We start from the raw sequence: 41,926 nt of genomic DNA, 5'->3' as shown, positions 1-41,926 counted from the left end.
TAAATTACCCGTTGCGGCATTCACAAACACCGATTCGTTAGACTGGCCAATTTGTTTGCCAGTTCCGCCTGCTAACGTGCTGTTAAATAGCCCGAGTCCTTCTGAGGAAAACACAATACTCATTCAAAAACCTTTTTACTTGAATTATTTCACTAATTACCTCTTCCTGAATTTTTAAAAAAAGTTTAATTAAAAACTAAAAATATAAAAAATTTAATTTAAAAAAGTTAACCGCTCAAAAACCATACAAAAATACAAAGTTTTTCATAAAATCACGATTAAAATGACTAACATTAGAACAAAGCCGGATTTAAAACGAAAAAAGATGCAAAGATCGCCATGCTAAAAATTGAACTAAAAATCAAAATCATGTATTAGCGATATAAAAATCTTAATGCAATGCATATTTTTAAATTGAAACAACAAACTCCACTAAAAGTGAGGGAAATTGTGATTGTATTCTGTACACTCTACAACCTTATATACCTTATTGCTTATCCAAACAAACTCACCGCTAAACAGTGCAATGAATAAAAGCCAACCGCACCTAAAAACGTAAAAAAGCGATTTATTTCAATGCTGCTTACAAACTCATATACGTCATTGTCGAACTTAGCAGGTGGGTGATTTTTACACTGCAGTCATGCACCAAACATAAAAAACAATGGCAGTCACACTTTAAATAACCAGGTGAATTGTTCGAAAAAGAAAAACAAAGTAATAAAACCAATGAAAATTCACTAATTAAAAATAGTATCCAATCTAAATTTTTAACAACCATAAAAGGAAAAACCCAAAATCAACAACCTAATAAAGCAATTTATGAAAACCATCTTCAGGCCGTAAAAAATTGAATTTACCACTGGTATTAAAAATAAATTATTAAAGTTAAAGAAGTCGACAATAAAATAGCTGCACTGACTATGACGGGTAGTTTTCACACAAATAATATTGTTCTCAACAACGCACATACCGGATAGAGAATCAATAAAAAAGTGTGAGGAAAGCATGTTAAATTACCTCAAAAATTGATTTTATAGTATTTAAAATAAGTTTTCTGTATTATATTCTCCCTTTCAGGAGGGGAGAGTGGATAAGTGCGCTATCACCGCTGTATGAATTTCAGCCAAGGCTTTGCGCACACCTAATGAAGTGATATCCAGTTCACACCACCCATCCGTTCCCATTGCCTCTACTTTTGAATATTGAATTACATGGCCTTTTGCCTCATACGATAGCACCCCAGATAATCTAAATGTGCCAGCTCGTGTGTGTAACCTTGAGATATTGAATTGAGTCATTTTGTAACAGGCCCCCCAACAAACCTTTGCATAAACAGGCTGCTTCATGACGCCACGCAATATAGTAGCGCCATTTACTGTATAAAAAGTTTAAGATACGAAATTCACGCTAAATGCTGGCGGCGCCACTGCTGCTTCTGCAAATGGCCTATCCGCAAAAGACTCAAAGTGCAATTGGCGATCCTTTATCGAATCAAGCAAATCAGCACAAAATCCAACAGCAAAAGCCGCAGCAATACATTTGTGCTCCCCCCAACCAAACGGCATAAAGGGTGCGCTATCGCCTTTAATAGATTGCCACCGCTGTGGATCAAACGTATCAGGTGCTGACCAATTTTGTGGATGACGGTGAAGTGCATATGGGCATACACTCACAATGTCATCTTCTTTTACCTGATGCCCATCTAGTTCATGATCTCGTTTAGGGAATCGTGCAAGATTCCAAGCGACAGGCCAAAGTCTAAGCGCTTCTTTCACGATCCAACTGGTAGGGTATTTAATACCGCCGTCTTTGGCACAAAAGTACAGAGACCAAGCCAGTGTAAAAGCGACTGAGCTATTAATAGCAAAGAAAAAAGATAAAAATAGGGTTGCTAGTTCATGTGGTTGCGCACTGCAGTCGGTATGAACAATTAAAGTATCTATGATATCTCTTTGTTCAGGTGCCCTCGCCTTACTATCCTTTCTTGTCGCAAATGCTTTTTTGAGTGCCCTATGCGTACGCCACCCTAGGATTAAACGCCTGAAATTCATGCCGTTTGCTTTTTTACCACTATATACCGAATGTATTAAAACTTGATCTAGTATCTTTTTAAGCTGAGGACTAAGACGATGGTTAACCAACACAGGGTAAAATGCATCGTAGAGTAGCCTATTTGCACAATCTGGCCAGCGCTCTCCCTGCTCCAAGCTCTTTTGAAACTCACTTATGATTGCGACTTTGTTTGTATCATAATGACGCCTGATATTTAATATCCCTTCTTTAGATATGGCTATTTGAGTCGCCCTTGAGCCGAACATGTTTCCCTTCACATTGAAGAAGTCCGACTGAGCTTGATAGTCACCGTGCGCATTCGTCATCACATCTTTTGAAGACTCGAAATCGGTCAAGTACAAATGGTCATCATCAAACTCTATTCTTGCTGGCGAATGCTGTAATACCTCATCCAGAGCCTTAAAGGGGTCCGAGTACTTAAAATCGCTTTCTGCTACTTTCATTATGATTTCCTTACTATCTTACCTTTAAACCCACTTACATAAGGAATGTTTAAGTTCTGATAGCTCAGTCGGTCTAATGCAATATCTTTTACTTCAAGTTCTTTGAGAAAAAGCACAATTAACAGTGCAAACTGATTTGTTCCTAACTGAGCACCAATACAGGTCATTGGATTCCAACCAAAAGGCACAAATGCATTGGCCGTCACCGAATCTCGCTGCCAACGTAACGGATCAAACTCATGGGGAGATTGCCAATACTGTTCATTGCGATGTAAAAAATACATACTATTAAAAACAGTATCGCCTTCACTAATTTTAAACTTGCCAACACTAAATGGGCACCGTGCCTCCCTAAATACAATAGGCACACTCCACATCCTCAAGCTTTCTTTAATAAAACCATGTAAAACAGGCATCGATTTGAAGGGCAACTTCGGTAGTTCACCCGGCTTTAAATCATCTAGCTCTGCGATAATTTTACGCTGCCAATCAGGTGATTGCAGTAGCTTGGCGATCATACATACAGCAACTCCACCAGGCGGACCAGTAATTGCCGTTACGACAGTCATCATTGCATCTAAAGCTCGATCCATTCCCAATTTTGAGTACATATCAACCACAGGTTGTAGTAGATCATGATAGTCTGGTGAGCTTTGTAATCTTCGCTTTATGGCTTTTTTTATGACGTGTGCGGCACGTAAATTGCGCCATAGTGCCTGTACTTTGCCCAGCGCACTTTGTTGCTTTAATAACACGAGATTATCTAACTGATTTAAAATATGCTGTTGTAAATATTTATACTCTTTATCGCTTAAATCACAAATCATAACCCGAAGTAGAGAAAATGAAATCATACGATGGATCTGCATATTAATATCTGATTCAAAACCATCCTCATAAAACACTTGAGATTTCATTATACTTTTTAAATTCAATAGAAAGCCGGTATTATCTTGTTCTTTTAGTATTTTTAACCAAGCAGCTCTGATTGCTTGCCACGTCAGTTTATTATTTGGATCATCTTCGGTTTTATATAGAGAGTCAGGTAAGGTTAGGTCTAAAAAGTTGAGTTTATTTGACAGCTTAGCACTTTCGGGGCTGAACAGTGCAAATGTATTTTCATCTATTTGATAGTCTTCTTTCCCGTGACTGCAGTCTTGCCGCATCGCTGTAATTTCAGCGCGTTCTTTAGGGATCATCATCGCTTGTACTTTACCTATTCTAATTGTTTTTTTAGGTATAGTTTTAAAGGCTGCAACGCATGCAGCCTCAACGTCTAGGACTAAACGTTGCTGTAATATGGCCAAATGTAGTATTTGCCTTTTTGTGCTTTTTTAGCACGAATACCGAATGATTTAAGAACTTTATTTTTTATCGTTTTCATAATAGTTTCCTTCTAAAAATTTATAAACTTTGTCAGTTTAAATTTTGTCACCTTGATTAGGGACAATTAAAAATATATACACAATATAAAAAACTTCAAATAACTTATAGTAATAAGAAACAACACTTAGCCACAAAACGGTAATATAAATAACTTCATGCAAAAAATTTAAATCTCAGTTTCCACAACCCAATGAAACATAAAATAAAACGCATTTATAAATTGCAAAAAACAGGACTAAAATCCTACTCTGACAAGCAAAAAATTGGTGAATATTAAATTAACCATATATAGAGTAGTCAAATATAGACTTTAGCCTGCAACTTGATGGCAAAAAATAATGAAAAGCTTAGTCAAGGAATTACCATGAAATTGACGTTTTTATAATAGTACGGAAGCTTCTCTGTATAAAACCGCTTAACAAAGTACTCTAACGATGTAGCAGGAACTACGATCAAAAAGGTTTATCGCTATAATGCTTTAATTGCAGCATAGTGTGTTGCGGATCTCACACCACTTGTCAACATTGTGCATCTTCACAGCGTATAGCCATGCTCGACAAAACGTGATCGAAAAGCTGTTCAGTGTCAAAACACATACTCAGGCTAAGAGCTTTAGTTGTAGCCAATCTGAAGCACACATATTACAAACTGATCACGCCTCATGTTTAGAAGCATCAATGACCTACGTAAAATTTCACTGAAAATAATTTAACTTACATCAACAATTTACTTACTCCCAAATCAAAAAACAGTACTTTAATACCAAATTCAAAGCGACAAACTAATGAAAAAACATTGTTAATTTATCTTAAAATGCTATAAATGGGTAAGGCTATATTGAGGAAATCAAAATGAAGACGTTTGCCCTATTAGTTATGATTTTGGCCATAACTGGATGCGGGGGGGGTGCTGGGGGTGACAGTGCCACACCAACCAATAACAGTGCTAACACTGTACCTGACTCCACAGACGCTGACTCTCAACCTGACAACAACACAGTTCAACCCGATAACGGAAATTCCGACGATGGGTCGGGATCTCAAGACAGCATCGGTGTCGCACCTATTGTGGATGTGAAAACACCAGGCAGTATTGTTAGGAAAGGAACAACCATTGTTATTGATAGTGTCATTACTGGCGACAGTAGCACATTGACTTATGAATGGACACAAGTCTCAGGACCACCAGCAACGCTCGTTAATAGCGATACCCCAAGTCTCACAGTCATATTGCCAGACACCAGCTCACCTAACCAAGATGACTTGATATTTGCATTAACGGTGACAAATACTGAGGGGCTGAGTACCTATACCGAAGCAACCATCGAATCTATTAATGCAATGAGTGAGTTGCAGGCAGCAGCACTCTTGCATCAAGGTACTTTGGGCCCAACTTACACTGAGATCCAAGCCGCAACGGGTAAGAGCGAAGAGGAATGGATTGATGAGCAGTTTGCTTTGCAAACGACTTATCACATGCCGTTTTTAGAGAATTATCCAAATAAAGAGCAACCAAGCCATATAAATCGCATAGATGCATGGTGGAAAGCCAGCCTTAGCGCACCAGACCAACTCAGACAACGTGTTGCTTTTGCTTTAAGTGAAATATTTGTTGTGTCAGATGCCAACAGCGCCTTAAGAGGTGAACCCGAAGGCATGACCCATTACTATGATATGTTACTTAAAAATGCATTTGGAAATTTCCGTACGCTACTTGAATCTGTTACTTTGTCTCCTGCGATGGGCGTCTATTTGAGTCACCTTGGAAATGAAAAAGCAGATTTAGAAAAAAATATCAGGCCAGACGAGAATTACGCTCGAGAAGTTATGCAATTGTTCACCATCGGTCTAGATGAACTAAACTTGGATGGTACTAAAAAACTAGATAACAATGGAAATGCTATTCCTACCTATACTCAAACAGAAATTGGGGGATTTGCCAAAGTATTTACTGGCTGGACATTCGCCTACTCAGCCCGCTGGAATCGCCCCAGTAAAAATTATACCTTTCCCATGCAACCGTTTGCTCAATACCATTCTGAACAAGAAAAGCACCTTTTAAACGATGAAATCATTCCTGCCGGCACGGGGGCGGAAGCATCGATGCAGTTAGCCCTCGATAATTTATTTCTGCATGCCAATGTAGGGCCTTTTATTAGTAAACAATTGATACAACGGTTAGTTAAATCTAACCCCACGCCGGCCTATGTTGAAAGAATCGCGACTGTATTCAACGACAATGGAGAAGGGGTGCGTGGTGATCTCGCTGCGGTCGTTAAGGCCATACTGTTAGATGACGAAGCGCGTAAATACTCCAGCGTATTTGAACACTCAGGAAAAATAAAGGAGCCTTTGCTCACTAAGCTGCATTTTTGGCGTACCTTAAATGCCGCTTCTCAAGTCAACCGTTATTATACTTGGAATTTACACACCACCTATGGGCAGGGTCCTTTACTTTCTCCGTCGGTATTTAATTTCTTTAGGCCAGATCACAAACCCAGCGAGTTACTGAATGAGAATTTAGTTGCGCCAGAACTGCAAATTGCTACGGATTCAAATATGATTTCTACGACGAACAGCCACTACAGCGACCTTATATGGCGAATGGCTGAACGTAAAAATTCTCTTAATCCAAACACTATCTACTTGTATGGTGAAACCCAGATCAACCTGCTTTCTAACGAAGGGTTGCAGGCTCTGTTAGACTATTTTAACGTCGTCTACTACGCGGGGAGCATGTCAGATACCACGCGAAATGCATTGGTCGATTTGGACAGCTATTTTATAAATCGTTCTGCAGCTGACAGAGTATCTCAGCTACTTTATATGGTGTCTTTGTCACCCGATTTTAATTATCAAAACTAGGAGCTGTACCATGACAACCTACAATGACAAATCAAGAAGGGCGTTCTTGTCACTTTGTTTAAAAGGTGGCGCATCGGTTGCAGCATTAACGAGTTTACAGCTACATGCACTAAGCAACACTTTAAACAGTTCAAGCTTAAATGATTACAAAGCGCTTGTTTGCATTTTTTTGCACGGTGGGAGTGACTCTTTAAACATGCTCGTGCCAACTTCTGGACAATACCGAGTTAACTACGAGCAAAGTCGACAAAACCTTGTGGTTACAGACGCAATCAGCCTAAACACGCAAACACAGTTTGAAGGTGGAGTCGGCTTACACCCAAGTATGAGTAGCCTTACCTCGTTATTCGACTCGGGGCAACTGGCGTTTGTGGGAGGAGTGGGTACATTGATCGCGCCGACAACACTCACAGACTATCAAAACAAAAGTGTCAATTTGCCCGGTCATTTGTTTTCTCACAACGACCAGCAGGCTACTTGGATGCACGGGCAAGAAAAAATATCTTTGAATACGGGTTGGGGTGCAAGAATGCTAGAGCGACTTAACCAGCATAGTGCATTCACGAGCAATATCTCTCTTGCCGGATCCAATCCTTGGCAAACTGGCGTCAATACATCTCCTTATGCACTGAACCGCTCTGGCGTTATGAAAATCAATCCGCTCTCGGGGCATCAACCTCAGGTGGACCATATAAAAAGCATCATTGACCGCCTATTACTTACAGATACCCAGAGCCCAATACAAGATGCTTATGCAAACCGCTTAGGGCGATCTATTAGTAATGTCCAGAATATGAATGAGTTGCTAGAGCAAGCACCTATTCTCACCACCCAATTTAGTGAGAATGATCTGTCTCAACAACTCGCTGCAGTTGCGAAATCTTTGAGTATTCAAGCGCAAACGAGCTCCCAGCGACAAATTTTCTTTGTCTCGCTCGGTGGTTTTGATACCCATGATGAGCAGTTGAACAGGCAACCAGCATTACTCTCTACTTTAGCCACCGCCTTGTCTGAATTTCAAAGTGCAGTCAACGAGCTGTCTTTGCAAAATAATGTCACAACTTTCACCATGTCGGATTTTGGTCGAACGCTTACCTCCAATGGAGACGGCACCGATCACGGCTGGGCGGGCAATCAGCTGCTAATGGGTGGTGCAGTGAATGGTCAAGATGTGCATGGAACGATGCTGGACCAAAAAGTGGGGGGACCACTTGATGTCGGCGGAGGACGACTTATCCCTCAGCATGCTAACGAGCAATATTTTGCCCCGATTGCCAAGTGGTTTGGACTTCCAGAGTCTGACATATATGATCTATTTCCTAATTTAAGGAACTTTGACGCATTTAACCTGCCCTTATTTGTCAGTTGAGTGGATTATTCGGATGTGGAGCAAGGTCATAGCTACAACTTAGCGGCCTGCTCCACAACAATGGCATGCCGCTTCGCTAAGCGTTCATGATCTTTGTCATAGCCGCCACCAATTACTGTGGCCACGGGTACCCCTTTTCTGGCACAGATTGAAAGCACGGCACGATCCCTGTTTTCAAGACCTTGCCATGTGATATCTAGCTTACCCAGGGTGTCCTCTTGCCACACATCAACCCCCGCGTCGTACAAAACCAAGTCTGGGTTAAGTTGTTCAATTAAATCAAGCAGTGTTGATTCAACCAATGACAAATACGTTTTATCGTCTGTCCCCACGGGTAACCCGATATCTAAATCACTAGACTGCTTTCTAAACGGGAAGTTCTTCTCACAGTGAATAGAGCAGGTGAATACAAAAGGGTGATGCGCAAGCATGGCGGCAGTTCCATCCCCTTGATGTACATCACAGTCGAACACCAGGACATTATGAACTTTGCGCTCGTTGATTAACCTCGTCGCGGTATAAGCAAGGTCGTTCACCATGCAGTAACCAGAACCAAAGTCAAAATGCGCGTGATGAGTGCCACCCGCTAAATGACAAGCGATACCGTATTGCAATGCTAATTTTGCGGTTAAATAAGTGCCCAAAGGTGCTGTAAATGTTCGCGCCATCAATTGCTCTGACCAAGGCAACCCTATTCGTCTCATGGCTTTTTCACACAATTTATTATGATATAAGTCACGTACATATTGGTCGCAATGTACTAATTCCAAATCGCTGTAATGCCCTTCAGGCCCTTGATATAAGTTACTTTTTACAATTCCTTGAGCTTCTAAATATTGTTTGAGCCTAGCAAATTTACTGACAACAAAACGGTGTTTCGGGTCAAAGCTAAAAGAGTAATTTGGATGGTATACAAGGGGCAGATTTGGATTGAACATGCATAAATATCTTTGAGATTCTGCTTCTAAGTATGTCACACTTTTCAAAAGTTTAATATACAACCCTGTCCAACCTTCGTGACAAACTTACTATAAACAGGCAGTCAAAAGCGACAATCATGGCACTATTTTTTATTGCCTCGCCCCTCATAAGAACAAAGTTCAACCACTTGTATTGTATGTATTATTTATATTTTTTACACGATCTAGGCATCAACCCAAAAGCAACAAAAATGCAAAAACATACATTATATTGTATACAATTAATTTTCATTACGGTAAGTTAAAAGTGCTCAGGTGAAGCACTCCATACCTTGAGCAAATTAAAAACGCTGAATAAAGCGATGAAAATTAATAAAAAAACCAAACACAATCGAGAGGTATAGGCAATGATGCCGTTTGTTGACTGATGTACAAGTCGCTCCGAAACGAGCACTGGTTGTTAACAAAATAAAACTACAGGAGAACAACATGTATTTTTCTAATAAAGTGCCATTTTGGTCACCAAATAGAAAAGCGCTCAACGTCGTAACCGCAGCAGTACTCTCTGCGACTGCAACAACATCCTTTGCTGGCGCCACTGCAAAGACCCCATTGCAGCTAACGAATAGTTCATCGAGTATTTCTGCTCAGGCAAGTCACACTCACTCTGGACAAATTTGTGGTACCGATCACAACCACCAAAGTTGGTCAGCCATACAAAAAGAAAATGTCCGTCAGGCCAACATAAGTTCTAGTTTCGCATCGCAAATCATGTCATCGCTTGCAACCCAAGATGACCCTGCTGCTGAGAATGGAAATGGTGTCGCTGGCAGATATTATATACCAGTGGTTGTACACGTTTACGGTGACAGGTATAACTGTGAAACGGGTACATACTGTTTAACCGAGCAAAAAATCATTGATGGACTTAACAAGTCTAACCAAGACTTCTTAGGTTTGATCACAGATGATGGCCCTATTGCACCAGAATTCCAAGCCATTAGGCAGAATTTAAATATCGAATTCGTCCTCGCTAAGAAAGATCCAAATGGCCAGCCTACCAATGGAATTGTTCGTTACCCTGACAAAGCAGGATATGGAAATGGCAGCGGGATGGACGAGCAAATTGCTGCCGATGCTTGGGACAACTTCAAGTATATGAATATATACGTTCAGCATGATCTCTATAACGATGGCTCGACAAATAACTCTGGTGTCGCTTGGTACCCTCAACTTAGCATGTCGCAACAGGGGCTTTCTCGAGTAGTTTACAATGGAGATTACATCGGTGCGAATACCAACGAAAACTTTCGTTCTGTTTTGACCCATGAATTTGGCCACTGGCTCAACCTACCACACACTTTTGACGGTAGCTGTACAGTGCACTCTGAAGCATTTTGTAATGCCACTGGTGATGGTTCATGCGATACACCACAAATGAGTAGCAGCATTTTACAAGACAACGCGAAAAACTGCCTTGGTCAGCCAACCAATACAGAAAATTTTATGCACTACTCAGACAACTACGCCATGTTTACTCAGGACCAAGTAGATCGTATGACAGCCGCACTTCATGGCCCTGCTCGCGCAACAATTTGGTCCAATGCGAACCTTATCGCAACCGGATTGGAGGCGTATACCAGTGATGCGGATCACCCTTGGGATGGCACATCCGGCGCAGTAGTTCCACCAAAAGGCACCGTTGTACAAGCATTTAGAGGCCTAGCTGCGCAAAAAGGTGAAACTGATAATTTTGAAATATCTGTACCAGAAGGGACGCAAGCGGTTGCTTTTTACCTTGATGGATATGACGAAGACCCGGATATGTATGTCTCAAAAGGTAAAGCACCCGTTAAAAATGGTGACACATGGGATGCTGATTTTATTTCGTTTAGAAGCGCTGGTTCACCAGAACTAGTCACGCTTTCGGCCCCCTCTAGTAGCGAAACATATCATACAACAATTGATGCATTTAGCGCCTACTCAAATGCCACACTCAGTATCATTGCAGGTACTGACAACACACTTTGTCAAGATTGTGAACGTGTCTTTTTAACAGAAGTTAAAGGCCTAAACTCAGCCAAAGGCGCTGAGCCAAAGACCTATCAGTTTGACATTCCCGCTGATGCAATAAGGACAGTCGCAGTTATTCCTGGCGGTTACCAGGGCGACCCAGACCTTTATGCAAGCATGAACAAGATCCCCACAACTGACAGCTTTGAGTGTGGACCTTTTAGTGCACCAAGACTCAGCGAATATTGCGAGTTTTCCGCAGGGGGTGGCACACTCAACCTACTCGTAGACCCTTTCCTAGAATACAGCGATGCCTCACTTGTTGTTTACTACGAAAGATCAACGCATTCTGAACTACCCGTTGCCCAAGCAAACGGGCCTTACAGTGGTTTAATTGGCCAAAATATTCAATTTAGCAGTGCAGGCTCATTCGACAGTAATGGGAGTATTAGCCATTACGCCTGGGACTTTGGTGATGGCAACACATCGACAGAAGCGAACCCTCTTCATGCTTATCAACAAGCCGATACCTATACCGTAAAATTAACGATCACTGATAATGACGGGAATACCGCAAGCGACATTGCAACCGCACAGGTCAAATCCCAGAATCAAGCGCCCATTGCAAATGCTAACGGCCCTTATACAGGGTTAATAGGACAAGCAGTCAACTTTAGTAGTGCTAACTCCACCGATCCAGACGGTAGTATTGTGCGCTATCAGTGGCTATTCGGCGATGGACAAACCAGCTCCGCTGCAAATCCATCTCACACATATAGTGAGGTTGGTGACTATACTGCTTCTCTAACAGTGACCGATAATGAAGGCTTGACGCATACAACACAGGCAAGTGTTGATGTCACCGGCATAACTTATTGTGAGGCAAGCGGCAACACAAGGTATGAGTGGATTGCTAACGTACAAATGGGGTCTTTCACTAACCCTTCACAGGCAAATGGCTACAGCGATTTCACGTCTCGGGAAATTACCCTTAATGAAGGTGAGAATCTATTCACGCTAACGCCAGGTGGTAATTACACTGAACACTGGGTGGCATGGATAGACTTTAATGAAAATGGTCAGTTTGAGCAATCAGAGCAAGTGATGCGCGGTGTATCAGGCAAAGGCGCTGTGACTGGCTCAGTCACTGTACCTTCCGGTATGACTGGAAAATCAGTCCGTATGCGTATTGCGATGAAATACAATGAAGCGCCCACATCCGCTTGTGGCAACATTGGTGACGGTGAGGTTGAGGATTATACCGTCGTTATCAAACCGAGTGACACAAGTAAGCAAGTACCCAATGCATGTGCCACAGAGACCCCAATTTCAGGTGGTCGTCTTGAAGCTGGCAAAGCCGCCTGTCTTGGTGGCAACGGTACGCTTTGGTTAAGCATTGGTGATGTGACTTCTGCTCAAAACATCGCCATTACCACTGCCCACGGTCAAAGTAACCTACATATTTTATATAAAAATGGAGGCTGGCCCAGTGACAACGACAAGGATGCAGAATCAAACTCTGGCACACAAACCGCGTGTATTACGATACCCGCAGGTAATCAGTATTGGTCTTACCTAAAAGTGACAGGGGATGCCAAAGACACAAGTATTATTGTCGACTTCGATAGTAGTCAATGTAGACAATAAGTCCCCACAGTTTCATCCTTATTCTCACTCAAAGCACCGAATATCGGTGCTTTTTTCTCCTTAATATACCTACGATGTTGGCGCGTTAGAAAGGGATTTTCTTTTGCTCGCACAAAATTGCAGCGCATTCAGTTACTTTAACATTTTCAATGCGCTCTCGATTTTTACACCAATTAGTTGCATGGATAAATGCAATTGCAACTGTCGTATTGTGAGCTGCTTTTAACTTGGAATCCTGAATTTAAGCGGTCACGACAATGTGTGGCCCAAGTGTGATAATGAACGCAACTCCCTGAACTTGTTTATCTGTGTACGTAATCTGCCCACCTAGCACAAAATTCACGAGATTAAACACCATATACAACCCTAGCCCGACATTTCCCTCACTCCTAGCGGTTGTAAAAAACGGCTCAAAAATATGCGGTTGTGCATCTAATTCCATGCCAACACCATTGTCACTGTAATTGATCTTTAAGCCATCAGCGTCAACTAACACATCCACTGTAATTTGACCTTTTTGGTTTTTAAACCCATGTTGTAGTGAGTTCTTACACAAGTCTTCGAAAACCTTTCCCAATGCTTGAGCGTCACATTTTATTTGCACAGTCTGCGCGCAATTTACCTTGATATTTTGCGCATTGTCTTTGGCATGAAACGCAATCGAAGCATGAATAAAATCACCTAACCTAAGCACCGTTTCATCACCCACATACTCATGCACGGATGCATGCTTAAACCGCTTTACAAGCTGAGCTGCGCGTTCTAAATTGCGCTCAATAAGCGCCGTACCGGACAAGGAGACCGCAATGAAGTTTTTTGTATCACTGAGTGTGAGCTTGCTGGCCTCCAATTTATTTTTAAGCCCTGTTATCTCTTCTAATAGCACCGAGCTCGCTGTGACTGAGTTTCCCAATGGGGTATTTAACTCATGGGATACCCCAGTGACAAGTCGCCCTAGCGAAGCCATTTTTTGCGCTTCCAACAATGACGTCTGTGTGGAGGTTAACTCTTCTAATGTCGCAGCTAATTCATCTCTCGATTGCTGCAGGCTCACTGTCCTTTCTTCAACACGTTGTTCCAGCGTCGCATTGAGTTCAGCCAGTGCAAACTCAGAGGCTTTAATTTGAGAGATATCCTTGATTGTACCGCTGATGCGTTGAGGCTTACCCAGCTCGCTGAATGCAGTCACTTTGCCTCTATCCAACACCCACAACCAATCCCCAGTTTGCGTCAAAACGCGATAACTTACCTCGTAGTAATCACTTTCACCTTCTAAATGCTGTGAAAAACGTGTTTGTAGATTTGCGAAATCATCAGGATGAACAACCTGCTTTATCTTTTCTAAATCCTTACCGATTGCGTTATTTGGCAGACGTAAGTCACTGGCTTGATTGTCTCTAGTAATAACACCGGTCTCAAGATCCCAATCCCAAAGCTCATCTCCACTCCCCCACAAAGCGAAAGTAAGACGCTCTTTCGCTTCACTTACTTGTTTCAGTGCAGCTTGTTCCACTTTTAGTTGTTGGTTTTTACTTCGCCAAAAATAAACAAATGAGAATATAAAAAAGGTCAATAACAAACTAATAAAAATGAATTGCTGCCGACTAGCCTGCTGTTTTATTTCAAGGTCTTTAATTTGATTTTGTTGAATCAGATCGTCGATCTCTCGCCTTTTTTCAGTTACGCCAAATTCAATCGCTAATGCCCGAATCAAATATTGGTTATTGATAGAGTCCCATTGAGATTTCAATGTATTATGTGCTTTTAAATAGGCCAACGCTTGGTTCACATCTCCCTGCGCTTCCAATACTTCTGACAGCTCAGAATAATAGTCAATCAAAAATGCCTCTCTACCATGTTTCTTAGCAATATTTATTGCAGATTTGTATGACTGAATTGCCAACTTTGGCTGATTACGTTGTAAATGCAAAGCAGCAAATGCATGATGGATCTCGGCGATCCTATCTTCCCATGGTGACCCCAAATAAAGAGGAATACTTCGTTCCAGATAGTCCTGTGCCAATTCAAGCTTACCCGTTTTAATGTATAGCCGCCCTAAATCTAAAAACGTTGAAACATTTGGGTCAGATCGATCTAACGTCTTTTTAAGTGCCAACGCTTTTAACAGTACTGCCTCGGCATTCTCATAATCCCCAGCTAACCGATAGACGCTGCCAAGCCGATTGTAAGAGTGAATAACGCCCAATTTGTAGTCTAATTTTTCTTTCAAAGCCAATGACTTTTTATGCATTTCTATTGAACGTGGATAGTCTGATACCTCCTCAAGATAGGTCCCCATATTGCTGTAATAAATCGCAAGATTGGTCTCATTATTCATACTCAAAGATATATCAATCGCTTGATTTTGATGGAACAGCACTTTCTCGTACAAATTCATGGTTCTGTACAAGGATGCTAAGCGCTGATTCAACGACGCAACGCCAGATTGATTGTTGAGCTTTTTATAGATGTCTAAGCTGTATAAATAATCTGATAATGCCGTTTCATAATCTTTGGTTTTAACATTTAGCGTGCCAGAGATCCGATAAGCACTTGCAAGGTGAAGTTCGTGGTTTATTTCTGTTGCTAAAGTAATCGCAGCCTGTGTCAATGTTTGCGCTGCCGGAATATTTTTTTTCTTCAACTCAATCCCTGCGCTCACCAACTGCGCTAACAGCAACTGCTGCGCATTATTGCTGCGCTGTGCAATGGATAGCGCAATCTTAATGAGTTCATCGGCGCGTGGAATATCACCATTTGCCAAGTATGCTTTTGCCAATTGACTGTGTAATTCAGAAGACTGCTTATCGGTCGCATTGGAGGCCAGAAGCCCTAGTCCAACTTCACCATACGCTATCGAAGACGCTGTATTAAAGTGATAATGTGCTTTCACAAAATCGATTATCGCATCAACTTTTTCGGTGCCTTTACTATTTTCGATTTGCTGAAGCATGATTTCGACATCATCACTCGTTTTACCAACACCTATTTCAGCAACAAAGAGATGGCAGAGTAATATCAAGCATATTTTACTGATTGAATTTGGATTGAGCATGGTACAACCTAGACCGTCCAAAGCTGGGGCTACCACTCTTTATAGTCCCTTAAACGAAAAATTCATAGTTTTGGCTTGTTGAACAGAACAAATTAATTGTATGAAAACTTACATAATGTCATCTCTTTATTTTAAATACAGACCAGATATAAATCTAAATACAGTGTGATAATGTAGAAAAATACGCTTGCACTTTTACCGCTTTAAGGTGCATTCCAATTTTCTCTAATAAAAAGGCCACACACCCAACGATGCGTAGCCTTTTTGCGTCTAAGAGAGGTATTTCGATGCTCGGCCTTAAATAAGCGGTAAGCCCCCAAGTACTAGATGTAAAATACCAAGGGCGATTGCAGTTAAACCGACCTGCTCTTCGTATGGTGACACAACCTCTTTCACCTTAACAAATACGCCAACTTGATTTAGTTTGGACTCATCTCTAAGTAGTAATACACCGCTCGCAAGCGCTGCTGCTTGCGCTAGACCACTGCCAATAATGGGTGATAATGAGATTAAATCAGAGAAAAAGCCGAATAGCCCGAGCCCGAACACCGCGTATCCAACATAGACAGATTTGCCTTCTATTGTTGCAATGGCTTGACCTATTTGAGGCACTTTCGCCAATACTCGACTTTTTGCTATCAGTAAGCCTGATGACATCAACGCCAATGCAAGTAACAATTGATTCAAACTAAAACCCATACTCCCTGAGTTCGCCTGCAATGCGACTTCTTTCAAAGCATTTTCATGCTCTGCTTGAATTTTAGCTTGCGCTTCAAGTCTTACTTCACGCGCTTTCGCTTGCTGTGCTTCCCTGTCGGCCTTTTGTTGTGCTTCTCTTTGCTCCCGCTCCAAACGCGCCTGCGCTTGTTTTTGCTTTGCTTCGAGCTTTGCTTGCTCTCGCTTGGCTATCGCTTCTTCTCTTGCGATTCGTTGCTGCTCTTTGCGCTCTGCGGCCTCTTTCGCTCTTTGCTCCCTTTCAGCCTTCTGTTTGGCCTCTGCTGCAAGGCGCTGTTTTTCTTGCTCTCTTTTAAGGATCTCTTTAGGATCTTCAGGATAAACAGCACTCTTCGCTAGCTTGTCTAAATTATCAGTACTCTTTAAAAACCAATTTTTGCCTGTATCACTATAAATACCATTGGCCCCATTACTCAACTGAAGACCTGTTTTAACCACTTTTCCATTTTTTACTTCAAAAGTATAAGACTCTACAGGAACACTTTCCTCTTTATAGGCGATAACATGATAGTCGCCGTCTGCTAGTTTCGTAATAGCTAAACGCTCTCCCCGTTCGTCATGTGGCTTGGTAAATGAAACTCGAGTGAACTTGAGTCGACCTGGGTATGTACTCATTGACCCTCGACCTTCACCAATCACATTTTCACCGTAAATAAGGTGGAAGGTTAAGCTCGTACCACCAGCAGCACTATCTAATGTATTCGGGGCTGGTTTGATCAATTCTAATGAACTTTCCTGCCAAATATCGAGCTGTGCTTCACCAATCGATACATAGTCATCCCATAGGCTGGCAACTTTGAGATCCTTTTTATCTTTTACAAACTGACTTTTTTCCAGCGCAAATTCATAGCGCTGGAATAATACGTCCTTGTGGTAAAAGTTCATTGTGTAAGCTCTGGGTACCATGTCGATATACTGGTAACCATGATGCGAATTTTCTCCCGTACAACTTAAAAATCTTGTCTTGCCGGGCTTTTCCTCAGAGTAATCTACATTGGTGTTACATTGCCAAGCGGCATGCTTTTTACCGTTAAGATCGAGCAATTTAACTTGGACAGTATTCTTCCCTTCTTTGATTTCGGTAACTTCGATGTTCCCTAGCGACAACCTAAACTTATGTGCATTGGTCGATGTATCGTTTTGCTCAAATGAAATCCCGTCTAAATAGCTCTGCAGATCAACCTGAGCAGTCGTGGCGTGGGCATAAGAGTGATAGAGTGACGAAAATGCGGCTAAGCCACATAATGACGAGATTAATAGCTTTTTCAAAATACAGTCCTTTTCTTTAATATATTAGCTACAATTAAAATCGACAACAATTTTAATTTAAAAAACAAAGAAAAGTCCAACCACAATTAAAACAACAAACACATAAATTAATTTTATTATAAATTATTAAATGTTTTATATATCACTTAAATTAATAAAAATCATAAATAACTGAGCTCCTATTCATAGAGAGCTCAGTGTTCAGACTGTAAACTAAATTACCAAGGATACCCAGTGGTAGACCAATATAACTGGCCACCTTCCCAACTACAGTTGCGTTGCTCTGGCGCCAAGTCTACCTTGAAATATAGGATACCATGGTACAGTGCCCTACCACCTTTCTTACATACATAATAAATTTTCGAGAATGCCTTAGGCTCGGCCTGTGGTGTTGAAACAAGCTCAATTTGAGCACTTGCAGAAAACATCGTTAATGCAGCCATAGATAATAGAAGTGATTTCATTAAAATTTCCTTATATGTTATTAAAAACCAACACCACATTAACACCCATGAAAAACTTCAATCAACAAAAAAAATCACCACATAAGATAATATTAAATAATTAATATTTGGCATCAAAATAAATTTATAAAACCTCAGTATAATAAGGCAATATGAAGCTAGCTAGCACCGTATGTGCTTTTGTAAAAATCAAGATAATCTGCATAGTTTGAGCAGAGACGTTATATTACCTTTTTAAGCTGCTGAGTTCTAAATGCAGCAAACGCGTAATCAGCGTCACGACTGGTAGCAGTAAAAAATCATATTTTAAAAGAGGCTTTGTATTGACGTTCAGCTTATCTCCATGTCGTAGCAACTAGCTGAGTGGATTCTGCGTTACGAGACTTCATTCACTGATGGTCCTTAAGCGGTTCATCCTTTGATTGAGTACTTCAATTTGACTAACGAACAATAATAAAAAAGGTCCGCTCATTACTAGCAAGACCTTTTTTAATCATCAAACTGACACAGTTACCAGTTTGCAAGCTGAGTGTCGTGAGACTTAGTGAATATGATCTTCCGCTCTGATCGTAGCTTCTTGCTGTTCTTTAGCACTTTTCTTTTGCCACTTAGCCCAGTTTTTCTCATACTTTTTCTTGATATCACCTGCGTTATTTGTAGCCCACACAAGCGCTTCTTCACCAGCTTCTACGAGTTTAGTACCCGTAATCATTTTTTTGATTTTATCTGATGAGTATAAAAATGTTTTATCTTGCCCTTCGTTTCTAACTGGATGAAGCGAAAACCTCGCTTTCCAAACACCCATACGAGGTGTAACTACAGAATAGTAAGTTTTACCACTATCAAGTGACGCTTTCAAAAAGTCAGCTGACTCACCCACTACCATAAATACTTTTTCACCAGGTGAAGTCACATAAGCTACGCGAGTTTCGTTTGAAACAATTCCGATAAACTCAGGTTCACCAGATGTTACTTCATAAACACTTGATTGAATTGCATTGCCAAGAAAAGAAGAGCGCATAAACACAACTCTTGATTTGTCTTCAGCCACTTTATTTAAAGTTTGTACTGTTGCGACATTCATTTTAGTTGATTGACAACCACTTAAAAAAGCAACAAACAGTAGTGATGCGATGATACGTAACATTTTTATCCCTTATTGTTCTAAATGAGGCGGTATTATATTTATTTTCAGGTACAAAAAAACAAAAAATTTAATTTTTTACAACAAAAATTTTCCTACCATCACATTATAAAACAAGAACACGAATAAAATCATAGTAATGTAGATAAAAAAGGGGAGTTCAACGGCATTGTTGCCGACATAATTAAACTTCCAACCTTTTGCGTGAACAGCGCAAAAAACATAACACAGCCCAAACCATCATGACTAAGAAAATTTAGATAAAATCTACCTATAATTGATCATTGATACAGCATGACAATGCTACTATTCGGCTCAGTAATGACGCTATTCGGCTCAGTAATGACGCTATTTAGCAATGGTAAAGCGTCAAAAACTCGGTGGACGTGACCGTTAATATAAATTTTCTGACTTTGCACTTAAAACTTGTCTGACACTTCGTTCTGTTTCTAATTTGCTACTTCAAGCACTTGAAGGGTTCGCTAATTCACCTTTCAATTTAAAACTCACCCAGATATAGTAGCCAGTATGAGGGAGGGTGGTACTATATGTTCAATATTGAACCAAGCAAACCACGCAGGGGTTATTGATATTACGGTCGATGCCACATGCTTACTTTTGTCAAATATAGAAAGAGGACAGGCAAGTTTTAATAATTTAAGCAAAAAATTGGCGCCTGTCCCATGTTCAATCTATTTAACTACTTCTGTATCACAGAAGATTAAAATGGATGTAAGTACTCTTATTCCTGCGCCTCCTGCGATATTTTTAGTGTCCTGTGGAGTTAAATGTCTGTCTGTTACGACTAGTTTTTTTAATTTTGCTTTCTTTAAGACAGGTTTCATTTATCTATTCCTTGTGTGTTGTTAAAGTATTTTTTAATTTAATTTTATTAAGATAATTTTGCAACATAAATATTGTTTTTTACAAAATAAATAGCCAGGTACATTTTTAAAAAAACAAGTAAACTTCAGAAAAATCAATTAGAAAATAGCTTTCACACTATAAAAACAAAAATAATTGAGCTGTATATTTAAAATTGAAAAAGGAGTGCTTTTATAAACGGATGAAATGGAAAATGTTAGTAAAAACTTACTATATCACCCTTACTTTATAAACAATTGAACTTCTATTCGTTTTCACGAACAGTTCAAAAAAATCAGCGTAACACAGCCAATAAAACAAGAAAATCACGAATTGCTCTGCCTATAATCAAGCATTGATACAATACGGCAATATTGCTATTTGGCTCAGTAATGACGCTATTCAACAATGGCAAACCGTCAAAAACTCGGTAGACGTGGCCGTTAATATAAATTTTCTGACTTTGCACTTCGCTCTGCTTTTAAATTGCTACTTTGAGCACTTGAGTGGGGCGTTAGCTCAATCCCAATTAAATGGAGACGCCTACTTCCCCAGTTGCAGCTGTTTGTGCAAGCGAGGAAAGGTACTAGATATGCAATATCGAACCAAGCCAACCACGCAGGGGTTTATAGATATTGCTGTCGATTGTCCCGACCTAAAAGTTTATGCCAATGGCGACTGGCGTACTCGAAAACACCAAGCTAATCAAGCTAATAAGGGTCAAACTCGGCGTAAGTTGCACTTAGCCAAAGATACAGGTAGTCACGATATTGTCAGTGCAGCGTTATCAATGATGAATGTATCGGATGGTCAAGTGTTAGGTGAATTATTGCAACCAAAGGTGCCGTGACTCAAATCTTCAAAAGGGAAAATGCCCAATATCGATAGAAAGGCCACCCGAGAACCTGCGTCATAATATTAATGCACCAACTTGGTTAAAACACAGGAAAGAAGCCTAGGTTATCATGTGGGCTCGCTGGCTGAAACGGGCGTTTATCGTATTAAGCTGCTTACGAGTGACAAGTTGAAAAATCGTATCTTCAGCAGCCAACACAAAAGTCATGATTAAAGCCAAAACGATTAATACGATGAACAGACTAGGTGTACCTGAATATCAGTAAAAGTGACAAGACCGTTAGCAAAGGCTTATTTGATCAAGAAGGCCGAATTAAACCACCAAAAATACAATAACGCATTAATATGTAATGCGACCCACACAGACGTTAAGTTATAAGCCCATACCTAACCCGACAACGATGTAACCACACACAACAAGGAGCAGAATACCCGTCACTTGATTCAAATAAAAAACGTACCGAGAAAGTGAAAAAGTATCGGACATTTTTTTACCTAATATCGCCCATAAGTTGAGGCTCAGAAAACAAATTGCGCCGTACAAGCAGACAAACACAAGTAACTGAGTTAGCTGGCCAGTTGGTACAAACAAACTGGTACCAGCAATCGCGGCTAACCAAGCTTTTGGATTTAAAGCCATTAGTGCAGCACCTGACCAAAAGCCGATTTTAGATTGAGGTGTCGACTGAATGTTCGAACGTGATTTTAAAAACTGTATAGCCAAATAAAAAACAAAACCACAACCAAGCAATGCGATTAAATTAGTCAGCCAAATATATTGTTGTACTACCAAGCCGAGCCCAAGCCCAGCACTTAACAAAACTGTACAAAATCCTATTGTCGCCCCGAGTACAAATGGCAAAGTGCGGCCCACTCCCAGATTAACCGCCCTCGAAAATATTATTAAGTTTACTGGTCCCGGGGTTATGGACATTGAAAAGGCATACAGCCCCATAGCAATTAAAACACACATATCTCTCTCCTTCTTAACTATGGGTGATAATACAAGTATGTAATTTGATTGATTAGGTGGTATAAATGGATTTCACTGTTCTAAATAGTTATTCAATATGATTGACGATTTAAAGAGTATTGCCATCTTTGCTACCGTTATTGAACAAGGGTCTTTTCGCGGCGCAGCACGAAAGTTAAACCTTTCGCCTTCAGTTATCAGCTACCATATTGCTGAACTTGAGAAGAAACTTGATACCGCACTGCTATATCGCTCAACACGTAAACTGTCTTTAACGAGCCAAGGGGAGGCACTGCAAAAAGTCAGTAAAAATATGCTGGAAATAGTGGAGGAAGGGCTTTTGTCCATTACTGAGCAAAGCGATACGCTGCGCGGTAAGATAACCATCAGTCTCCCCACGGCACTGACACGGTCTGACTATACCCGAGCACTGGCTAGTTTTTGCCAGCGCCATCCACACCTAGAGGTCAATATTCTTTATAGCGATGTGTTTGAAAACCTCATTGAAAAAAGCATCGATCTAGCAATACGTGTTGGTACCTTACCAAGTAGCGACTTAAAAAGTAGGCGGCTTGGGCAAATCACAAGACGGCTTGTATGTACTAAACAGTTCGTAGCTCAATACACTCCAATCTCTCAACCGCACGCACTCTCACAGGTCCCCTGGATCAAGCTCACTAGTTTGCCAGCTAAGCGAACCCTAACGCATCCCGTGTTTGGCCGTGTTGACGTTGAATTTCCTCACCAAATCTCAGTGAACAGCGTAGAAGGAATGACCCAACTCTGTATTGATGGGTTAGGCGTAGCGACACCACCGACCTATTTAGTTGAAAACTTTTTAGAGGACGGAACCCTTGTTGAGCTTTTACCCGAATGGCGTGTGTCTCCAATTCCTGTTTTTGCAATTTGGCCAAATAATGCCATGAAAAAGAGCGCAACCATGAGACTGGTCGCGCATCTTGCAAAGGCTATAACTTAAAAGAACCCAAGAGGACTTTCACTATAGCTGACTAGAAGGTTTTTGGTTTGTTGGTAATGATCGAGAGCCTTTTTATGAGTCTCACGGCCTATTCCAGAGCGTTTGTAACCACCAAATGCCGCATGTGCAGGATACATATGATAGCAATTTGTCCATACCCTACCCGCCTCGATTTTACGTCCAAAATGATAGGCGCGATTCATGTTTCGAGTCCAAACCCCAGCGCCGAGACCAAACTCGCTACTATTGGCCATTGCGAGCGCTTCTGCTTCATCTTTAAACGTACACAACGAGATCACTGGTCCGAATATTTCCTCTTGGAAAACGCGCATATCATTGTGGCCTTTTAGCAAAGTCGGTTGAATGTAGTAACCTTGGTTAAATTCGTGATCGAGCTTTTCTACTTCTCCACCCAATAATACTTTTGCGCCCTCTTGCTTACCAATGTCTATATAACTCAAAATTTTATCAAACTGCGCCTGAGAAGCTTGCGCACCGACCATGGTTTCAGTGTCCAACGGATTGCCTCGCTTAATTTGTTGCGTTCGCTCAATCACCTTGGCGATAAAGTCATCATAGATATCTTCTTGAACAAATAGGCGAGAAGGGCATGTACATACTTCCCCTTGATTAAAGTAAGCCAGCACCGCCCCCTCTATACACTTACTTAGATACGCATCATCTTCTTGCATTACATCATTAAAATAAATATTTGGAGACTTCCCCCCTAACTCGACCGTAGAAGGAATAATGTTGTCGGCAGCGCACTTCAAAATATGGGCACCGACCGGCGTCGAACCGGTAAATGCAATTTTAGCTATGCGACCACTGGTGGCCAGTGCTTCTCCCGCTTCTTTACCATACCCGTTCACTATATTGAGTACGCCCGCAGGAAGTAAGTCCTCGATGAGTTCCAACAACACTAAAATCGATACCGGGGTTTGTTCAGCCGGTTTTAGTACAACACAGTTGCCCGCCGCGAGCGCAGGCGCAAGCTTCCAAGCAGCCATCAAAAGCGGAAAGTTCCAAGGAATGATCTGCCCTACGACGCCAAGGGGTTCATGGAAATGGTATGCGACCGTATGCTCATCAATTTCTCCAATGCTACCTTCTTGTGCTCGAATACATCCGGCAAAGTAACGAAAGTGATCTGCTGCGAGCGGTACATCTGCAGCCAGTGTTTCACGAATTGCCTTGCCATTGTCCCAAGTTTCGGCAACAGCTAGATGTTCGAGATTTTCTTCAATACGGTCAGCTATTTTTAATAAGAGGTTGCTGCGCTCAGTTACCGATGTTGTTCCCCACTTGTCCTTTGCTTGGTGCGCTGCATCCAATGCAAGCTCAATGTCCTTTTCGTTTGAACGGGCCACCTGACAGAAGCTTTTACCATTTACAGGGCTAATATTTTCGAAATAGGCACCATCCACGGGCGGTGTCCACTTTCCTCCAATATAGTTCTCATACCGAGGTTTAAAATTCACAATAGCATCGGGTGAATTAGGGTTTGCATAAATCATAAGTGCCTCTTCAACTTGATATTGTCATTATTTTATTGACCACAAAGCGTAGGCCGCAGTAGTGTGGTCTTTTATTCATTTGATTGACATTAATAAAAAGGCAGATTAAAAACTTAACAATCCGTACAAAAAGTTTGCGCATCAGTCCAAACAAGGAATATTCTCTTATGCTAGAACAGTTAAATAAGCAAAGACGAAAAGTGTCAACGCTGGTTGAAAACCGTGTGCATTTTGCTGCAAAGGACGTAGAGCTCAGTATTTATGACACCTATGAAAATGCGCAACACATTCGTCTATGCTCAAGCGAAGTTTTGTTTTGTGGCATGTTGACGGGTAAAAAAGTGATGCATGTAAATAGCTGCGATTACCATCAACCTTTTTTACCTAATGAAAGTTTTGTCTTGGCACCAAAGCAAGCAGTATTTATTGACTTCCCAACGGCACGTATTGACAAACCCACCACCTGCCTCGCAATTGAAATTAGCAGAGACAAAATAGCTGCGGTTGCAGATATGCTCAATTATGCGCACCCCATTCAAGATGTTCAGTTTGAATATCACAGTCAGTTGGTTCACAACGAGCACAATGTACAAACTCAACAGTTACTAAACCGCCTTATTCAATTATTCAGTGAAAATGACTCACAGCGTGCGTTTTACATCGATCTTGCGTTAAATGAATTGGTTGCGAGACTGCTCCAACAACAAAGTCGCGACTTTTTATTCAAACAAATCAATCAAGGCCATATCAGCACAGGGATCCAAGCCGCGCTTGAACAAATGCAACAAGACCTTACGCAACAATTAGATATTGAACAGCTCTCGAAAATTGCGTGCATGAGTCGCAGTAAATTTTTTGAGCAATTTAAATTATTGGTAGGCACCACGCCACAACAATGGCTGCATGGTCAAAAGCTAATGTCAGCTCGAAAACAACTACAACAAGGTAAAAGCGTAACAAGCATTGCGTTTTCGCTGGGGTTTAGTCACCCCAGCCAACTTAGTAGAAGCTTCAAGAAAGCGTTCAACCAAACCCCTAAGCAATACCAAACGCAATATATCAACAAGGAAAACAGTTAGGGCTGCGCTTGATATTGCTGGTGATGAGTTCCTTTAAGTGTCATACCTAAATATTCAAAGGTTTTTTGTAGCATGTCAGTAAACGCTTTTGGGGCATCTCGATGAATAGAGGTAGACAATATTGAGAAGTGTTTTTCACGCAATATCCGAAGTTCAGGTTGAAGCATTTCATCGTCCATAAACTCAGTAATACGATCAATAAACGCTTTCATTCTTGGTGTGACCGCGTACCAATAAACAGGAGACGCAAACACCACATGTTCATACTGTAATACCTCTCTAAACAAGGTTCTAAAATCGTCATCCTTGTGTGTATGTTCGTAGCTGTAATCATGAATTACGTAGTCATCTAAAAATAGTGTCTGTGCATTAAGGTCTTGAGCTAGTTCCCGTACTGCCTTGCCTGTGTTTCCTTCTTTATTCGCACTTGAGTAAACAATAATTGTATTCAAAGTTATTCTCCTATGATTGATTTATTGCTAGGCTAAAACCTCAACTTAGGTTTAGGTAAAGTGGTTTTAAATATTTTTTCAAGGGGCAATAGCAATGACAGCGAAAAATGAGCGCGATGAACCAAGGCTGAGCGTAGGGCAAGTAGCAAAACGAGCCGATGTCGCGGTGTCTACATTACACTTCTACGAGACCAAAGGGCTCATTCGCAGCTGGCGCAACACAGGGAATCAAAGAAGATACAAAAAAGATGTTTTAAGGCGTATTGCTGTTATCAAAGCAGGACAAAAAATGGGAAACTCATTGGTGGAAATAAAGGAAACACTGGCCAAGCTCCCACAAAGTCGCACGCCTACCAAAGAAGATTGGGCAAGAATGTCCCGATTTTGGCAGGCTCAATTAGATGAAAAAATTGCCTACATGATGCGTGTACGGGAAATGGTTGACGGCTGTATCGGCTGCGGATGTTTATCAATGAAATCCTGCCCTATGTACAACCCTGAAGATATTGTTGCCACTGAAGCTAATGGGGCAGTATGGCTTGACCACCCAGAACAAGCCAAGGCAGCAAAAAATTGCTATGATAGCCAAAATGAAAAAATAGGAACAAACGAATGAATAAAACTGCGCTCACCCTGGCAGTTGCAGCCGCTCTCACTCTAGTAGGCTGTAATTCAATCAATACCGTGTCAGAATCGACACTTAAGCCGGTTACACAAGTTACTCAAAACCAAGCGTTCAGTGCATTTTCCGATCAGTTCATTGAAGACTTATGGCGCCAGTACCCAGAATTTTCTCAGTATGCTGGCTATGGAAAATATGATGACATCATCACCATTCCAAATGCGACAATGCGCGCTAGCAATGTTCAATTCTCAAAAAATAAATTAGCCGAGCTTTACAACTTCGATATTAATTCATTAAGTGGCAATCAAAAAACGGATTACTATTTAATAGAAAACAATTTGAAAAAAGCGATTTGGAGCACTGAAAAGTTCAAAGGCTGGCAGTGGAATCCTTCTACTTATAACGTTTCTTATGGATTTGCAAATATCTTAAATAGCCGCTTTAAATCAGAGGCTGATAAATTTAAGACAGTATTAGAGCGCTTAAAATACGTCCCGGATTACTACGCAGCCGCACAACAAAATATCGATACGCCAACGATAGAATATACACAACTTGCGATAGCTCAAAATGAAGGGGCCTTTGCAGTTTTAAAAGACGATCTACTTGACCAAGTGGACGCTTCCGACGTACTCACTGCACAGGAAAAGGCACTGTTTAAAAAACGTTTTGCAGATGCAAAAACAGCCATCAATGGTTACATCTCATTTTTGACGAAGCTTGAAAAAGAGTTGGCAGAGAACGGTACTGCACGCAGCTTTAGAATTGGCGAAGAGCTGTACGAAGAAAAGTTCGCGTTTGATATTCAATCGGGATACACAGCCAAAAAGATGTATGAAAAAGCGCTGGCTGATAAAGCCCGTGTCACTAAAGAAATGATCACTCTCACTGATCAACTTTGGCCAAAGTACTTCCCAGATACCACAAGGCCAACAGACGATATTCACGCGATCTCAAAGCTTATCAAGCATCTGTCTCAAAACCATGTAGCAAAAGAAAATTTTGTTGCTGAAATAAAACGACAAATTCCACTACTAGAAAAGTTCGTAATGGAAAAAGACTTGATCACTCTGGATCCAGAAAAACCGCTGGTTGTGCGAGAAACACCTGAATACATGCGCGGCTTTGCCATGGCGTCAATTTCATCTCCTGGTCCATACGATAGCAAGGAAAATACCTACTACAATGTAGAACCTTTAGAGCTTCGCAGCGAAGCGCAAGCAAGCTCAATCCTACGTGAGTACAATCACTGGATCTTACAGATTCTGAACATTCATGAAGCGGTACCAGGCCATTACACGCAACTGGTGTATGCTAATAAATCGCCTTCTTTGGTTAAAAGTGTCTTACGTAATGGCGCGATGATTGAAGGTTGGGCTGTTTACACCGAGCGTATGATGCTCGAGGAAGGATACGGTGACCATGAACCAGAAATGTGGCTCATGTATTACAAGTGGAACTTACGCGTTATCTGCAACACCTTATTAGATTACGGTATTCAGGTAAACGGAATTAGCCGTGAGCAGGGACTAGACTTGTTAATGAATGGCGCCTTCCAAGAACGTGCTGAAGCCGAGGGTAAGTGGCGTCGTGCAACCTTAAGCCAAGTTCAGTTGACGAGCTATTACAGTGGTTACCGTGAGATTTATGACTTACGTGAAAAACAAAAGGAACAGCTTGGCGAAAACTTTGATTTAAAAGCTTTCCACGAAACGTTCTTAAGTTATGGGAGTGCCCCAGTTAAGTACATAAACCAATTGATGAACGACTAAACACGTTTAAAAAGCCCCTCAATGGGGCTTTTTAGATTCTCAGATTACTCAGCTACGTATTATTTGATGTGCTCCACATCCTTGCCATATCGCTATTTACTTCACCCGATTCGAATAACGTAATCAGCGAGCCATATTACACATTGCTAGTTATGACTATAAATACACTGCGTTTTTTGCTTGCATTGACAATTTTCAACGATTTTAAAATTGCCATAATTTAAATTATAAATCCCCTAAATATTTGAAAAATTGCACCGTCTTAACTGTCAGTAAGTCAACAAGGAACCATTATGAAATACGTATCACACTTACTTGGCAGTGTCGCACTGACAATCTCAGCGGCGGCAAGCGCATCTGTTTTTCCTGATCCTCAAAATTTGCTTGCGCATTATTTAAGCGGTCAACCTACGGACGGTAATGCCCCTCTGACTGCCAGCATGGGCTATTTTAAGGAACATGACCAAGCGCTTAGAGAATTGCTCAATAACCAGTCACCCGAAATCGAGCACATTTTACGCGGTGCCAGTTATTGCTTTGCCGCAGTCGCAACTAAACCGGCAGCAGAACAATTGCCCAAACTGTATAGTCAAGATGGCCACTGTACAGAAGTACAAGCCCATACAGCAACACGCGGTTGGTATTATACTGACGCCCAATGTAGTACAGCGATTGAATATAAAAATGAATCTGATTCCGAATTTTGTATTAGAGAATTCGACTACAAAGCTGAAAAATATGGAAACAGTGAAGATCTGAACTACGTGCATGATGCGTGGATGCCAGGCTACACTGCAACCTTACCCATTACCACACGCCCACAAAGCTTCCGTGAAGTTCCGCTTGTTCAACGTGCGACCTATAAAACAACCTATAGTGAGCGAGGTGCTTGTCACCTAGAAATGCGTGTTTATAAAAATGCTAACGTGCAAAACGCAACACCACTGATGATGATCCACGGTGGTGGATGGCTAGAAAGGCTAGGAACAGCACGTACAGCTGAGGCACAAATTGCACAATTCACAGATGCTGGGTTCGTTGTATATATGCCTTACTATCGCCTGGTAGAAGACCGTGAAGCGGGGCCTGCATGTAACCAAGTTAATATTGAAGACAGCAAGCAAGACATTCGCGATGCCTATCTTTGGGCTTTATTTAACAACTATAAGTACACGCGTAGCAACAAGTCTATCCGTCTGACGGGTCAGTCTGCGGGTGGTCATATGTCAGTTTGGCTGTCTCAACAATTTCCATTCATGATTGAAAAAATCGCCCCCATGTTTCCCGTACCTGACTTTGCACACCAACTAAAAGAAGTCCAAGATGGCACCTATGTGCATGGTTACATCGAGAGAATGATCGCAATCTTATCGGGTAAATCAGACTGGCGTGAACTCACTGGTAATGAACCTGTCATCTTGAACAACAGCCTTCTTGAATATATTGAACGCTATCCATTTCTTGCACCTGATATGTTCATAAGTCACGGCATGGCGGACACTATAGTCTCTCCAAGTCAGTCAATCAGACTCTGTAATGCGCTGGCGGGTGACATTATCAATGGTCCTGTACAAGCAAATGATATCGCGTTTACAAAGCAATATGCCCAAATTCAATGTCGTACTGGCAGTGAATTGCACTTACTTGAAAAAGCAAACCATCATTTTGATGGCTGTGGCTTAGGGTTATGCGATGTGGGTGGGCCCGATGGTTTAACGGCAACGCAAGCGCTGATCGGCAATATGATTGAGTGGCTCAAATAAGTACAGCATTATGTCTGGTGAACACCACTGGGGATTCTCACTGCGCCACACAGGTTAATTGTGGCAAAACAATGATACCTATCAAAGCAAGGCCTAGCCTTGCTTTTTTGTCTATCCCCCCGGATAGCAACATAGGGTTATTGCATGCTCATTACCGCGAACCAACACCCCCATCCAATGAATAAACTCACACTGGAAAGTGCGAAAGCATATGTCCTGTGCCGAATGTTTACACCACGTATGTGCTCAAAACAGTGCCAATATCTTGCGACAACAAAAGTGATTGCGAGTGAATACCACCCCAAATTAGCGAATCCATCAATATGTAAAAATGCCAATAAACATATAAACAAAATGGGTTGTTGATATTGGTTATCGTAGCTATTGCCCAGCAGCCGAGTACGTTTATTCATTTCATCTTTGAGGACAAAATTAACAGCTTTCAGTGATAGTTCACCGCGTCTCACCGCTTTGATACGCATACTGGCTGTTGCAAGCCAGAGCCAGAGAAAAAGTAAAATGAGTGCAAAAATCGGATATTGGATCCACATTGGTTATTTCCTTCTATTGAACACGTGTTCACTTTACAAGTCCTTCCCTTCCGCCTAAAGTGTCACTAATGACATATTTGAGGGTGAAAACGACATGAATGTAGCACTTCTATGTCAACAAGGCGTAATGGCAAGTGCTTTGACGGGTATCATTGACGTACTCCATGTCACCAATCAGGTGCTCCAAAAAACGTACTATCATTGGCAAATAGTGTCACTCGAAGGCCAAGAAATCACCAGTAGTCAAGGACTAACATTTAAAACCGACTGTCAATTACGTGATTTAGAAAACTTTGATGTCCTCATTATCATTGGTAGCCAGTACCAAGGCGATAAACAGCTATGGCAGGAATGCCAACTTTTCGCGAAATACAAAAAGTCGCTGCGAGAAAAATTACAAGCCAAGTCGCACACGACTTTGGTTGCTGGTTGTTGTGGGGTTGCATATGCGGCTGCGCTTGGCCTATTAGAGAACCAACCGTTTACTGCAAGTTGGTGGCTCGAAGCGTTTTTTAATCGTTATTACCCTCATTTAAAACTCGACACAAAACCTATCTACTTTTGTCATCAGCAGCTGTATACCGCAGGTGCTGCACATAGCTACATGTATGTGGTACTCGCTCTGATCCGCGACCAAATTGGCCGTCATGTTGCGGATAAAGTCGCTAATTGGCTGGCAATACCAGAACCACAGCTTCGACAAACCGCATTTCTAATGAGCGGAGCGTTAGAACAGCATAAAGACAGTACGCTCCACAAGGTACAACAACATATAAAAGTCAATCTCAAAACTCAGCTATCGCTAAAACAGCTCGCAAAAATAGCGTGTCTGTCCGAGCGCACATTGATCCGCCGTTTTAAATCAGCAATCGGTATGACACCCTTCGAATACATACGCTTACTGAGGCTAGAAAAAGCCAAAGAAAAGCTTATTTACTCAAATTTACGATTTGACGATATTGCAGCGTCAGTTGGCTATCAAAACGCACAGGCATTAGCAAAACAATTTAAGCGTCATTTCGGCACATCAGTTCAGGAAGTGAGCGCACAATCCATTGCCTAAAATATAAACTCACCCAGTACTTGAAAAACATCTTGTTTATATTTTGTGCCTTATTTGTTAAAACAAGGTATGCAATAGCAACTGGGTTTAAAATGTGGGCAATAAAAATAGACTGATTTCTCTCGATATTTTACGCGGTTTCATCATAATATTAATGGCTCTAGATCATACACGCCACTACTGGGCCATCACGCCATTTATGCCGACAGATATAGAAAACTCAACGCCTGCATGGTTTTTTACTCGCTGGGTGACTCATTTCTGCGCACCTCTTTTTGTCTTTTTAACTGGGATAAGTGCGTACTTATATGGCGAAAAAGTGCAATCAAGGACGCAATTGCGTAATTATTTACTAAGTCGCGGGATGTGGTTGGTCTTTTTAGAGCTAACTGTTATCAGCTTTAGTTGGCAATTTGCTTTTGATATCGTGATTTTACAAGTGATTTGGGTAATTGGCTGGTCTATGGTAATTCTCGCAGGCCTAATTTATCTTCCCATGAAGTGGTTAGGCGCCCTGTCTGTATCTGTAATCACTTTCCACAATTCATTCAATGATACTGAGATTATAAGCGTATTCGGCACGCATTTTGACTGGCTTTGGCACTTACTACATGCACCTACGATAATAAACCTAACCGCAAACTGGCAGATCTTTGTGATCTACCCGTTGATACCTTGGTTTGCCGTCATGGCCCTAGGGTACTTTATTGCGCCCATCTTCAATACCAGTCGTGCAATGAGGTGTCGAATCTTTGCCAGTATAGGTCTAATTTCTATCGCGACTTTTGTTCTATTAAAGCTCACAAACTTCTATGGAGATCCTAACCTATTTATTGAATACCCAAGCACTGTTACAACGCTCATGTCATTGCTCAATACCACCAAGTACCCACCATCATTGCTTTATTTGTTAATGACATTAGGGCCTGGTTTGTTAATGCTCGCTGTACTTGAACAATTAACTTTAACAACACGTTGGATAGCTTGGTTGAAAGTCTTTGGTGGCGTACCGCTATTCTATTATCTGATCCATATTCCTTTTATCAACCTCAGTGCACAGCTTTACGCAAAGATTCAATATGGCCGTACTATTGGTGTGTTAGACAACCCAGATACGTGGCCTCCCCTTTACCACCCCAACTTATGGCTCGTGTATTTGATGTGGGTCTTACTGACCGCCGCACTTTACTTGCCATGTAAGCATTACCTAAAGCTCAAACGCACAAGCCAAAATTTTGTATTTAAGTATTTATAGCGCTACCTCGCTGAGGTGGCCAGATCGCCAGCCACCTTAGTGCCAAAAAGGTCAAGACACCACATATAAGCCAAATCAAGCTCGCAACAACACTGAAAAATGTTACCAGCTCGGGAAGTACTAGGCTCAAAATCCCCCCTGTGAGGCCACGCAATGTGCATAAAATCGCGATGGTGAGTAGCGCCCAATTTGTTAGAGGCAAACGGTTTATATACCCAGCGCCAGCCAGCGCATAGGCTGCACACAAGGCAAATAATGCAGACACCATGACGGTTGCAATTGGCGCTATCATCGTGCCATTCCTTGCAGATTCAACTAATACCTCAGGTGCCAATTGTGCGCGGTAACACGATTCTCCCAACGGAATACAAGCCATATGCGCGACCACAGTGACACTTGCCATCAGCGCAACGAATAATAAGCCGAATATCGCTATCTTTTCTTTGTTCATTGATGTTCCCTTTCTATGTCAGTGTGTTAAACAAATATGCGCCCTTTTAGATATAAAACCCCGTCACCGACTATGGTTACTCGGTTAGACCCAAAGTCCACATCGCAATCTAACATACCTCCACGCGCAGACGCTTGGTAAGCACGCAACTTAGACAGCTTGAGCTGCTGCGCCCAATATGGTGCTAACCCCGTATGAATGGAACCTGTCACCGGGTCTTCATCCCCTCCATTAGCAGGCCAAAAATATCGAGACACAAAGTCCACATCGTCTCCTTTGGCAGTCACAACCACATCAAATGGGGCCAGTTTTTTTAGAATGTCGGACTGATAGTTAACCTGTTCAACTTCTTGTTGGCAGTGATACACTGCAAAGTATGCTTGGCGATTTTTTAGTATCTCTTTAGGTACAATTGAAAGGCCTTCAAGAATCGACTCGGGCACGTCAGACACAGGCTCTGGTTGTTGCAAAGGAAAGTTCATGGCAATTTTTCCATCACTTTGAGATTTCACCAACAAGCTGCCCACTTTATTCGTCGTAAATGCAACCTCACTCTCAACATCGCAGTAATTAAAAAGCACAAAAGCAGTAGCAAGCGTTGCATGGCCACAGAAATCAATTTCAGTCAGCGGAGAGAACCAACGGATATGGTAACTATTTTCTGAATTTTTAACGATAAAAGCAGTTTCAGAAAGGTTATTTTCTGCTGCAATTTTCTGCATCAGAGGGTCACTGATCCAGCTTTCTAGGGGGACCACTGCTGCTGAATTTCCTTTAAATTGCTCGTGCGTAAACGCATCAACCACGAAAATCTCTAGTTCCATATCACACTTCCTAATTGAGTATTAACCAGTGTGAATGTACCTAATTAAATTGCTGAAATATAGTACAAAATAACATATTTAATTACCCTAAAATGGGTCCAAACATTAATGCATAATTTTGTCATGATATGGTGGGTTAGCAGAAAAAGTTAAACGCGTTCAAGAAGCGAAAAGTAGAGGGATAAAAGATAAGCGTTTTTGTTGATTTAGGCAGGATATAGATTTAATCAGGTGTGACTTGCAAGCAAATCACACCCAAACATAACAATTAAGCTACTGTTACGTTTTCAGCTTGAGGACCTTTAGCGCCCTGCGTAACTGTGAAGTTAACTTTTTGACCTTCAGTCAAAGAGCGGAAACCGTCTGATTGGATTGCTCTGTAGTGAACGAAAACGTCTGGTTGACCATTTTCTTGTGCGATAAAGCCAAAACCTTTTGACTCGTTGAACCATTTTACAGTGCCTGTTACTTGAGACATAAATAAACCTATTTAGTTAAAAGTTAAAAAAAGTGTACAGTATTGGAAGTAAAGTGAGTGACTAAAATTAGGTTTTATGAACAAAAACAGAAACTAAAGCAAACAACAAATAAATCAAATATCTTCATACGAGGCGTAGGATACACTGAAATAAACGGTTGTCGAGTATTTTTAGAGAGTTTTTTCGTAATCATGGCTATTTTTTGGCCACCACCTACTGATTAATAAACAAACACTCAGCTCATCGTCATAAATATGACTCGCTTGGCTCTATTTTCACACCACTTTTGATGAGATAGCCAACCATGTGGCGTTACGTGCACGCTATATCTCTTCTTGTTAATACCTACTTGACTAAACAGCGCAGTATTTAACCGAGTGAATGCCCAGCACAATAGACAAGCATAGAAAAGGGCCGTAACACTCACGACACAGATGACAAACAGTGGCGTCACATCTAGCAATTGATACGGTGCCAACAGGCCCGCTTTATATTGCTATACGACGCCTACGTATTTGCCCCCCTTGGCGATGGTAAGTCAGTAATGATTGCCACATGCAAAGGCGTTTTGTGGTACCCTCCAGCTAATCAGCCCAACACCACAACCACACTTATAAAATCTATTCAACTTTACATAAACTAGGAGTATCAAAGTTGATTAATAACAATAACGCTTTACAAGCATTTTTAGCACAAGGTAATACCGCTCAATATATTTATTTTTGGGGTCATCAAAAGCCTAAAAGTGGCGTCTCAAAGTCATGTTTTAGCCAGTGGTTTGACGCACCTTTTTCTGAAGCTGATAAACACTTTAAAACAGCTGAGCACTACATGATGTACGCGAAAGCCACGCTATTTGACAATCCAGATATTGCGGCGCAAATACTCTCTGCCCCCCACCCAAATGACGCGAAAAAACTTGGCAGACAAGTCAAGCGCTTTAACGAGGAAATCTGGAATGCCGAACGCTTTAAAATCGTTGTCAGAGCCAACCGGCTCAAATTTGAACAAAACCAGAATTTGAAAGCATTTTTAATCGCTACACAAAATAAGGTCATTGTTGAAGCCAGCCCTGTTGATAAAATCTGGGGAGTCGGATTGGCAGAAAATGATCCGTTGATCCAAGATCCTAAGAACTGGCAGGGGCTTAATTTATTGGGATATGCCCTGATGGACGTTAGAGCACACCTAATCAAGAATAGCGCTTAAAACTATACACCTATCGTGTTGTGCCAGCGCATGATCAGTTGTTGCTGTCCAGTTAATGCCTCAAGCTCCTCGCCAGCAACTTCAAAGCCTTGTTTCTTATAAAACGCAACACTCGCTAAATTACGTTTGTATACCGATAGTTGCAGGCTACAACACCGTGCCTTGGCATCCGCAATCAACTGTTGCCCTATGCCTTGGCCTTGCTTTTCAGGCAGTACAAAGATAGCGGCCAAGGTGTCGTCAACCAGCGCGTAAAACCCGACGATTTGATCATCTTTTTCATAAACATAGTTTTTTGAACTAGGCAAATACACATGCTTCATCGCATCGAGCTGTTCACGCCAAAACGAGGAGGGTACAAAATGATGAGCTTGCTCAGATGCGGCCAACCAAACGAGTAAAACGGCCTCAATATCTGCTTCACAACTTTTTCTTATCACACTCATCTCCAAAACCATAGGGAATAAGACATAGGCTTCGTGCTCTCGTATTTTCCCGCTATAATTTAACGTTTATTTTCTTTCGTTCAGTATTAAAAGCAACGGCGTAATAGCGCAGCCTTGGGTGCTCAACATTCCACAAATTCAAAAATTCTTCATAAGTTTGTACAATGCGCTTGGCCCCTTTTGCATCATTTAAGTACACCAAACGTTTTGCTTCATCATAGCCAACCACCACACGGTAATGACTTTGTGACCTTGGTAGCTCCCAGTATTGAAATACGATAACGGGTATCCCGTTTGCAATATAGGCCTTTACGTGATTAAACAACTGTATGCGCTTCTTGTCAAAGTCACCTTCTAACTGCGGATTGCTATTCAAATTAAGACTTAGCGTCTTTCCAAAACGCGCTAGAAACCCTTGTAAATAAGTTACCTTTACACCGGGGTAATGCTCCCACTTACGAGGGTAGTTGTTTAACACACCTGACGCTTTGAATACCGGTGCATCTGCGTATTGGTCAAGTATAGACTCCGCAATATCGTATTGAGAGTACTCTCCAATGCCCCAGTATTTAAAGACCATTTCAATCGTGGCTGGCCCACATAGTTTTTTACCTTGCGCCACTAACGGCACATTTAAAATTATTTTTTGTGTCGTTTGTGCACCAGTTAAACACGGGATCATTAGTATAAAAAAAGTAATCCACTTTATCACGCGACTTCCTTGCTGATTTTTCTTTGAGCGCAATTCAATAAGCACCAATATTGGCGCTATAAGTTATCGGAACAAGTGTGATTGTACAGAATAAAAACGACAAATATAGGTGCGTCATTTTATTATACGCTCCCCCTTTAAATTACTTTATTAATATTCATCTTTAACACCCACAAAAAAGCGAGCCTCCAGTCCAGCTCGCTTACCCTATATGTTTCAATGGTGATAAATTAATTTATTTCACATTAAATCATTAAATTAGATTGTTGATTGAATTTTTAAAATGTTATGTAAGCTTAAACTGCTCTACACTCGATTTTAGCCCATGGGCCAATTCACTTATCTCATGACATGCTTGTGAAGTTTGATTTGCTCCTTCGGTCATTTCAACCGCAGCACAGTTAATGTTTTCAATGTTGCGATTCAACTCTTCCGACACAACTGATTGCTCATTACATGCAGCAGCAATCTGCGTACTCATCGCTGCAATACTATCAATTTCTTGTTCTATTTTATTGATGGTATCACTCACGCTTTCGGTTTGCTGCACGCAGATACCTATGCCTTTTTGACAGGTTCTGGTAGCCTGACCCGTTTCTTTAGATTTAAGCTGTAAATCACTGACTATCTCTACAATTTGTGTTGTTGAGTCTTGTGTACGCTGTGCAAGCGACCTGACTTCATCTGCAACGACGGCAAAACCTCTGCCCTGTGCGCCCGCACGTGCAGCTTCAATGGCCGCATTCAATGCCAATAAATTGGTTTGCTCAGCAATTTCTCGAATAACGTCAACCACAACATTGATATTCTGCGAGTTCTTTTCTAAATTGCCGGCCAAATCTCCCGCATGAGACACTGTGTCAGCCACACTCGAAATTTGCGTGATATTGCTTTTTAAAGCAGCACTCCCTTCTCGAGATTTCATATTCGCTTGATTTGCCGACTCAGCCCCCATTTCTGTGCTTTTGGCTACTTCAGATACAGCCGCTTGCATTTCTGTCATGGCAGAAGCCACGGATTGCAATTCATGTTGCTGATTCTGCATGCCAGACGCGTTTTGAGCCGAGATCATATTGACCTCTTCCACTGCGGTAGTGAGTTGGATAGCGCTGTCATTTATCTGTACAACAAGGCCGTTAAGCTGCTGGCGCATTTGCTCGAGAGAAATCAATAAAGACCCAAGCTCATTGCGTCCAACTTCTCGAGTGTCAATGCTTTCGCTCAAATCACCATTGGCAATACGTCTCGCTAAATGCATCGCTCTGTTAAGTGGTTTTTTAAGCGCACCGCTTAGCACCAGACAAATCACCCCAATCATTACCGCAGAGGCAAACGTAGAAATTACAATCACTGTGATCACAGTCTCAACTGCATTAATGGCTGAAGATTCAGCTTTGCCAACGTTTTCACTATTAATTCTAACGAGCTCTGTTAGCTCATCCATAGCCAATGAATAGTAATTGTAGCTATCTAATACAATTTGATTTGCTCGACTGACTTCCTCATTTCTCACTAGTAAATTAAATTGCGACGTCGCCAACGCGTATTGACGCCATGCGCGTTCAAACGCTTCAAATTGTCGTTTTTCTTGGTCAGATACATTTAATTGACTATAAAGATGAATTTTTTCGTTTACCCCTGACTTTAGATCGTCAAGTGTGACAAGCCAAGTGTCTAATTCTGGGTGATTTGGATTTGTGACGACACCAAATTCATCTTTTCTTATGGTGGTTAGGTCAACTTGTATGTCTTTTACGATTTCGACTGAAGGAATGCTCGTTTGAACAATGAACCCGAGATCGTCACTGATCCCTTTTAGGCCTTGATAAGTTATCAAGCTCACACCAAAAAAAACTAAAAACACCGACGCAAAACTTAAGCCGATTTGCTTAGATATAGACAAATTTTTTAATGCCATATTTTTGTATAAATCCTTAATTTCACAATGACTGAATACCGATGTAATAGACTAAATACCAAACAGAAACAACTTGCTATGTATTTAGAATACGCACAGAATATTTAAAATATAAACGGACGATAAATGTAGACTCCTCGAGCATGTACATACGTACATGCTCGAGCGGTAATTGATTGGCCACTTTATCTCAACACCGCATAAAGACTAGAGGTACTAGAAAGCCAGCCAACTAAAACTTTGCAAGCAGGCGTGTTGTATTATATTAGAAACAAGATTCTGTTGGAATATTTTAATTATTAAAGGTTTTACTTCTATGTTATTAAATTACTCATTATCAACCAGTATCTGTTCACAAAAAGATCAGATTTATTAAGTTTGAATAAAAAGGGTTTATTTTGATAACTAACGGTTGTTAATTAGCTACAGATGAAATAAATAAAATTACAATTGCCTGTCTGATTTCTCATTAATCAAATAAAAAGGTAAACATCGAAAGATATCATATGAGACGACCCCCAATTTATCTACTGAGGGCTTGTGATTTATTTTGCCTAAAACGGCCAAGCTCAAATAATAGCCAATCCTTGCTCAATGCAACTTGCTCCTCTGGGCAATGTATTTTGTAAAATTTCCCTGAGAGCGTACTTTTAGTTGCAGCATATTTTACAAAGTCCTCTGCTGACTCAATATCACTTCGGTAGTAGTTGTATTTTTTTGTGATGTGCGCGCGAGCTTCTACCGCAGAATGCAAATGCCCATTGCGCTCATATTGGCAACCCGATTGCTCAACAAATTTAAGAAGGTGGTCTATCTCTGATGACACATTAGCTAAGCAACTGAGTGGACATAAAAACAAACCCAGGATGCTTGTTTGAGTTACTTTCATAGTATAACCGATAAAGTTTAGGTGCTTAGTTTGACATTTAGACGCATATCCTTGCAAAAGGTTTCGATTACCATGCACGAACTTTCAAGTGGACCAATGCGCATGCTTTCTCGCCTTTAGTATTGACATAATAAAGGCGGCTCACATTACAATGTCGCCGCCGTTATTTTTAATTGTGATTTTACTCTACAGTCACAACACCCGTTTTTGAGTTATACAGGATCTTACCGGCTTCTCCTGACGCATATCCATATTCACAAACCCCACTACGCGCGCGTATTACTTTATATTCACCGTCTGCAGTGGAGAAATACCACTTGGTACTACCATCATTTTTCTTGCGTCCCTTACCATTTCGGTTCAAGGTGTATTGATGGTCCAAAAAGTTATTCCACATTCTTGCGCACCGATTTGCATTGGGGTTTTTAGTAAATTTGTTGTGTTTATTTAACTTGTCTTTGGCTTCAACTGGAAAACCTTGCTCGTTAAAATTAACACTACCGTCTTTGAATCCAGCTAAGTTTGCAACTTTGCCCGATTGATCACTCTCTACCCAGTACTGCTTGGCTTTATTCACTTCCATCTGAAGAGCATGTGCGATAACAGGTAACGTATCGCCGCAGCCATTCGTGTAACTCAGATCCGCGATATGTGCAGGCCCATCCATGTAAAATGTCGCTTGCGCTGTTTGTGGGTCAAGCGTGTAGATTTTGGCATGCTCGCCACGATCCCTTGCTGACACATAAATGACCCCCATGTCATCAACAGCGAGTCCCGAGGCCCAATGCAGATTGTGCTCTCCGACTTTGCTTAGAGTCATATCAGCATCATTCAAAACATAGAGCGCTTTTGCATTAAGCACATAGACTAAATTGCCATCTGCAGAATATGCTATGTCGCCATGGTCAAAATCATCGTACACCGCATCATCGGCTTTCATTTTTCCCATAATGACTTTTTCGCCCGACATAAGATCGAACTTATACATATAAGTTTGGCTCGTTGCTAGCAAATAACTGCCATCGGGCGACACTGCTGAACGCTTGATAGGGTAGCTAGTCGTTGTCGCAAGCTCACTTTGTTGCATTGTTGCCGTGTCAAATGCGTATATTTTCGATGCATTCGTGTTTCTGTCAGTTCTTTGGACAATGTAAAGCGTCGACCCATGGCTGGCCAAATTGCTCGCCGGCATACGTGCCCCTGGCATCTCCCTCACTGATTTCGATTGCGTATCTAAGTGGTACAACACGCTTTCCTCACCGGTTGCATATCTGTCGATCGCGTACAGGCCACTTAAGCAAGCCCCGTTGTCTGCCAATACAGGAAAGCAGGCTGAGGTCACAAGCACAGCTGCTGCGATTTGAACGTTATATTTAAGAATTTGCTTCATAAACGAACTCGGCTATGTTTAGATTTCTAGACTCTGCAAGTTATGAACCACAAATATTTTATTCTTAAAAAGCAATATAATAGGAAGCACCGGTGAGGGTAAGTCACTCAATCCATGTTGGTTTTAGTGCAAAGGTCAATTTACCGTTGCAAAATGCAACACTTTGACGATCTGGGCTATCCCTTTACGGTCACTGCTCCCCAGTATCAGTCGGTTTAACGCAGCTTGTCATTGCTTCGCAGTTTGCAAAACCACATTTCGCAAAATAAAAATAAATAGAAAATCATGCTGAGGTGGACCAGTGCGAATCTAATTGAGACAACGGCCTATCGCGTGCCGCCTTAAGTGAAAGCGACACGACCTTTTTATATAGACATAGCCTGTATTACAACACCTCAAAATACTTTGCGATCGTTTCTTCCCTTAACACTGGGGCTGGCAAATTCTGATTATTAAGCCACTGCCAAGTTTTTTC

The 41,926-nt window shown here is 41.3% G+C and carries 33 protein-coding genes and 1 pseudogene (1 of these 34 running past the window's edge); 13 read left to right on the top strand and 21 right to left on the bottom strand.

Going from position 1 to position 41,926, the window contains the following annotated elements; translation table 11 throughout:
* Nucleotides 1-306: 306 nt before the first annotated feature.
* Nucleotides 307-378: pseudogene (locus L1286_RS24325) on the top strand (Arm DNA-binding domain-containing protein); the annotation flags it as partial.
* Nucleotides 379-1,076: 698 nt separating this feature from the next.
* Here L1286_RS24325 and L1286_RS20295 read toward each other — a convergent pair.
* From L1286_RS20295 to L1286_RS20285, 3 genes are all read right to left on the bottom strand, one after another.
* Complete coding sequence (locus L1286_RS20295) at nucleotides 1,077-1,301, bottom strand: hypothetical protein (protein WP_235408839.1); 225 nt, start codon at nucleotides 1,299-1,301, stop codon at nucleotides 1,077-1,079.
* Nucleotides 1,302-1,391: 90 nt separating this feature from the next.
* Nucleotides 1,392-2,519: a cytochrome P450 gene (locus L1286_RS20290; RefSeq protein ID WP_235408838.1), complete on the bottom strand. Its 1,128-nt coding sequence runs from the start codon at nucleotides 2,517-2,519 to the stop codon at nucleotides 1,392-1,394.
* On the bottom strand, nucleotides 2,519-3,826 hold the full coding sequence (locus L1286_RS20285; RefSeq protein WP_235408837.1) for a cytochrome P450: 1,308 nt from the start codon (nucleotides 3,824-3,826) through the stop codon (nucleotides 2,519-2,521). Before L1286_RS20285 ends, L1286_RS20290 begins: the two co-directional genes overlap by 1 nt.
* Before the next feature lie 930 nt (nucleotides 3,827-4,756).
* Between L1286_RS20285 and L1286_RS20280 the strand changes: the two genes are divergently transcribed.
* Entirely contained in the window at nucleotides 4,757-6,769 is a 2,013-nt protein-coding gene (locus L1286_RS20280) for a DUF1800 domain-containing protein (protein WP_235408836.1), read from the top strand.
* Nucleotides 6,770-6,779: 10 nt separating this feature from the next.
* Nucleotides 6,780-8,138 (top strand): DUF1501 domain-containing protein, encoded by a 1,359-nt coding sequence (locus L1286_RS20275; RefSeq protein ID WP_235408835.1) that lies wholly within the window; start codon nucleotides 6,780-6,782, stop codon nucleotides 8,136-8,138.
* 32 nt (nucleotides 8,139-8,170) lie between these two features.
* Here L1286_RS20275 and L1286_RS20270 read toward each other — a convergent pair whose 3' ends face one another.
* On the bottom strand, nucleotides 8,171-9,076 hold the full coding sequence (locus tag L1286_RS20270) for a histone deacetylase family protein (RefSeq protein WP_235408834.1): 906 nt from the start codon (nucleotides 9,074-9,076) through the stop codon (nucleotides 8,171-8,173).
* A gap of 471 nt (nucleotides 9,077-9,547) precedes the next feature.
* On the opposite strand from L1286_RS20270, the gene L1286_RS20265 reads away from it, so the two are divergent.
* Nucleotides 9,548-12,718 carry a M43 family zinc metalloprotease gene (locus tag L1286_RS20265; RefSeq protein ID WP_235408833.1) on the top strand — a complete coding sequence of 1,057 codons (3,171 nt, stop codon included), beginning with the start codon at nucleotides 9,548-9,550 and terminating at the stop codon, nucleotides 12,716-12,718.
* A gap of 241 nt (nucleotides 12,719-12,959) precedes the next feature.
* Here L1286_RS20265 and L1286_RS20260 read toward each other — a convergent pair whose 3' ends face one another.
* From L1286_RS20260 to L1286_RS20245, 4 genes are all read right to left on the bottom strand, one after another.
* A complete protein-coding gene (locus L1286_RS20260) occupies nucleotides 12,960-15,773 on the bottom strand; it encodes a tetratricopeptide repeat protein (protein ID WP_235408832.1) in 2,814 nt (937 codons plus the stop codon).
* Between the two features lie 297 nt (nucleotides 15,774-16,070).
* Nucleotides 16,071-17,777 carry a cell envelope integrity protein TolA gene (locus L1286_RS20255; RefSeq protein WP_235408831.1) on the bottom strand — a complete coding sequence of 569 codons (1,707 nt, stop codon included), beginning with the start codon at nucleotides 17,775-17,777 and terminating at the stop codon, nucleotides 16,071-16,073.
* A gap of 218 nt (nucleotides 17,778-17,995) precedes the next feature.
* A complete protein-coding gene (locus L1286_RS20250) occupies nucleotides 17,996-18,241 on the bottom strand; it encodes a hypothetical protein (protein ID WP_235408830.1) in 246 nt (81 codons plus the stop codon).
* A 541-nt stretch (nucleotides 18,242-18,782) separates the two neighbouring features.
* Complete coding sequence (locus L1286_RS20245; RefSeq protein ID WP_235408829.1) at nucleotides 18,783-19,388, bottom strand: hypothetical protein; 606 nt, start codon at nucleotides 19,386-19,388, stop codon at nucleotides 18,783-18,785.
* 1,453 nt (nucleotides 19,389-20,841) lie between these two features.
* On the opposite strand from L1286_RS20245, the gene L1286_RS20240 reads away from it, so the two are divergent.
* Complete coding sequence (locus L1286_RS20240; protein ID WP_235408828.1) at nucleotides 20,842-21,099, top strand: hypothetical protein; 258 nt, start codon at nucleotides 20,842-20,844, stop codon at nucleotides 21,097-21,099.
* Nucleotides 21,100-21,477: 378 nt separating this feature from the next.
* Here the strand turns inward: L1286_RS20240 and L1286_RS20235 are convergent, their stop codons facing one another.
* A complete protein-coding gene (locus tag L1286_RS20235; protein WP_235408827.1) occupies nucleotides 21,478-22,077 on the bottom strand; it encodes a LysE family translocator in 600 nt (199 codons plus the stop codon).
* 97 nt (nucleotides 22,078-22,174) lie between these two features.
* On the opposite strand from L1286_RS20235, the gene L1286_RS20230 reads away from it, so the two are divergent.
* The gene (locus tag L1286_RS20230) at nucleotides 22,175-23,056 is read left to right on the top strand and encodes a LysR family transcriptional regulator (RefSeq protein WP_235408826.1); all 882 of its coding nucleotides are present in this window, start codon (nucleotides 22,175-22,177) and stop codon (nucleotides 23,054-23,056) included.
* Here the strand turns inward: L1286_RS20230 and exaC are convergent.
* Nucleotides 23,053-24,573 (bottom strand): acetaldehyde dehydrogenase ExaC, encoded by a 1,521-nt coding sequence (gene exaC / locus L1286_RS20225; protein WP_235408825.1) that lies wholly within the window; start codon nucleotides 24,571-24,573, stop codon nucleotides 23,053-23,055. The two genes, L1286_RS20230 and exaC, sit on opposite strands and share 4 nt — an antisense overlap.
* Before the next feature lie 167 nt (nucleotides 24,574-24,740).
* Between exaC and L1286_RS20220 the strand changes: the two genes are divergently transcribed.
* Nucleotides 24,741-25,652 (top strand): helix-turn-helix domain-containing protein, encoded by a 912-nt coding sequence (locus tag L1286_RS20220; RefSeq protein WP_235408824.1) that lies wholly within the window; start codon nucleotides 24,741-24,743, stop codon nucleotides 25,650-25,652.
* On the opposite strand, the gene L1286_RS20215 is transcribed toward L1286_RS20220, so the two are convergent.
* On the bottom strand, nucleotides 25,649-26,104 hold the full coding sequence (locus L1286_RS20215; protein WP_235408823.1) for a flavodoxin family protein: 456 nt from the start codon (nucleotides 26,102-26,104) through the stop codon (nucleotides 25,649-25,651). The genes L1286_RS20220 and L1286_RS20215 overlap by 4 nt on opposite strands.
* Before the next feature lie 94 nt (nucleotides 26,105-26,198).
* Between L1286_RS20215 and soxR the strand changes: the two genes are divergently transcribed.
* From soxR to L1286_RS20200, 3 genes are all read left to right on the top strand, one after another.
* On the top strand, nucleotides 26,199-26,720 hold the full coding sequence (soxR, locus tag L1286_RS20210; protein WP_235408822.1) for a redox-sensitive transcriptional activator SoxR: 522 nt from the start codon (nucleotides 26,199-26,201) through the stop codon (nucleotides 26,718-26,720).
* Entirely contained in the window at nucleotides 26,717-28,501 is a 1,785-nt protein-coding gene (locus tag L1286_RS20205) for a DUF885 domain-containing protein (protein WP_235408821.1), read from the top strand. The genes soxR and L1286_RS20205 overlap by 4 nt, the downstream gene beginning before the upstream one ends.
* Nucleotides 28,502-28,794: 293 nt before the next feature.
* Nucleotides 28,795-30,264, top strand: a complete 1,470-nt coding sequence (locus L1286_RS20200) for an alpha/beta hydrolase (RefSeq protein WP_235408820.1) — start codon at nucleotides 28,795-28,797, stop codon at nucleotides 30,262-30,264.
* 137 nt (nucleotides 30,265-30,401) lie between these two features.
* Here L1286_RS20200 and L1286_RS20195 read toward each other — a convergent pair whose 3' ends face one another.
* Nucleotides 30,402-30,815 carry an MAPEG family protein gene (locus L1286_RS20195; RefSeq protein ID WP_235408819.1) on the bottom strand — a complete coding sequence of 138 codons (414 nt, stop codon included), beginning with the start codon at nucleotides 30,813-30,815 and terminating at the stop codon, nucleotides 30,402-30,404.
* Between the two features lie 94 nt (nucleotides 30,816-30,909).
* Between L1286_RS20195 and L1286_RS20190 the strand changes: the two genes are divergently transcribed.
* Both L1286_RS20190 and L1286_RS20185 read left to right on the top strand, forming a co-directional pair.
* Nucleotides 30,910-31,878 (top strand): GlxA family transcriptional regulator, encoded by a 969-nt coding sequence (locus L1286_RS20190; RefSeq protein WP_235408818.1) that lies wholly within the window; start codon nucleotides 30,910-30,912, stop codon nucleotides 31,876-31,878.
* A 94-nt stretch (nucleotides 31,879-31,972) separates the two neighbouring features.
* Nucleotides 31,973-33,133: a DUF1624 domain-containing protein gene (locus tag L1286_RS20185; protein WP_235408817.1), complete on the top strand. Its 1,161-nt coding sequence runs from the start codon at nucleotides 31,973-31,975 to the stop codon at nucleotides 33,131-33,133.
* Here the strand turns inward: L1286_RS20185 and L1286_RS20180 are convergent.
* From L1286_RS20180 to cspE, 3 genes are all read right to left on the bottom strand, one after another.
* Nucleotides 33,120-33,584 (bottom strand): hypothetical protein, encoded by a 465-nt coding sequence (locus tag L1286_RS20180; RefSeq protein ID WP_235408816.1) that lies wholly within the window; start codon nucleotides 33,582-33,584, stop codon nucleotides 33,120-33,122. The genes L1286_RS20185 and L1286_RS20180 overlap by 14 nt on opposite strands.
* Nucleotides 33,585-33,610: 26 nt before the next feature.
* Nucleotides 33,611-34,408 carry a PhzF family phenazine biosynthesis protein gene (locus L1286_RS20175; RefSeq protein ID WP_235408815.1) on the bottom strand — a complete coding sequence of 266 codons (798 nt, stop codon included), beginning with the start codon at nucleotides 34,406-34,408 and terminating at the stop codon, nucleotides 33,611-33,613.
* Between the two features lie 268 nt (nucleotides 34,409-34,676).
* Nucleotides 34,677-34,886, bottom strand: coding sequence for a transcription antiterminator/RNA stability regulator CspE (gene cspE / locus L1286_RS20170; protein WP_063358942.1), 210 nt, complete (start codon nucleotides 34,884-34,886; stop codon nucleotides 34,677-34,679).
* Between the two features lie 655 nt (nucleotides 34,887-35,541).
* Between cspE and L1286_RS20165 the strand changes: the two genes are divergently transcribed.
* On the top strand, nucleotides 35,542-36,096 hold the full coding sequence (locus L1286_RS20165) for an NADAR family protein (protein WP_235408814.1): 555 nt from the start codon (nucleotides 35,542-35,544) through the stop codon (nucleotides 36,094-36,096).
* A 2-nt stretch (nucleotides 36,097-36,098) separates the two neighbouring features.
* Here L1286_RS20165 and L1286_RS20160 read toward each other — a convergent pair whose 3' ends face one another.
* The 6 genes from L1286_RS20160 to L1286_RS20135 form a co-directional block, all read right to left on the bottom strand.
* Entirely contained in the window at nucleotides 36,099-36,536 is a 438-nt protein-coding gene (locus L1286_RS20160) for an N-acetyltransferase (RefSeq protein ID WP_235408813.1), read from the bottom strand.
* Nucleotides 36,537-36,594: 58 nt separating this feature from the next.
* A complete protein-coding gene (locus tag L1286_RS20155; protein ID WP_235408812.1) occupies nucleotides 36,595-37,254 on the bottom strand; it encodes a C39 family peptidase in 660 nt (219 codons plus the stop codon).
* A gap of 286 nt (nucleotides 37,255-37,540) precedes the next feature.
* Nucleotides 37,541-39,172 carry a HAMP domain-containing methyl-accepting chemotaxis protein gene (locus L1286_RS20150; protein WP_235408811.1) on the bottom strand — a complete coding sequence of 544 codons (1,632 nt, stop codon included), beginning with the start codon at nucleotides 39,170-39,172 and terminating at the stop codon, nucleotides 37,541-37,543.
* 523 nt (nucleotides 39,173-39,695) lie between these two features.
* Nucleotides 39,696-40,061: a DUF5329 family protein gene (locus L1286_RS20145; protein ID WP_235408810.1), complete on the bottom strand. Its 366-nt coding sequence runs from the start codon at nucleotides 40,059-40,061 to the stop codon at nucleotides 39,696-39,698.
* Nucleotides 40,062-40,242: 181 nt separating this feature from the next.
* The gene (locus tag L1286_RS20140; protein WP_235408809.1) at nucleotides 40,243-41,451 is read right to left on the bottom strand and encodes a YncE family protein; all 1,209 of its coding nucleotides are present in this window, start codon (nucleotides 41,449-41,451) and stop codon (nucleotides 40,243-40,245) included.
* Between the two features lie 385 nt (nucleotides 41,452-41,836).
* Nucleotides 41,837-41,926 carry the 3' end of a non-ribosomal peptide synthetase gene (locus L1286_RS20135; RefSeq protein WP_235408808.1) on the bottom strand. Its footprint extends 6,774 nt past the window's final position, so 90 of the gene's 6,864 nt are visible here — the last part of the coding sequence; the start codon falls outside the window, past its right edge; its stop codon occupies nucleotides 41,837-41,839.

The sequence above is a fragment of the Pseudoalteromonas sp. SMS1 genome (genome assembly GCF_021530565.1).
GTDB lineage: Bacteria > Pseudomonadota > Gammaproteobacteria > Enterobacterales > Alteromonadaceae > Pseudoalteromonas.
The sequence above is the reverse complement of the archived record's forward strand: the minus strand, read 5'-3'. Positions and strand labels throughout refer to the sequence as shown.

Bases quoted from the DNA above. Each gene is read 5' to 3' on its own strand.
- L1286_RS20190 (WP_235408818.1), top strand. From the start codon at position 30,910: ATGAATGTAGCACTTCTATGTCAACAAGGCGTAATGGCAAGTGCTTTG.
- L1286_RS20235 (WP_235408827.1), bottom strand. From the start codon at position 22,077: ATGTGTGTTTTAATTGCTATGGGGCTGTATGCCTTTTCAATGTCCATA.
- L1286_RS20180 (WP_235408816.1), bottom strand. From the start codon at position 33,584: ATGAACAAAGAAAAGATAGCGATATTCGGCTTATTATTCGTTGCGCTG.
- L1286_RS20260 (WP_235408832.1), bottom strand. From the start codon at position 15,773: ATGCTCAATCCAAATTCAATCAGTAAAATATGCTTGATATTACTCTGC.
- L1286_RS20295 (WP_235408839.1), bottom strand. From the start codon at position 1,301: ATGACTCAATTCAATATCTCAAGGTTACACACACGAGCTGGCACATTT.
- L1286_RS20290 (WP_235408838.1), bottom strand. From the start codon at position 2,519: ATGAAAGTAGCAGAAAGCGATTTTAAGTACTCGGACCCCTTTAAGGCT.
- L1286_RS20280 (WP_235408836.1), top strand. From the start codon at position 4,757: ATGAAGACGTTTGCCCTATTAGTTATGATTTTGGCCATAACTGGATGC.
- L1286_RS20220 (WP_235408824.1), top strand. From the start codon at position 24,741: ATGCTAGAACAGTTAAATAAGCAAAGACGAAAAGTGTCAACGCTGGTT.
- L1286_RS20240 (WP_235408828.1), top strand. From the start codon at position 20,842: ATGCAATATCGAACCAAGCCAACCACGCAGGGGTTTATAGATATTGCT.
- L1286_RS20200 (WP_235408820.1), top strand. From the start codon at position 28,795: ATGAAATACGTATCACACTTACTTGGCAGTGTCGCACTGACAATCTCA.
- L1286_RS20150 (WP_235408811.1), bottom strand. From the start codon at position 39,172: ATGGCATTAAAAAATTTGTCTATATCTAAGCAAATCGGCTTAAGTTTT.
- L1286_RS20230 (WP_235408826.1), top strand. From the start codon at position 22,175: ATGATTGACGATTTAAAGAGTATTGCCATCTTTGCTACCGTTATTGAA.
- cspE (WP_063358942.1), bottom strand. From the start codon at position 34,886: ATGTCTCAAGTAACAGGCACTGTAAAATGGTTCAACGAGTCAAAAGGT.
- L1286_RS20205 (WP_235408821.1), top strand. From the start codon at position 26,717: ATGAATAAAACTGCGCTCACCCTGGCAGTTGCAGCCGCTCTCACTCTA.
- L1286_RS20270 (WP_235408834.1), bottom strand. From the start codon at position 9,076: ATGTTCAATCCAAATCTGCCCCTTGTATACCATCCAAATTACTCTTTT.
- L1286_RS20250 (WP_235408830.1), bottom strand. From the start codon at position 18,241: ATGAAATCACTTCTATTATCTATGGCTGCATTAACGATGTTTTCTGCA.
- L1286_RS20140 (WP_235408809.1), bottom strand. From the start codon at position 41,451: ATGAAGCAAATTCTTAAATATAACGTTCAAATCGCAGCAGCTGTGCTT.
- L1286_RS20195 (WP_235408819.1), bottom strand. From the start codon at position 30,815: ATGTGGATCCAATATCCGATTTTTGCACTCATTTTACTTTTTCTCTGG.
- soxR (WP_235408822.1), top strand. From the start codon at position 26,199: ATGACAGCGAAAAATGAGCGCGATGAACCAAGGCTGAGCGTAGGGCAA.
- L1286_RS20245 (WP_235408829.1), bottom strand. From the start codon at position 19,388: ATGTTACGTATCATCGCATCACTACTGTTTGTTGCTTTTTTAAGTGGT.
- L1286_RS20175 (WP_235408815.1), bottom strand. From the start codon at position 34,408: ATGGAACTAGAGATTTTCGTGGTTGATGCGTTTACGCACGAGCAATTT.
- exaC (WP_235408825.1), bottom strand. From the start codon at position 24,573: ATGATTTATGCAAACCCTAATTCACCCGATGCTATTGTGAATTTTAAA.
- L1286_RS20265 (WP_235408833.1), top strand. From the start codon at position 9,548: ATGTATTTTTCTAATAAAGTGCCATTTTGGTCACCAAATAGAAAAGCG.
- L1286_RS20145 (WP_235408810.1), bottom strand. From the start codon at position 40,061: ATGAAAGTAACTCAAACAAGCATCCTGGGTTTGTTTTTATGTCCACTC.
- L1286_RS20275 (WP_235408835.1), top strand. From the start codon at position 6,780: ATGACAACCTACAATGACAAATCAAGAAGGGCGTTCTTGTCACTTTGT.